The 53,100-nt window shown below is 66.6% G+C and carries 33 protein-coding genes; 21 read left to right on the top strand and 12 right to left on the bottom strand.

What is annotated here, in order from left to right; all coding sequences use genetic code 11:
- Positions 1–235: 235 nt before the first annotated feature.
- On the bottom strand, positions 236–1,804 hold the full coding sequence (locus AAF604_16565) for a choice-of-anchor I family protein (protein MEM7051285.1): 1,569 nt from the start codon (positions 1,802–1,804) through the stop codon (positions 236–238).
- Between the two features lie 137 nt (positions 1,805–1,941).
- Here AAF604_16565 and AAF604_16570 point away from each other — a divergent pair, with 137 nt between their 5' ends.
- From AAF604_16570 to AAF604_16625, 12 genes are all read left to right on the top strand, one after another.
- Positions 1,942–3,816, top strand: coding sequence for an ATP-binding cassette domain-containing protein (locus tag AAF604_16570; GenBank protein ID MEM7051286.1), 1,875 nt, complete (start codon positions 1,942–1,944; stop codon positions 3,814–3,816).
- 176 nt (positions 3,817–3,992) lie between these two features.
- Positions 3,993–6,701: a PAS domain S-box protein gene (locus AAF604_16575; protein MEM7051287.1), complete on the top strand. Its 2,709-nt coding sequence runs from the start codon at positions 3,993–3,995 to the stop codon at positions 6,699–6,701.
- A gap of 1 nt (position 6,702) precedes the next feature.
- Positions 6,703–7,965 (top strand): protein kinase, encoded by a 1,263-nt coding sequence (locus AAF604_16580; GenBank protein MEM7051288.1) that lies wholly within the window; start codon positions 6,703–6,705, stop codon positions 7,963–7,965.
- Between the two features lie 85 nt (positions 7,966–8,050).
- A complete protein-coding gene (locus AAF604_16585) occupies positions 8,051–8,584 on the top strand; it encodes a DinB family protein (protein MEM7051289.1) in 534 nt (177 codons plus the stop codon).
- Positions 8,585–8,668: 84 nt separating this feature from the next.
- Positions 8,669–9,175 (top strand): VOC family protein, encoded by a 507-nt coding sequence (locus tag AAF604_16590; GenBank protein ID MEM7051290.1) that lies wholly within the window; start codon positions 8,669–8,671, stop codon positions 9,173–9,175.
- A 324-nt stretch (positions 9,176–9,499) separates the two neighbouring features.
- Positions 9,500–10,765, top strand: a complete 1,266-nt coding sequence (locus tag AAF604_16595; GenBank protein ID MEM7051291.1) for an HlyD family efflux transporter periplasmic adaptor subunit — start codon at positions 9,500–9,502, stop codon at positions 10,763–10,765.
- A 35-nt stretch (positions 10,766–10,800) separates the two neighbouring features.
- The gene (locus tag AAF604_16600; protein MEM7051292.1) at positions 10,801–11,526 is read left to right on the top strand and encodes an ABC transporter ATP-binding protein; all 726 of its coding nucleotides are present in this window, start codon (positions 10,801–10,803) and stop codon (positions 11,524–11,526) included.
- Positions 11,527–11,539: 13 nt separating this feature from the next.
- Positions 11,540–12,853 (top strand): ABC transporter permease, encoded by a 1,314-nt coding sequence (locus AAF604_16605; protein ID MEM7051293.1) that lies wholly within the window; start codon positions 11,540–11,542, stop codon positions 12,851–12,853.
- Positions 12,854–12,869: 16 nt separating this feature from the next.
- Positions 12,870–14,096, top strand: a complete 1,227-nt coding sequence (locus AAF604_16610; GenBank protein ID MEM7051294.1) for an FtsX-like permease family protein — start codon at positions 12,870–12,872, stop codon at positions 14,094–14,096.
- A 21-nt stretch (positions 14,097–14,117) separates the two neighbouring features.
- The gene (locus AAF604_16615; GenBank protein MEM7051295.1) at positions 14,118–15,530 is read left to right on the top strand and encodes a sigma-54 dependent transcriptional regulator; all 1,413 of its coding nucleotides are present in this window, start codon (positions 14,118–14,120) and stop codon (positions 15,528–15,530) included.
- A gap of 218 nt (positions 15,531–15,748) precedes the next feature.
- The gene (locus AAF604_16620) at positions 15,749–17,134 is read left to right on the top strand and encodes an ATP-binding protein (GenBank protein ID MEM7051296.1); all 1,386 of its coding nucleotides are present in this window, start codon (positions 15,749–15,751) and stop codon (positions 17,132–17,134) included.
- Positions 17,135–17,581: 447 nt separating this feature from the next.
- Positions 17,582–19,813 (top strand): TonB-dependent receptor, encoded by a 2,232-nt coding sequence (locus AAF604_16625; protein MEM7051297.1) that lies wholly within the window; start codon positions 17,582–17,584, stop codon positions 19,811–19,813.
- 139 nt (positions 19,814–19,952) lie between these two features.
- Here AAF604_16625 and AAF604_16630 read toward each other — a convergent pair whose 3' ends face one another.
- Positions 19,953–23,546, bottom strand: a complete 3,594-nt coding sequence (locus tag AAF604_16630) for an IPTL-CTERM sorting domain-containing protein (GenBank protein MEM7051298.1) — start codon at positions 23,544–23,546, stop codon at positions 19,953–19,955.
- A gap of 413 nt (positions 23,547–23,959) precedes the next feature.
- Here AAF604_16630 and AAF604_16635 point away from each other — a divergent pair, with 413 nt between their 5' ends.
- The gene (locus AAF604_16635) at positions 23,960–24,703 is read left to right on the top strand and encodes a hypothetical protein (GenBank protein MEM7051299.1); all 744 of its coding nucleotides are present in this window, start codon (positions 23,960–23,962) and stop codon (positions 24,701–24,703) included.
- A gap of 43 nt (positions 24,704–24,746) precedes the next feature.
- The gene (locus tag AAF604_16640) at positions 24,747–26,942 is read left to right on the top strand and encodes a hypothetical protein (protein ID MEM7051300.1); all 2,196 of its coding nucleotides are present in this window, start codon (positions 24,747–24,749) and stop codon (positions 26,940–26,942) included.
- Positions 26,943–26,990: 48 nt separating this feature from the next.
- Here AAF604_16640 and AAF604_16645 read toward each other — a convergent pair whose 3' ends face one another.
- Complete coding sequence (locus AAF604_16645; GenBank protein MEM7051301.1) at positions 26,991–27,506, bottom strand: rhodanese-like domain-containing protein; 516 nt, start codon at positions 27,504–27,506, stop codon at positions 26,991–26,993.
- Positions 27,507–27,629: 123 nt separating this feature from the next.
- On the opposite strand from AAF604_16645, the gene selD reads away from it, so the two are divergent.
- On the top strand, positions 27,630–29,876 hold the full coding sequence (gene selD / locus AAF604_16650; protein MEM7051302.1) for a selenide, water dikinase SelD: 2,247 nt from the start codon (positions 27,630–27,632) through the stop codon (positions 29,874–29,876).
- Positions 29,877–30,152: 276 nt separating this feature from the next.
- On the opposite strand, the gene rocF is transcribed toward selD, so the two are convergent.
- Positions 30,153–31,043: an arginase gene (rocF, locus tag AAF604_16655; GenBank protein MEM7051303.1), complete on the bottom strand. Its 891-nt coding sequence runs from the start codon at positions 31,041–31,043 to the stop codon at positions 30,153–30,155.
- A 177-nt stretch (positions 31,044–31,220) separates the two neighbouring features.
- On the opposite strand from rocF, the gene AAF604_16660 reads away from it, so the two are divergent.
- Positions 31,221–31,676 (top strand): thioesterase family protein, encoded by a 456-nt coding sequence (locus tag AAF604_16660; protein MEM7051304.1) that lies wholly within the window; start codon positions 31,221–31,223, stop codon positions 31,674–31,676.
- Between the two features lie 31 nt (positions 31,677–31,707).
- Here the strand turns inward: AAF604_16660 and AAF604_16665 are convergent, their stop codons facing one another.
- From AAF604_16665 to AAF604_16690, 6 genes are all read right to left on the bottom strand, one after another.
- Positions 31,708–32,427, bottom strand: coding sequence for a histidine phosphatase family protein (locus AAF604_16665; protein MEM7051305.1), 720 nt, complete (start codon positions 32,425–32,427; stop codon positions 31,708–31,710).
- On the bottom strand, positions 32,424–35,657 hold the full coding sequence (locus AAF604_16670; GenBank protein MEM7051306.1) for a protein kinase: 3,234 nt from the start codon (positions 35,655–35,657) through the stop codon (positions 32,424–32,426). The genes AAF604_16665 and AAF604_16670 overlap by 4 nt, the downstream gene beginning before the upstream one ends.
- A 107-nt stretch (positions 35,658–35,764) precedes the next feature.
- Positions 35,765–36,580 carry an SDR family oxidoreductase gene (locus tag AAF604_16675; GenBank protein MEM7051307.1) on the bottom strand — a complete coding sequence of 272 codons (816 nt, stop codon included), beginning with the start codon at positions 36,578–36,580 and terminating at the stop codon, positions 35,765–35,767.
- Positions 36,581–36,608: 28 nt separating this feature from the next.
- On the bottom strand, positions 36,609–37,538 hold the full coding sequence (locus AAF604_16680; GenBank protein MEM7051308.1) for an SDR family NAD(P)-dependent oxidoreductase: 930 nt from the start codon (positions 37,536–37,538) through the stop codon (positions 36,609–36,611).
- A 15-nt stretch (positions 37,539–37,553) separates the two neighbouring features.
- On the bottom strand, positions 37,554–38,015 hold the full coding sequence (locus AAF604_16685; GenBank protein ID MEM7051309.1) for a MaoC family dehydratase: 462 nt from the start codon (positions 38,013–38,015) through the stop codon (positions 37,554–37,556).
- Positions 38,016–38,027: 12 nt separating this feature from the next.
- Entirely contained in the window at positions 38,028–39,116 is a 1,089-nt protein-coding gene (locus AAF604_16690) for a phosphotransferase family protein (protein ID MEM7051310.1), read from the bottom strand.
- A 131-nt stretch (positions 39,117–39,247) separates the two neighbouring features.
- On the opposite strand from AAF604_16690, the gene AAF604_16695 reads away from it, so the two are divergent.
- The 5 genes from AAF604_16695 (at position 39,248) to AAF604_16715 (ending at position 46,469) form a co-directional block, all read left to right on the top strand.
- Positions 39,248–40,438 carry an acyl-CoA dehydrogenase family protein gene (locus AAF604_16695; GenBank protein MEM7051311.1) on the top strand — a complete coding sequence of 397 codons (1,191 nt, stop codon included), beginning with the start codon at positions 39,248–39,250 and terminating at the stop codon, positions 40,436–40,438.
- Positions 40,439–40,947: 509 nt separating this feature from the next.
- The gene (locus AAF604_16700) at positions 40,948–42,021 is read left to right on the top strand and encodes a TIR domain-containing protein (GenBank protein MEM7051312.1); all 1,074 of its coding nucleotides are present in this window, start codon (positions 40,948–40,950) and stop codon (positions 42,019–42,021) included.
- A gap of 1,710 nt (positions 42,022–43,731) precedes the next feature.
- Positions 43,732–44,934: an alanine racemase gene (alr, locus tag AAF604_16705; GenBank protein ID MEM7051313.1), complete on the top strand. Its 1,203-nt coding sequence runs from the start codon at positions 43,732–43,734 to the stop codon at positions 44,932–44,934.
- Positions 44,931–45,848: an alpha/beta hydrolase gene (locus tag AAF604_16710; GenBank protein MEM7051314.1), complete on the top strand. Its 918-nt coding sequence runs from the start codon at positions 44,931–44,933 to the stop codon at positions 45,846–45,848. Before alr ends, AAF604_16710 begins: the two co-directional genes overlap by 4 nt.
- Positions 45,849–45,971: 123 nt before the next feature.
- Positions 45,972–46,469 carry an ATP-binding protein gene (locus AAF604_16715; GenBank protein ID MEM7051315.1) on the top strand — a complete coding sequence of 166 codons (498 nt, stop codon included), beginning with the start codon at positions 45,972–45,974 and terminating at the stop codon, positions 46,467–46,469.
- A 303-nt stretch (positions 46,470–46,772) separates the two neighbouring features.
- Here the strand turns inward: AAF604_16715 and AAF604_16720 are convergent, their stop codons facing one another.
- Positions 46,773–49,676 carry a serine/threonine-protein kinase gene (locus AAF604_16720; protein MEM7051316.1) on the bottom strand — a complete coding sequence of 968 codons (2,904 nt, stop codon included), beginning with the start codon at positions 49,674–49,676 and terminating at the stop codon, positions 46,773–46,775.
- Between the two features lie 359 nt (positions 49,677–50,035).
- The gene (locus AAF604_16725; GenBank protein ID MEM7051317.1) at positions 50,036–52,984 is read right to left on the bottom strand and encodes a protein kinase; all 2,949 of its coding nucleotides are present in this window, start codon (positions 52,982–52,984) and stop codon (positions 50,036–50,038) included.
- Positions 52,985–53,100 lie beyond the last annotated feature (116 nt).

Here is a 53,100-nt window from a genome sequence, read left to right on the forward strand (position 1 = left end):
CCCACCGGGTTAATTTTCCCCCTGTCGGCTCCGTGTTTGCAAAAACCCGCGGCCCCACCGGGGTCCGGGGCCCGCGGGGCCCCGCGGCGGCAAGAGTCGCCGAGGTCGGGGGTGAGGCCGCACGACATGTGCGTGCGGCCGAGGCGGGCGCCTCTAGCCCCCCTGGCCGAGCGCCCCTGAAACAAACGGCTAGCAGCGCTGGAAAAGCCGCAAGGCGGACTTTTTCAGCAGTCTGCTAGCGGGCGGCTCGTCGGAGGCCCCAGATCACGACCGTGCCGCTGATCTCGTGGGGGACGACGAGGAGCGCCTCCGGCGGAGCTTCGGCGGGGCTGGTGGCCGAGTCGGGGCCAGCTTGGGCGAGGGAGGTCCACGGAATGAAGGTCACGCCCTCCGGTGAGACGTCTTCAGCGGGCGAGGGGTGGTAGCCGTCGAAGACCGGTGCTGTCGGCTCGCTGACGTCGAAGACGGCGATGCCGCCGGCGCGCTCGAGGCCGACGAAGGCGTAGTGGCGCTCGCCGACTCGTCCGACCGCGATCCCCTCCGGTTCCGGTCCCTTGTTGTCGCTACGGTGATCGTGGGTGGCGCCGTGGATGGCGGTGACCGCCCGCTCGAGCTGATCTCCGCTATCCCAGAGGAGACTTCCTCGAGCGTCCCAAACGCTCATCGAGCGGGCGCCGAAGCTGAAGAGGCGGCGATAGGCGCCGGCGCCGTTCTGCTCGGCGTGGGCGCTCACCTGGAGGCGCCCGAGGTGCTTGCTCTTCTGCAGCTTGCCTCGCCGCCGGAAAACTTGCCGGTCGAGCTTCAGGTCACCCACTCGGCGCTCTTCGATTTTCCGGGCGTCACCTTCGTTGGCGCTCACCAGGAAGGTCTCGCCGGCGACCTCGAAGGCGGCGATGGCGTCCGGCTGGTAGAGGCCGGCAACGGGCCAAGGGCGAATCTCGACGCCGCCGTCGCGGTCGCTGGCGTCGAGGCCGGCGCCGGCCCGCGAGTGGTCCTTGCTACCGAGGTCGACCAAGGTCTCGACGCGCGGAGTCGCGAGATCGAGGATGGCGAAGGCGTTGTTCTCCTGCAGGGCGACCCAGGCCTTGCTGCCGGCGGCGTCGAAGGCGATGTACTCGGGCTCCAGGTCTTGGGAGACGGTGGCCTTGGGGCGGATCCGCAGTCCTGGCGGCACCTCCACCGCCCGCGGACCGCCGGCGTCGAAGTCCGTGAAGGTGAGGGTTGCGACGTGCTCTTGCCGCGGGGCGCCGACGGCGATGGTGATCAACGAAATGCTGCCCGGGGGATCCCGTCGGTAACCGTCGTCGGGCTCGCCTTCGTTGGCCACCAGCAGGCGCTTGCCGTCTGGGCTGAAGGCGACCATGTCCGGCAGGGCGCCGACGGTGACACTGCCGAGGTCCTGGCCGTCGCGGTCGAAGAAGGCCACCTTGCCATCGTCCTGGGGCGTCGGGGCGGCCACCGCCACTGCCACCAAGCCATCGTGGACGGCGACGCTGTTGGGTGCCCCCAGAGAACCGACATCGAGACGAAAGGCGAGACTTGGCCGGCGCGGATCGCTGAGGTCGAGGACGTCGATCTTGCGGGTCGCTCCGTTGACCACGAAGAGTCGCCGGGAGGCACCATCCCAGGCCGCGATCTCGGCGGCTTCCTTGCCGTCGCCGCCGTCATAGCGGCCGAGGAGCTCGAGCTCGAGAACGCCCTCGCCGGAGGCCGGAGGCTCTCCGCCGGCGAAGGGCGGAAGCAGCAGGAACAGGAGGACGGCGAGGCCGCCGGCGACGCTCTGCATCGGTAATCGGTTCGGCATGGCCCTATCCTGGCATGAGGCGCCGCCAGTGGTGGTGAATCGGAGGTGAAAGGTCGTCTTCCATCCCTCGCCGGTCACAGTAGGATCGTCGCCATGACGATGCTGCCGCCATCTTCACTTCGCGCCGGGAGGGGGCGATGACCCGTCTCGGGTTGCAGGACGTGTCGCTGGCCTTCGGAGCGGCGCCCTTGCTGGACAAGGTGCGCTTCTTCGTCGGGGCCGGCGAACGGGTCGGTCTGGTGGGGCGCAATGGCTGTGGCAAGTCGACGTTGCTGCGCCTACTCGGCGGCGACCTCGAGCCCGATGACGGTGAGGTGGTGCGGTCGGCGGAGTTACGGGTGGCGCGCCTCGCCCAGGAGGTGCCGCAGGAGCTCGCCGGCGAAATCGTCGAGGTGGTGGCTTCCGGCGCCGAGCACTGGCGTCGGTTGCTCGCCGAGCACGATCGACTGAGCCGCCAGCCGGGAGCGGACCTGGCGCGCCTCGAAGCGGTGCAGTCACAGCTCGACGGCAGCGGTGGCTGGGAGCTCGAGCGCCGGGTCGAGCGGGTGATGAGCCGTCTGCAACTGCCCCCCTCGGGCCGCTTCGAGACCCTCTCCGGTGGGCTCAAGCGCCGCGTCCTGCTGGCCCGGGCGCTGGTCGCCGATCCGGACGTTCTGCTGCTCGACGAGCCCACCAACCATTTCGACCTGCCGGCCATCGAGTGGCTCGAGGAGACTCTGCTGGCGGCCCCCGGAGCCCTGGTGTTCGTCACCCACGACCGGTCCTTCCTGCAGCGCCTGGCGACCCGTATCGTGGAGCTCGACCGCGGCGCGCTGTGGGATTACCCCGGCTCCTACCAGGCCTTTCTCGAAGCGCGCCGGCAGCGTCTCGAGGTCGAGGCCCGTCACGCCGCGCGCTTCGACAAGAAGCTGGCCCAGGAGGAGGTCTGGATTCGCCAGGGGCTGAAGGCTCGCCGGACCCGCAACGAGGGCCGGGTGCGGGCCCTCGAACGCTTGCGCGAAGAGCGCCGCGCGCGGCGCAGCGCCCTCGGCCGCGGTCGGCTGCGGGTCGACGAGGCGGAGCGCAGCGGCAAGGTGGTGTTCGAGGCCGACGACCTGGCCTTCCGCTGGCCGCAGAGTGAGCGGGATGCCTTTCATTCGCTGTCGACGGTGATCCTGCGCGGCGACAAGGTCGGAATCCTGGGTCCCAATGGCTCCGGCAAGAGCACTCTGTTGAAAGTCCTGCTCGGTGAGCTCGAAGCTACCGCCGGTCGCCTGCGCCACGGCACTCGCCTGGAGGTCGCCTACTTCGATCAGCATCGCGAGCAGCTCGATCCCGAGGCGAGTGTGGCGGACAACGTGGCCGAGGGCAACGACAAGGTGGTGGTCGGCGGGAGGACCCGCCACATCATCAGCTACCTGGCCGATTTCCTGTTCGCCCCGGAGCAGGTCCGGGGACCGGTCAAAGCCCTTTCCGGAGGCGAGCGCAACCGCCTGCTGCTGGCCCGCCTGTTCACCCGTCCGGCCAACCTCCTGGTGCTCGACGAGCCGACCAACGACCTCGATGTCGAGACCCTGGAGCTGCTCGAAGGACTGCTCCTGTCCTTCGCCGGAACGGTGTTGGTGGTGAGCCACGATCGCGCCTTTCTGGACAACGTCGTGACCAGCACCCTGGTGATGGAAAGCGATGGCGGAGTGCGCGAGTACGCCGGCGGCTACAGCGACTGGTTGGTCCAGCGCCCCGACCCGAAGACGGAGGCGCCCCCGGCCGCGACTCCTCCTCCGCCGCGCAAGCCCACCGGCGGCCGCCGCAAGCTCAGCAACCGCGAGCGCGAGGATCTGGCCCAGGCGCCGGAGCGCATCGAGGCCCTCGAGGCGGATCGCGACGCCATCCACGGGGAGCTCAACGATCCCGCCACCTACGGCGCCGACTCCGGCGGGCGTGTCGCCGAGCTGCAGGATCGACTGCGCGCCATCGAAACCGATCTCGAGCGCTGGTACGAGCGCTGGTCCGAGCTCGAAGAGCTTTCCTGAGAGCGACCTGCGAGCGCGCCCCCGGACACCGTCGGCTCGCTGCTCGAGGCGGTGGAATGGCCTGAGATGTAAGAGCTTAGTTACTTCCTCTCGAGGATGAAGGGGGAGGCAAACAGCCGCCCGGTCGGATACGCTTGCGGGCCGAGGCGCAAGCCTCCCTCCGAGAAAAGAGAACGATGGCAGAGTGGACCCAGTTCGCGATTCTTTGCGGCCAGCTCTTTGTGACCGTTGCGGCCACGCTGGCCTTCTTCCGCCTGCGCCGGCATTTCGGCCTCGTGCCGCTGGCCGTGTTCGTCGGCTCCAATCAGTACCTGCAGACCCTGCTGTCTTCGACCCACTATCTGCAATTCGGCGAGGACTTCCTGGTCTCCCCCGGTTCGGTGGTGCTGTTCCCGGCGGGATTGGTGGCCTTGCTCTTGATCTACCACCACGACGGGGTGGAGAAGGCCCGCGGCCTGATCATCGGCGTCTTGTTGGCGAATCTCTCGCTGACCGTCTTCTCCTGGTTCACCCAGGCGCAGATTCGTCTCGGCGGAGTCGCCAATCTGCTCGGAGTGCCACCGGAGCTGTTCGAGGTCGACGCCCGCGTATTCCTGGCCGGGTCGTCGGCGCTCGCCGCCGACGCCGTGCTGATCGTCGTTCTCTACGAGGTCGTGACCACCCGCTGGAAGTCCTTCCCGGTGGCTTTGCGCATGCCGGCGGCGCTCAGCCTGGTGCTGCTCTTCGATGCTGTCGTGTTCTCTTCCCTGGCCTTCCTGGGCAAGCCCGAGTTCGGTCAGATCCTGCTCACCCAGGTGCTTTCGAAGCTGATCTCCGCCGGCGTCTACGGCCTGCTGCTGGTGACCTACCTGCGCTGGTCGTCGAGCGCGCCGGGAGATTTGGGGCAGGGGGTCGGCACCGGCGCCTTCGCCATCCTCACCTATCGCGAGCGCTTCGAGCTCCTGCGCAGCCATCAGCAGGCCCAGGAGCAGGCCTTCGAGCGCGAGCGTGCGCAGTCACGGGCTGCCCTCGACGCCGCCGAAGCGCGCTATCGCTGGCTCTTCCGCACCATGACCGATGGTCTGCTGGTGCTCGACGACCGCGACCGCATCGTCGATCTCAATCCCGCCTTCGTCGCGCTCTGCGGCCGCTCGGCGGAAGATCTCATCGGCCGCTCACCGACCCGTTTCGGGCTCTTCGCCCAGCAGGATCCCTGGCGCACCGAGGGTGTCCCGGTGGAGACCGGGCTGCGGCGCCCCGGCGGTGAGTCCGTCGAGGTCGAGCTGCGCAGCAACCCGCTGCCCGCCGAAGGCGGCGGCGGGACGGTGATCTCGGTGCACGACATCACCGCCCGCAAGGCCGCCGAGGCGGAGCTCCTCGCCTCCCGCGACACCCTGCGCCAGACGGTGGAGCAGAGGACCCGCGAGCTGGTGGAGAAGAACCGCGCCCTGCAGCAGCGAGAGGCGCGCTTCCGGCTGCTCTTCGAGGAAAGCCTGGGGCTGATCTGCACCTACGACCTCGATGGCCGATTGACTTCCGTCAACCCGGCCGCCGCCGACCTCCTGGGCTACGACCGCACCGAGCTCCTCGGCGAGAGCGTGCTCAAGTTCATTCCGGAGCAGTTCCGCAACGAAGGCGCCGACGACCTGGCGTCGCTGCGCGCCCAGAGCGGCCATAGCGGGGTGGTGACCTTCGTTGCCCGGGACGGCTCCTGGCGGGCCTTGATCTTTCGCTCGCGGCTGATCAACGACGGCGTCAATCCGCCCTTCGTCCTCGGCCACGGTCAGGACGTCACCGCCCTCAAGAAGACCGAGGCCAAGCTGCGCGACAGCGAGCATCGCTACCGCGATCTCTTCGAGAGCAGTCACGACCTGATCCAGGCGGTCGATGCGGAGGGCCGCTTTCTGCTCGTCAACGGCGCCTGGCGTCGCCTCCTGGGCTATGACGAGGGAGATCTCGAAGGTCTGCGGGCCCTCGATGTCGTCCATCCCGACCGGCGAGATGCCTTCCAGGCGGTGCTCGATTCGCTGATGGCCGGCGAGGCCGCCGGCCTGGTGGAGACCGAGCTGCTCACCCGAGAAGGAGTTCCGATGCTGGTGGAGGGCACCTTGAGCTGCGCCTTCGAGCGCGGTCGGCCGTCGTCCGTGCGGGCGATCTTCCGCGACATCACCGAGCGTCGGGCCGTCGAGCGTCTGAAGGACGACTTCTTGTCCACCGTCAGCCACGAGCTGCGCACTCCGGTGACTTCGATCTTCGGCTCCCTCAAGCTGCTCGCGGCGGGCAAGGCCGGTGCTGTGCCGCCGGCCATGGGGCGCTACCTCGACGTCGCGTCGCGCAATGCCCAGCGGCTGGTTTGGTTGATCGACGACATTCTCGACTTTCAGAAGATCCGCTCCGACCTCTTGGAGGTGCGACCGGTTTATGTGAAAGTCACGGATCTGGTCGAGCAGGCGTTAGAAGACAATCGGGGTTTTGCGACCGAGCACGGCATCCGCCTGACCCTCGGGGAGTCGGCGCCGGAAGCGGCGGTCCGGGTCGACCGCGATTGGTTTCTCCAGCTCTTGGCCAACTTGATCTCGAACGCCGTCAAACATTCGCCCCAAGGGGAACAGGTGATCGTGGCGACCAGCGCTTCGGCGCGCCAGGTGGAGGTTTCCGTTCGGGATCACGGTCCCGGGATCCCGGCCGAGGCGCGGGAGACCATCTTCCGTCCCTTCTCGCAGCTACAGCAGGAGAAAGAAGCCCGCAAGTCCGGGACCGGTCTCGGTTTGAGCATCGCCCGCGCCGTCGCGGAGCGATTCGACGGCACCCTGACCTTCGCCAGCGATCTCGGGGCCGGAACCACTTTTCGGGTGACCCTGCCGGTGGCTTCGGCGAGCTTCGCCGGGGATGGCGGCGAGGGCTGAGATGGCGACCGTTCTCGCCATCGACGACGATCCCGACATCCTGGTGGTCATCGCCGGCGCTCTGGAGAGTGCCGGCCATGTGGTGGTCACCGAGACGGTGGCGCAGGACGTCGTGACGATGAGTCTCGATCACGGCGTCGACGTGGTCGTTCTCGACGTCAACATGCCCGACTTCTCCGGCTTCGATGCCCTGGCGGCGCTGCGCGACGATGCCCGCACCGGAGGCCTGCCGGTGCTCTTCCTCTCGGCCCTCGGCGACAGTCACCACCGCATTCGCGGCCTGCGGCGCGGCGCCGACGACTATCTCGGCAAGCCCTTCGAGCCGGAAGAGCTGGTGCTGCGAGTGGAGAAGCTGCAGACCAAGATGCTGCGCGCCGGCAGTATCGACTCGACCCCCGCCCAGAGCCTCCGGGAAGCCCTGCTCCATGGCGACCTGACCACCGGTCAGGTCTTCTTGGGCCGCTACCAGGTGCTGGAGAAGGTCGGCAAAGGGGCGACCGGCGTCGTCTTGCGCGGCTGGGATGCCCGTCTGCGCCGGCCGGTGGCCCTCAAGGTCTTCCTGCGCACCGGACCCCTCGAAGGCGTTGCCGAGCTCGATCTGCTGGCGGCGCTCACCGAGGAGGCGGCCATCCTGGCCCGCTTCAGCCATCCCAACATCGTTTCCGTCTACGACGCCGGCGTCGATCGCGGGGTCGGCTTCATCGTCATGGAGTTCGTCACCGGGGTCTCGCTCCTCACCCGCTTGCGCGACCAGGTGCTGCTGCCGCGGCGCGAGGTGGTGCGCCTGGGAATCGAAGTCTGTCGGGCCTTGCAAACCGCCCATGACCAGCAGCTGGTGCATCGCGACATCACCCCGAGCAACATCCTTCTCGGCTCCGCCGGCGAAGCCAAGGTGACCGACTTCGGCGTCGCCGGCATCGTCACTTCGCTGTCGCGAGAGGATGTCGGCATCATCGGGACTCCCGGCTACGTGCCACCGGAAGCTCTGCGCGGTGAGGTCCATGGTGCCGCCGGGGATATTTTCAGCCTCGGTGCCGTGCTCTACTTCTGTCTCACTGGAAGATTGGCCTACTGTGCTCCCAACGGTTCCTTGCGCGACCTTCTTCGGGGCACCCTCGAGGGCGAGCTGGTGGCGATCGAAGAGCTCCGCCCGGGGACCTCGCCGGAGCTCTGTGAGCTGGTGCTGCGGATGCTGTCGCGGCAGCCTGAGCAGCGGCCGCTGCCCTGGGAGACGGAGAAACGGCTACGGGCCCTGGTTCCGTGAAGAATCGCGAGTTTCGTTTCTCCCGTTCGCCCCGCCGCGAGCAGCGATTCGAAGCCGATCGAACGACCGTCGAGGAAGCCAGACCATGAAGATCGAGCCCCCGTTGCAGGACGAGTTCCAGCCTTTCGCCTCGCTCTACGTCGACCGCGTGCCGACGGATGGCGCCGTCCTCGACCACTTGCGGGCCAACGGCGAAGCCCTCAGGTCGCTCTTGGAGCCCCTGTCGGACACGCAATGGCACTTTCGCTATGCCCCCGGAAAGTGGTCCGTGAAGGAGGTCCTGCTCCACGTCATCGACACGGAGCGCATCCTGACCTACCGAGCCCTGCGCGTCGGTCGTGGCGATCCCACCGAGCTTTCCGGCTTCGATCAGGACCTGCTGATGCAGCAGGTCATCGCCGACCACCGTTCGGCCGCCAGCCTGCTGGCGGAGCACGCCGTCGTTCGGAACGCCACCCTGAGTCTTTTCGAGAGCTTCGACGAGGCCGCCTGGCAGCGCCGCGGAGTGGTCGGCGGAGGACCCTTGAGCGTGCGAGCCGTGGCCTATTTCGTGGCCGGTCACGAGCTCCATCACCGGGAGATCTTGCAGCGCCGATACCTGGCGTCCGACGCCGGCTGAAGAAACCTTCTGCGTCGTTGTCGTACCAAGAGGATGGACCCGCAGAAGCGGTGGTTTCGAGGACATTCCGGATGGAGGCGGACGATGCTTGCAAAGTCGAAGGGGGTGGGATGGCTGCTGGGGCTGATCGTGTTGCTGGCAGCGCCGTTGGTGAGCGCCGACGACGAGGCGCCGAAGGGTTTCGAAGGGCAGGCCTTCTTCTTCGCCCTGTCGGTGGCCGATGTCGAAGCCAGCGTCGCCTGGTACCAGCGAGTGCTGGGCTTCGAGCCGGTCCGGGAGGTCGATGTCGCGGCGCGCGGCCTGCGCATTCGCTTGCTGCGCCGGCCCGGGGCATATCTCGAGCTGATCGAGCTCGCCGGTGCCCGCTCCGCGGCCGAGATCGATCCCGAGATCGCCAAGGCCTATGAGGTCCTCGGTCCCTTCAAGATCGGTTTCCAGGTCGAGAGCCTGGATCGTACGCTGCAGCTCTTCGAGGCTCAGAAAGTGCCGCTGCGGGGCTCGGTGATCGCCGAAGACGACCTCCGCCTGCGGTCGACTCAGATCGTCGATCCGGACGGCAACGTCCTGCAGATCTTCGAGTCCCTCGACTGAGTCTCTGGAGGGTCGCTGCGAGACGCTCACGGTCTCGCTGACGGGCGCTGAAAGAGTCGCGTGGCGACTTCTTCAGCGCCTGTTTTTCTTTCCGGCGGTCTAGAGGCGCCTTGCCGTCGCAGCCCGGCGTCATCCACTTCCATCCCCATTCGGGCTTCTAACCGGCCGCCCGGACAGGTGTCCGGGTGGCGCCGGACACCTGTCAACGGCTTTGCCGTCATTCTATTCGTTGATTCCCTTCAAGTACCTGATGGGTAGTGGTTTAGGTCTTTATCGAGGGTTGGCCCGAGACTTGCTGTAGAGAGCAGACGGGAGGATGAAGACGTGATTCGAGATAGCTCAGCCATGGATCGCTCGGTCGACCGGCCGCGCCGCCGTCGTTGGCCCCTGCTGTTGCTGCTGGCGGCCTCGATCGCCGGAGCGATCTATGCCTATCCGTCGGTCAAGCGGTGGGCCAGCTCGGAGACCTCCGTGTCGCTGGCAGAGATTCGTATCGGCACCGTCGAACGCGGCGACCTGGTGCACGACGTTTCCGTGCAGGGCAACGTGGTGGCGGCCTTTCGGCCGACCCTGGTGAGCCCGGTGCGGGGCATCGTGCGGGTGGTCGCCGAGGCCGGCAAGCTGGCCGAAGCCGGCGAAGTGCTGGCCCGCCTGTCGAATCCGGAGATCGAGAGTCGCCTGCAGCAGGAGCGCTCGACTCTCGAGTCGCTGCGCTCGGAGGTCGAGCGGCAGCGCATCCTGGCCAAGCAGGGCAGCCTGCAGGGGGAGCAGGACATCCGCCTGCTCGAGGTCGAGGTCGAGGCCGCCCGGCGCGCCCTCGAGCGCGCCGAGCGCTCGCGGGCCGAGGGCTTGCTCAACGTCGTCGAGCTGGAAAAGGCTCAGGACGAGGTCGAGGTCTCGACCCTCGAGCTCGAGCTCGCCCGCCAGCGCCTCGCCCTCGACCGCGAAATGCTCGACTTCGAGGTGCGCGAGAAGGAGGCCGAGGTGGTGCGCCAGGGATTGGTGGTGGCGGATCTCGAGCGTCAGGTCGACGAGCTGACGGTGCGGGCGCCGGTTTCGAGCCTGGTGTCACGAGTCGAGGTCACCGACCGCGAATCGGTGACCGTCGGCCAGGCTCTGGTGGCGCTGGTCGACCTGTCCGCCTTCGAGATCGAAGTATCCGTGCCGGAGAGCTACACCCAGCAGCTCGGTCCCGGCACGGAGGCGGTGATCTCGGTCGGCGGGCGTGATTTTCGCGGCGTGCTGGAGTCGCTGTCGGCGGAGGTTCGGGGGAGCCGGGTGCAGGGCGTGGTGGCCTTCTCCGGTGAGGCCCCGGAGGGTTTGAAGCAAAACCAGCGAGTCACCACTCGGCTGCTCCTCGACACCCGTAGCGACACCCTCAAGGTGCCGCGCGGGGCGTTTCTGGAGAGCGGCGGCGGTCGTCTGGCCTATGTCGTCGAAGACGGTCTGGCGGTGCTGCGCGACATCGAGGTCGGAGCGCGCAGCGTGGCCGAGGTCGAGATCCTCTCGGGGCTCGACGTCGGCGATCGCATCGTGTTGTCGGATACCAACCGCTTCGAGGGAGCGGAGAAGATACTTCTGCGTCGCTGAGGCGACGACAGAGCTTGCGGGAAGGAGAGATCGGGATGATCAGAATGAGCAACATCACGCGGGTCTACCGCACCCAGCATGTCGAGACCCATGCCCTGAGTGGCTTCAACCTCGAGGTCGAAGCCGGGGAGTTCGTCTCCGTCACCGGCCCCAGTGGCTCCGGCAAGACGACTTTTCTCAACGTCTCCGGGCTGCTCGACACCTTCGACTCCGGGACCTACATCCTCGATGGGCGCGACGTCAGCCGCCTGTCGGACCGCGAGATGTCGAAGATCCGCAACGAGAAGATCGGCTTCATCTTTCAGGGCTTCAACCTGATTCCGGACCTCAACGTGTTCGACAACATCGACGTCCCCTTGCGCTACCGGGGTACCTCGGCGAAGGCACGGCGAGCGGCGATCGAAGAGGCCCTCGAGGTGGTCGGCCTGAGCTCCCGCATTCGCCACTTCCCGGCGCAGCTCTCCGGCGGTCAGCAGCAGCGGGTGGCGGTGGCGCGGGCCCTGGTCGGCACGCCGCACCTGATTCTGGCCGACGAGCCGACCGGCAACCTCGACTCCGAGATGGCGAGCGAGATCATGGATCTGCTCGAGAAGATCAACGGCGCCGGCACGACGGTGATCGTGGTCACCCACGATCCCGACCTGGCGGCACGGGCGCCGCGGCAGATCCACCTGCTCGACGGCAAGCTGCTCGATGTCCACGAGCAAGAGCGCCCCTTGCCCTTGCTCGATTCCGCTCACCGCGACGGCGTGACCGCCTAGGGGAGGCGAGATCATGTTGGCCTACCAAATTCGGATGGCGTTCCTGAGCTTGCGCCGGAACCCCTATCTCTCGACTTTGTTGATCGCCGGCATCGCCGTCGGCATCGCGGTGGCGACGTCCTTCGTGACCATCCACCACCTGATGGGCAAGGACCCCCTGCCGAGCAAGAGCTCGCGGGTGGTCTACGTCCAGGTCGATGCCTGGGACCCGGACGGTCCCTACGACGACGACAACCCCACGGAGCCGCCCGACCAGCTCACCTACCGCGATGCCCGGGCCCTCCTCGAAAGCGACATCCCGACCCACCAGTCGGCGATGTTCAAAGCCCAGCTCACGGTTCATCCGGAGGAGGCCGGAGCCCGACCCTTCCGCGCCATGACCCGCATGTGCACCGGGGGCTTCTTCCCCATGTTCGAGGTCCCCTTCCTCTACGGCGGCGGCTGGAATCAGCAGGCCGACGATGGTCCCGAGCAGGTCGCCGTGCTGAGCTTCGAGACCAACGTCAAGCTGTTCGGTGGCGACGACAGCGTCGGTCGCCGGGTGCGCATCGAGGATCGTGACTTCACGGTGGTCGGGGTGATGGCGCCCTGGAGCCCGTCGCCGAAGTTCTACGACACCCTCAACGGCGCCTTCGATCCGGCGGAGGAGATCTATCTGCCCTTCCGCCTGGTCGAGCCGATGGAGATCGACACCGCCGGCAACACCAACGGCTGGAAGTTCTGGTCCGGCACCGAGTTCGAGGAGTTTCTCGAAACGGAGTACACCTGGGTGCAGATGTGGGCCCAGGTCGATACCCCCGAGCAGCGCGACCGCTACATGGCCTTCCTCAACGCCTACGCTCAGCAGCAGAAGGACCTCGGGCGCCACGGCCGGCCGATCAACAACCGCCTCAAGTCGGTCACCGAATGGCTCGATTTCCAGGAGGTGGTGGCCGAGGAGGTCACCAGCCTGGCATTGATCGCCGTGCTCTTCCTGGTGGTCTGTGCCTTCAACCTGATCGGCATCCTGCTCGGCAAGTTCCTGGCCCGGGCGCCGGAGGTCGGGGTGCGTCGCGCCCTCGGAGCGAGCAAGGCCTCGGTCTTCCTGCAGCATCTCATCGAGTGTCAGGTGATCGGGGTCCTGGGGGGAGTCTTCGGCCTTCTGTTGGCCACTCTCTCGCTACGCGTGATCGGTCGCATGGTGCAGGTCGAAGAAGTCTTGCGGCTCGATTTCGAGATGGCCGTACTGGGGATTCTGATGTCCCTCGGAGCGGCCTTCGTCGCCGGCACCTATCCCGCCTGGCGGATCTGCCGGATCGCCCCGGCGGCCTACCTCAAACTGCAGTGACAAGGAGCGAATAGCCATGGAGCTCGGACCGATCTTTCGATCTTTGATGCACAACAAGGTGCGTTTCTGGCTGATCGCCCTCGAGGTGGCCTTCACCCTGGCGATCGTCGTCAACTGCGTCAACATGGTGCTCGACCTGCACGGGCAGTACGTCGAGGACACCGGTCAGGACGAGAAGAACATGCTGATGGTGATCGTCGAGCCCTTCGACAAGCAATTCGAGGACGACGACTTCATCGACACCGTGCGGGCTCAGGACATCGCCCGCCTGCGGGCTACGCCGGGGGTCGTCGAAGCCATCGCCACCAGCGCGATTCCGCTGAGTGGCGGCGGTAGCGGAACAGGCCGCCGGCCGGTGGACGCCGTCGACCAGGAAGACGGCGTCGGCCTCGGCTATTTCTCGGTCACCGAAGGGGCGGTCGCGGCCTTCGGCACTCGCCTGGTCGCCGGTCGCACCTTCGAGGCCAGCGATTTCCAGTTCGAGCCCAACGAGGACGGCCTCGTGCTGGAGCGCAATGTCATCGTCACCAAGTCTCTGGCGGACAAGCTCTTCCCGGACGGGAATGCCCTCGGCAAGGTGATTCAGAACGACTCCGGCGAGGCTCGGGAAACGATCATCGGCGTGGTCGACCGGCTGCAGAACTTCTGGCCCTGGTCGAGCGTCGGCTGGGACACCATGCTGCGCGCCGGCGAGCCCGGCGACAGCCGCAGCATGCGCTATTTGCTGCGCACCGAGGCGGGGGCCATCGACGCGGTGGCCGCCGGCCTCGAGGAGCGCATGCTGGAGGCCGAGCCGGGGCGCCTGGTCACGGTGCGGGCGGTGAGCGAGTTCAAGCGTCGCCTGTACAACGACGAGCTGGCGCTGATCAACATTCTGTTGGTGGTCACCGTGCTGATGATTCTGGTGACTTCCCTGGGCATCATCGGCCTGACCTCCTTCTCGGTGACCGAGCGAACGCGGCAGATCGGGACCCGCCGGGCCCTCGGCGCCACCAAGGGCGACATCGTGCGCTATTTCTTGACCGAGAACTGGTTGATCACTGGCGTCGGCCTCTTCGTCGGGTTGATTCTCAGTCTGGGCCTCAACTACACCTTGGTGCAGGTCGCAGGCATGCCCAAGATCGATTGGAAGCTGTTGGCCGGCGGCATGCTGCTGCTGTGGGGATCGGGTATCTTGGCGGCTCTGGCACCGGCCCTGCGCGCCACCTCGGTGGCGCCGGAAGTTGCCACCCGCACAGTCTGAGGGGATGGGGAGGGGACGTTGATGAACCAAGAGCCCTTGAAGGTACTGATCGTCGACGACCAGGAGGCGGTGCTCAGCGCCCTGACGGTGCTCTTCGAGATCCATGACGTTCCCTATGTCACTGCCACCACCCCGGAGAGTGCCCTCGAGCAGGTGCGGAGTCACTCTCTCGGGGTGGTGGTCCAGGACATGAACTTCCGCCGCGACGAGACCTCCGGCGCGGCGGGGATCGAGCTCTTTCGCCAGATCCGCGAGGCGCAGCCAGGGGTACCCATCCTGCTGATGACCGCCTGGGCTTCCCTCGAAACCGCCGTCGAGCTGGTGCGCGAAGGCGCCGCCGATTACCTGCAGAAGCCGTGGAACGACGAGAAGCTCCTGGCGACCGTCGAAAACCTGCTCCGCATGCGTCGCCTCGAGCTCGAAAACGAAGCGCTGCGTTCGGAGCTGCGGCAATCCCGGCAGGATCTGGCCGAGGACCACGATCTGCGCGGCCTGGTCTACGCCAGCGAGGCGATGCATCGGGTGGTCAGCCTGGCGGTGAGCGTCGCCGATTCGGAGGCGCCGGTGATGATCACCGGCGCCAGCGGCTCCGGCAAAGAGAAGATCGCCGAGATCGTGCAGGCCAACTCGCGGCGCAGTGACCGACCCTTTGTGAAGGTCAATGTCGGTGCCTTGCCGGAGGAGCTGCTCGAAGCCGAGCTCTTCGGTGCCGAGGCCGGCGCCTTCACCGGCTCGCGCAGTCGGCGCATCGGCCACTTCGAGACCGCCGATGGCGGCACGCTATTCCTCGACGAGGTCGATTCCCTCTCCCTGCAGGGGCAGGTCAAGCTCTTGCGCGTCTTGCAGAGCGGGGAGTTTCAGCGCCTCGGCAGTAGCGAGACGCGACGCGTCGATGTGCGCGTGCTGAGCGCCACCAACAGCGATCTCTCCGCTGCCTTGGCCGCGGGGCGTTTTCGGGAAGATCTCTTCTTTCGCCTCAACGTGGTCGAGATCAAGATTCCCGGACTCGACCAGCGGCAGCGAGACATTCTTCCCCTGGCGCGCCACTTTCTCGAGGTCTTCGCGCGCCGCGAAGGGGCCGCGCCCAAGGTGCTCGGCGAGGAGGCCGAGCGCGCCCTCCTCGGGCATTCCTGGAGCGGCAACGTGCGAGAGCTCCAGAACCGCGTTCAGCGGGCCACGGTGGTGGCCCAGGAGCGCGAGATCCGAGTCTCCGACCTCGGTCTCGAAGCGGCCGACTCGCCTGCCGAGTCGGATGCGCTGCCGGCCGATCTGGCGCCCTCGGAGCTCGAAGACCGGGCTCGTCTGGTGCAGGTGCTGGCCGAGGAGGGCGGGGTGGTCACCCGCGTCGCCGAACGCCTCGGCCTCAGCCGTCAGGCTCTCTACCGGCGGATGGCCCGCCTCGGCATCGAGCTCGAAAGGCGTCCAAAGGTCTAACCCGCCCTTCTCACGAGCTTTCCGCTGCGCGTCCGTATGTCCCCGAATCTGCTGCGTTTTCCGTCGCCTGCTCTCCTTGCAGTATGTCGAGTACGGCGTCGTCGTTGCAGCGACGGATGCCTTGCATCTTCAAGAACCTACGGCCTCTCGCCAGGAAACCTCGTGAGAAGGGCGGGCTAAATCACTCTGGGTTCGGCGGCGCCCGCTAGAATCGCGCCGTGGAGCAATCGACGGCATCTGCCCCCGCCACCGTGCTGACGGGACGTCCGGCGCGCGATCTTCCGAAGCCGCGACGGTTCTCCCTCGCCGGCAAGGTGACGCTGGTCTTTCTGGTGCTGCTGACGGTGATGGCGGCGTTGGCCGCCGCCGCCACCCTCCTCGGCCTGTCGCCGTGGTTCACCTTTCTCCTGATTCTGGCCGTCGGCCTGCCCTCCGGGGCCTGGGCCATCGGCGCCGTCCTCGAGCCGCTCAATCGCGTGGTGACCGGCGTCTCCGACGGCATCCGGAGCTTCCGCGACCGCGACTTCAGCGTGCGCCTGGCCTATCAGCGCAAGGACGAGCTCGGCGAGATGGTGGAGCTCTACAACGAGGTGCGCGAGATTCTGCGCGAGGATCGGTTGGCGGTGCGCCAGCGCGAGCTGTTGCTGCAGACCGCCCTCGATCGCTCGCCGGCGGCGATTCTGCTGGTCAATCCCCTCGAGCGGGTGATCTATTCGAACCGCGAGGCGCGGCGTCTGCTGATGGCGGGCAGGAAGCTCGAAGGGCAGGATTTCGAGCTCATCCGGGAGGGCTTTCCGGCGGAGATGCGCGACATGCTGGAGGGCGAGTCGGACGGCATCTTCACCGTTCCCGGCAGCGAGCCGCCGGAGACCTACCTGCTCTCCCAGCGGGTCTTTCGCCTCAACCGCCGACGCCATCGGCTGATCCTGCTGCGGCGCATGACCGGCGACCTCGGTCGGCGCGAGGCGGAAGCTTGGAAGAAGGTCATCCGGGTGATCTCCCACGAGCTCAACAACTCCCTGACGCCGGTGTCGTCCCTGATTCACTCGGCCAGCGTCATCGCTCGCCAGCCGAAGCATGCGGCGCGCTCGGAAGAGGTCTTTCGGTTGATCCGCGAGCGCCTCGACCACCTGCAGGGCTTCATCGAGGGCTACGCTCGATTCGCTCGCCTGCCGCGGCCGCGCCGCGAGGAGGTCGACTGGAGCGAGCTGGTCGACAGTCTCGGCGAATTTCCGACCCTGAACATCGTCGGCAAGCTGCCGGCACGACCCGGCTACTTCGATCCCGCTCAGATCCGTCAGGTGCTGATCAACCTGATCAAGAACGCCGTCGAAGCGAGCGATGAGGGTGAAAGGGTCGAGCTGCGAGTGCGGGTGATCGACGGCGGCGGCACCTACCTTCAGGTGCGCGATCACGGCAGCGGCATGGATGCCGAGACGATGGAGAAGGCGCTGCTGCCGTTCTACTCCACCAAGCAGACCGGCAGCGGCCTCGGCCTTCCTCTGTGTCGCGAAATCCTCGAAGCCCACGGCGGCAAGATCAGCCTGCAGGCTGCCGAAAACCGTGGTGTGGTGGTCACCTGCTGGCTGCCGGGCAAGGCCTGAACGGGCGCCCGCTCTCCTCCCCTGGAGACCCTCTGGGGTCAGGGTCTCGACCCCGCCGGCCTCGAGTTTTTGCGGGATTTGGTGTCGGTCGGCGAACCGAGGCGATTTTTCTTGTCGCAAGAAGGAGGCGCGTGATCGCACGCTTTGCGATTGAGCGGAAGTAGGCCCTTCGGCAGTGCATGCAGTCTTTCAAATATTTACAGGCAAAGGATGTAGAAGGGCTCCGGCGGGGCTCTCGATGCCGATCCGTGGTGTCTCTGGCGAGCAATTGAGACGGGGTTGAGATGGCATTGAGACGAGGGTCTCACGGTCGTCTCAACAGTGGCTCGAAGCGTGCTGAAAGGCCTTGACTCGCGGTGCTACTGTGATTTTCGTCCACAACGGATGCCCGTGGATTCCCCCTCAACGACCGGCCGGTGACGCCGCTGGCCGAAAGGACCTAGGAACATGTTGACTTGGCTCACGAAGGAGCGCGGTGCGTTCCTGAATTTGCTCGTGCTGTCGGCTGCGTGCTCGCTCGTGGTGTTCTCCGGAGGTGCGCTGGTCGCGCAGCAGGCAGGGGACGAGTCGGCGAGCGACTCACAGGTCGAGGACTCGGCTTCGCAAGAGGAGCAGGAGGGCTCGGAGCAGAATCCGGTTGAAGACGAGATCATCGTGCTGGCGTCCCGCACCGAGTTGCCGGCCAGTGCGACCCCTGCATCGGTGGTTCTGATCGACACCGAGACGGTCGAATCGAACACCGTGATCAGCGACGAGCTGGCGAGCGTGCTCTCCCGCACCGTCCCAGGCTTCGCCCCCAGCATCCAGAAGCTCACCGGCCGCGGCGAAACGCTACGCGGTCGCAACCCGCTCTATCTGGTGGATGGGGTGCCGCAACACAACGCCACCCGCGATGGCAGCCGCGACGGTCACACCATCGACCTCGCCTTTGTCGAGCGCATCGAGGTGATCAACGGCTCGAACGCCATCCAGGGTGTCGGGGCCACCGGCGGGGTGGTCAACGTCGTCACCCGCAGCTCGGACCTGGTGTCCGACTGGAACACTTCGATCGATCTCCGCCTGACCGGTTCGGCGGACCTCGAGTCCGATTCGCTGGGTTACAAGGCCTCGGCCCTGACCGGCTGGGGCGGCGAGCGGGCGGGCTTCCTGGTCGGGGCGTCGCTCTTCGAGCGTGGCCTGTTCTTCGACGCCAACGGTGATCCGGTGGGCCTCTACCCGACCCAGGGCGACATCATGGACTCGCAGACCGTCGGCCTCTTCGGCAACGGTCGTTGGGTGCTCTCGGACGAGATCGCCCTCAACCTGATGATCAACGACTTCGATCTCGAGCGAAACGGCGACTTCCGCGCCGTGCGCGGTGATCGGACCCTGGGTATTCCGACCGGCACCGTCGAGGGCGATCCCTCCTCGGAGGTCGGCAATCCGGCCCGCAACGAGACCACCGCTTACTCGTTGACGTTGATCCACAGCGACCTGGCCGGCGGGAGCCTCACCGCCCAGGTCTATGATCAGGACTACAAGGCGCTGTTCGAGGGCGGTACTTTCGGTGGCTTCTTCCGGTTGACGGTCGATGGCGAGCCGTTCCTCGATCAATCGGCGGTGGTTTCCAACAAGACCGGCCTCAAGCTCTCCTACAACCGCCTCTTGGCGAACGATGACCTGCGGGTGACCGCCGGCCTCGACGTGTTTCGCGACGAGTCGGCGCAGGTGCTCGACCGCAGTGGTCGCGAGTGGGTTCCCGAGACCCTGTTCGAGACCGTTTCACCCTTCCTGCAGCTCAACTATGACCTCGGGGACCGAGTCTCTCTGTCGGGCGGTGCGCGCTACGAGGATGCCCGCCTCGAGGTCGATGACTACACCACCATTGCGGCGGCGAACTCGACCTTCGTCGGCGGCGGTGAGCCGAGCTTCGAGGAGACCCTGGTCAATGTCGGCTTGATCGTGCGCCCGGCGGAGGGATGGAACCTCTACGGCGCCTACAACGAGAGCTTCACCATGCCCGATGCCGGCCGCGTGCTGCGCGCCGTCAACGTCCCCGGCCTGAATGTCGATTCGCTGTTCAACCTCGAGCCGGTGATCGCGGACAATGTGGAGCTCGGCGTCGAGTACTCGGGGCGTCGCTTCACCGGTCGCGCGGCGCTGTTCGATTCCACCGCCGAAAACGGCTCACGGCTGTCGAGCAACGATCAGGGAATTTTCGAGGTGGTGCGGCAGCGCACGGAGATCGACGGCTTCGAGATCTTCGCCGAGTACATCATCAACCAGAGCTTCTCGATCGGTGCGAACTACGGCGCCACGAACGGTGAGTTCGACTCCAATGGCGACGATCGCGTCGACACCGACCTCGACGGTCTGAACATCGGTCCGGATCGCTTGAATCTCTTCCTGCACGGCCGCTTGAACGATCGCTTCGGCGGTACCCTGCAGGTGTCGAACTTCGCCGATCGTGACTTCCGCGGTCCGGCGGCTCGGGTCGGGCGCGACTTCGATGGCTACACCCTCGTCGACCTCAGCCTGTGGCTCGACATCCCGGTCGGTCAGCTTCGCCTCGGCCTCGAGAACGTGCTCAACGAGGACTACTTCAACTACTTTGCGCAGACCGAGCCCTTCGCCCGGACTGACACCTACTTCAAGGGCAACGGCCGCACCGTGGGCCTGAGCTGGCGGGTCGACCTCTAGACGGAGGCTGAGCAAGCCGCAGAGGCGGCTCGCTCAGCGCCCTCCTCGGGCCTGCTGGCCTCTTTGTTCAGACCTCAGCAACGGGCCGTGCAGCCGCCCCGGAGCGATCGCTCCGGGGCGCGCCCGATCGAGGGTCGCTTCAGGGCTGCAGGCGGCGCCAAGCCGCGGCCACCAAGAGCGTCATCATGGCGATCAGCCCCCATTGGCCGAGGGTCGGAATCTCCAGGATCGTGGGGACTTCGACCAGGATCGGGGTCGGGTCGTTTTCCCCGTCCTCGTTGGCGTTGTCGTCGCCGTCCGGGTCCGGCTCGGGACCATCGTGGGACAGGTCGGTGGTGCTGCCATTGAGGCTCTCTCCAGTCGCCACCGCCTGGTTGTCGAAGGCCATGATGCCTGCCGGATCGATGGTGACCTCGAAGGCGATCTCACCCATCGCGCCGATATCGAGGGTGCTCGATGCGGACACCAGCAGGGTGGTGTCTCCGAGGCCGTCGTAGCCGGCGTTGGCCATCAACGTTCCGGTGCCTCCGGTCAGCGTCGCCGTCGGCGATGTGACCGCGATGACCGACGCCGGAGCCGGGAAGGTCGCGTTCAGATCGTCGGTCACCTGGACGTCGAAGAGATCGAGCGGACCGAGGTTTTCGACCAAGATCAGAATTGGCACGGTGTAGGTGCCGTCGCCGTTGTCGACCGTCAGGCCGGCGGACTTGGCGATTCCGATGCTCGGATCAGGAGGCGTGACCGAGATGTCCACGCTGTCGCTCGCGGTGACCATCGTTCCGGCGGGGCTGCTGCCTTCGCCTTCAACGGTATTGGTGAAGGGACCTCCGATTCCCGCCGAAGTGAAGGTCACCGAGAAGGAGATGGTCTCGACGGCCGCCAAGGGCAGGGTGCTCGCAGCGGCATCGAGCAGGCTCGTGTCGCCGTCGCCGTCGAAGCCGCCGTTGGCGGTCAGGGTCCCGGAAGCGACCGGCACCGTCACGGAGCTCACCGACGATGGTGGCGGGAAGGTCGCCGTCAGGTCATCGGTGACCTGTACCTCTGTGAGCACCACATTGCCGGTGTTGCTGACGGTCAGCAGATAGGGCACGGTGAAGGTGCCGTCCAGGTTGTCGACCACCGGGCCATCGACGGTCTTGGTGACGGAGATCGCCGGGTTCTCGACGATCGACACGTCGGCCGTGTCGGTGTCGGTGACCGGCGTACCGGCCGGGCTGCTGGCGTCGGCCGTTGCCGAGTTGGTGAACGGTCCGAGCTCGCCGTTGGGCTCGAGCACCACCGTGAGGTCGAGGGTGACGGTCGCCGCCGGTGCCAAAGAGCTGGCGCTGGCGTCGAGGAGCGTGGTGTCCGTGGGGCCGGTGAAGTCGAGGGTGACAGTGCCACAGCTACCGGCGCTGCAGGCCGCCATCGCCGACACCAGGTTGACCGGTGCCGGGAAGGTCGTGACCAGATCGTCGGTCACCTGCACCATCGAGAGGTCGACGTTGCCGGGGTTGGTCACCACCAGGCTGAAGGTGGCTTCGAACTGCCCGCCCCCGATGTCGGTGATCGCGCCGGCGGTCTTGACGATGGTGATGGCGGGTGTCTCGGATACCGAGATCTCGACCGCGTCATCGTCAGTCACCGGATTGCCGATCGGGTCCTGCGCCGAACCGTTGGCGGTGTTGTTGAACGGACCGGCCAAGCCGTTGGGATCGAAGCGCACCGTGAACCCGATGGTCTCGCTGTCGCCGATCGGCAGGGTACTCCCTGCGGCGACCAGCAGACTCGAGTCGCCATCGCCATCGAAGGCGCCGTTGGCGGAGAGGCTGCCGCTGGCGGTCGGTCCGGTGATGACGGCGAAGGTCGCCGGCGGGGGGAAGGTGGCCGTCAGATCGTCGGCCACCTGGACCATCACCAGATCGGTGGCGCCGGTGTTCTCGAGGGTCACGGTGTAGGGAACCTCGAACTGGCCAGGATTGCCCGCCGAATCGACGACCGCGCCGGCTGTCTTGGTGACGGTCAGTCCGGGCGCTCCGACAGTGGTGACCTCCGCCGTCAGGCGGCAGAGCGGACCGAACCGGGTGGTCGCCCGGGAGAGGGCCGCGCTGGCACACGCCGAGGTGCTGCCGCCGGCATCGGCGCAGGTCTCGTCGAGGAAAGTCGCGGTGGTTCCCGTGCCCGGCGCCGGCGCGTCCGGTGGCGGGCCGCCGGTCAAGTCGAGGGTGCCGGTAGCGGTTGGCAGAACATCGATGTCATAGGTCAAGGAGGCGCTGGTTCCGGCGGCCACCACGCCCGGTGCGAAGGTCAGGGTCCAGGGGCCGGCACCGGCCTCTGCGGTGGCCGACGAGGTGCCGCCTGCGATCGCCGCCGAGCCGGCGACATAGGTGGTCTGTCCGCCGTTGGTCGGCACCGTTGCCACGGCCACATTCGTGCCGCCGGTGGCGGCGTCGAGCTGGATTGGATACTCGGTGGGGTTGGTGACGGTGACCGTCACCCGAACCCGACTGGTGACGCCGACGGCGAGGGGCGGCTCGCCGGCCAGTAGCGCCCACGAGTGCCCGACCCAGGGCTTGACGGGGGCGATGACGACGTCGTCCGCTCCGCCCCGCTCGCCGAAGAAGCGGCTGCCGTCGGCCGGCAGGTAGAGGCGAACGGCGCCGGCTTCGGGCTGCATATCCGGTCCGCCGCTGGCGGGAGTGGTCGCCCCGTCGGCCGGATTGTCGGAGGTGGGATCTCCCACCCACCAGGTGACGTGGTTGAACAAGCCGATGATCCAGCGCGCGCTCCACAGTCCATAGTCCGAGGCATCGCTGGCGGAGGCGAAATCGGTCACCGCGTTCTCGGCCCAAACCCCATTGCCACTGAAGGTGGGTGTGAAGGTCGGTGAGGCGCCGGCGCGGGTCGTCCAGGTCAAGGACTCGTCGCCGTCCACGTCGACGTCGAAGTCATTGCAGCTCAGCGAACAGTAGCCCTGCACGTAAGGATAGAAGTCGTGGGTTCTGCTGTACCCCGGATCGCTCGCGAAGCTCGCCGCGTAGACCTGGCCGATGCCGACGTAGGAGTCGGCGTAGACATTGATCTCGTTGGCTCCGGCGCCGGCCGAGCCATCGTGGGCGCGGATGCCGAAGGCGTTGGCGTCGTCTTCGTCGGTGGGGCCGGAGTTGGGGCTACTGACGGCCATCCGCCAATGACCCGGCGCTGGATTGGAGACGGAGAAAACGCCCAGGTCGGACCAGGCGTTGTTGCAGAAGGTCTGCAAGCCGACGGTGACGGGGTCGCAGTCCTGGCCCGGCAGGCTGATCGATGCGACGCTCGTGCCGTCGGGAGCGAAGAGCTCGAAGGTGGTCGCCGCATCCCAGCCGCTCGTCGTGTTGTCCTGATCGTGCTCTTCGGTGCCGGCCACGTCGCCGGCCCCCAGATCGGCATCGAAAACCTCCACCACCAGCATGCCCGCCGACAATGACGGCGGGACTTCAATGTAGAAGTCGTGGCTGACCGCGCCGAGGCTTTGGAGACCTTGGTTCGAGAGCAGATAGTCGCCGAAATTGAAACCGCGATCGGGCCCGAGGGTGGCCAACAGCTGGTTTTCGTTGTCCGGTAGCGTATCGGCGTCGCCGCTGTCTTCGACCAGGGGACTGGTACCCGGGTCCGGGGTGCCGCCGGCCGAGCCGGTTTGCGGGATGAAGGAAAACGCCAAGGCCAAGAACAAGGCGAGCGTCGACACTCGGAAGGTGGAAATCGGGCTCCACATCGGATGCGCTCCTCTGGCTGGGAATGGGGGCAGGTTCGGTGGGTGGTGCCTGCGATCAGGCAAGGCTATTGAAATATCAATAAAAAACTTCAATAAAGAAAACTGTAGCACACATCCAGGGTGGCAAGCGGCTCATGCTGGTGGCCGATGGGGCCACCGCGGCCCTGGCATCGCAACCTCCTGTTCAGGGTTTCAGGTCATCCTGGCGAGGAGCGCGCTTCTCGGTGCGCCGAGCTGACTCGGGTGAGCTGGATAATCTGCCCTGCGGAGAGGAGAGTCTTCTGCTTTCTTGGAGTGGGGCGGCGGTGACGTGCTTGCGCCCGACGTCAGGGGGCTCGAGCTGAATGGGCATACGAATGATACTGCGAAATCTCAGGTACATCCTCCCGATGGGCGCTCTCTTTGGGGCTGCGATGGCACTCCTTGCCTGCGGGGCCCGGCAGGAGAGCGGTGACCTTCCCGACGAAATGCTGTGGGCCTGGCGGCGGCCGGAGGTGCTGACGTTCGTCGACCCGCAGCGCACCGGGGTGGCGGCGTGGATGGCGACGATTCACCTCGCCGGGGACTCCCTGCAAATCGAGCCCAGGGAGTGGCGACTCGCCGTGCCGTCGGGCACCTATCTGGCGGCGGTGGTGCGGCTGGAGAGCTCGGCCGAACGGCCTCCGGATTTGAGCCCGGAGCTTCGCTCGAAGCTGTCCGATCGCCTGCTCGAGCTGTGGCGTGAGACGGGCTGGCCTGAGCTGCAGCTCGATTTCGACGCCCGGGTTTCGGAGCGCGAGTTCTACCGCCTTCTGTTGGCGGACCTGCGGTCCGGTATGGCCGGTGGGCGCCTTTCGATCACGGCGCTCCTTTCGTGGTGCTGGGAGCCTGGCTGGCTCGACGATCTGGCGGTGGATGAGGTGGTGCCGATGATCTATCGCCTCGGGCCCGAAGCGGAGCTGTTTCGGCGGCGTTTGGCGGCGGGAGAGCCCTTCGTCGCCCAGGCCTGCCTCGAAGCCATCGGAGTTTCGAGCGATGAGCCCATCCCGAGCTTCGCGGTGGAGGGGCGAAAGTACTTCTTCCACCATCTGCCCTGGACGGCTGATCGTCAGCGGGAAGAGCAGGAGCGGCTGGCGAACGCTTCGAGGACGATGGGCGCGGCCTCCGGCTCGCCTTGATTCGGCCATCGATCGGCCGAGGAACCGTGAGAGGCTGGAGTCTATGAGGCTGGAACGGCTGTCGATCGTGCTCCTCGTGGTCTTTCTCGCAGGTCTGCCGGCGGCGAGGATCTGTGCCTCCGGAAGCTCCTATCTTCGCAACTGGTTCGTCGATCCGACGCGGCCGTCGTCGCCGGCTGAGCGATTCCTCGCCGGGGAGCTCGGCATCGTCGAGGCGGATCGCCTGAAGACGGTGCACCAGGTGGTGGTCTTCCGTCATTTGACCGGTCTCGGGATGACCCCCGGAGCGGTGCAGGCCTTCGGGGAGCTCGAACCGGCGCGGCAACCCTGGTTCACGGCGCGAGATGGCTACGATCGCTGGCGAGAGGTGCTGAACCACTACCAGCGCAGAAGCGGGCCGGCCCATTTCCGGTCCGATCACCGCGAAGTCGACGGAGTGAAGACTTTCCGCTACTTCCTCAACTGTCTCGATCCCGCCTTCGCGACGGCAGCCGAAACCTGGGAGGCGCGACGCGCCACCTATGGTGAGGACAGTCCGTGGCTCGAAGACTGGTTCGAGGCCCAGGTCGTGGTCTTCGAGAATTGCGGCAAGGGCCCGCTTCGCCTGCCCGCCGCCTTGCCTCCGGAGGCGCCGGAGCTGGCTCGACAGGATCGCCGCTATCAGACCGCCGCGGCGCATTTCTACGCCACCGACAACGGCCAGGCCGAGAGCCTCTTCCGCGCTCTGGCGGAGGACGAGGGATCGCCCTGGCAGAGCCTCGGCCGGTATCTGGCGCTGCGCAGCAGAGTTCGCCTGGGCTCGGTGGGGGGAGGAGGGCCGGAGGCCCTGAGGGCCGCTGCCGAGGAGCTCACGGCAGTCCTTGCCGACCCATCCGAGTCGGCGCAACACGAGCGCTGTCGTCGCCTGCTCGATTGGGTTCTCCTGCGTTTGGAGCCTGATCTTCAGCGCCTGCGGTTGGCTCGTGAGCTGCTGGTTCCCGATCCGCCGGAAAGTCTCTCCCAAACCCTCGTCGACTTCGCAGAGCTCCATGGCGGTCGTCGCACCTTCGCGTCCCGGAAGCTTCCCTGTGAGACCGTCGGAGAGGCCGCTGCCGCCTGGCTCGTGGAGTGGGTCGCCTGTCTGGGAGATCCCCGCCGAGAGGCGACATTGGGCCACCTCGAGGGCCGCTGGCACAGCGCCGAAGAGCCGTTCCGAGATGCCTGGCTGCTGGCTCTGGCTTCGCGTGCCCGGGGCGAAGATGGCGTCGTGCCAGACCTCTTGGCGGCTCTGGCGGCGATCCCTTCCGACCATCCGCTGGCGCCGAGTGCCGTCTTCCATCGGGCGCGCCTCTTGATCGAGGCAGGGGAGGGGGAGACGGCTCGAACCCTCCTCGACGTCGAGCTGGCGCGGCCCGCCCGGACCGTTCATCGCAGCGACGAGAACCGCCTCCGTGGTCTCCGCCTGCGTACCGCCCATCGCCTCTCGGAGCTGGTGGCCGACGGCTTTCAGCGGCCGGTGACCACGTCCTATGACGACGGCGTCGGGGGTCCTCCGGCGGTTCCGGTGAAGCCGGAGAATCTCACTCAGCCGGTGCTGATCGCACCCGTGACCGACATCCTCAACGCTCAGGCCGGGCCGCAGTTTTTGGCGCAGGTGGTCGAGGATCTGCCGGATCTGCCCCCCGGGCAACGGGATGCGCTGCTATTCCGCGCCTGGACCCTTTCTCTGCTCTTCGGTAGGCACGCCGAAGGCGAGGATCTTGCTGCGCGGCTGGAGGCGGCCGTGCCTGCCTTGAAGGCGCCGTTGGCGGCCTACCGCGCCGCCGAGTCGGATACCGGCCGGGAGCTGGCGGCGGCGCTGCTCTTTCTCGATGAATGGGTGCCGGCGATCGTGGTGCCGACGGGACGCTACGCTCTTCAGGATTGGTACCCGTGGTGTTCCGGGGCACTGAAGGGGGGGACTCTGAGAAATCCCTCGCCGAAGCTGCTGCCGCGGGACGACCGCGAGGCCTTGCTCGCCGATGGTCTGCGCCTTGGGTCGGTGCCGCTGCCGCGGCGCTGGGTGGCCGATACGATCTTCTCCTGGGCGGATCGCCAGCGCCAGGACTCGCGAGTGCCGGAGGCGCTGCATCTGCTGGTGAGGAGGACTCGCTTCAGCGCCTGTCGCGATGGCGACATCTCCAAGGGGGCCTTCGATCGCCTCCACCGGCGCTACGGCGACAGCGAGTGGGCCGGGCGCACTCCCTACTGGTACAAGTAGCCGGCCCTTCTCGGGGCCACGGCGAGCCGCCGCGAATCTCGCCGGGGCCTACCAGACGGCCTCGAAAGCCTCCGGCGCCAGGTTCCACTTCTTGCCGTAGACGTGTAGGCGCTTGGTCGGACCTTCGGCGTCGACCAGGTCGCCCCCGGCGTGGGCCCAGGACAGCAGGCTGCCGGCGAGGTTCTTGACCTCGATCCCCTGGCGGCGAAGCTTGTCGGCATGGAGGCCGCTGCGGTAGCCGACGGTGCAGTAGGTGACCACCAGGGCGCCCTCCGGCAGCGTTCCGAGCTCCTCGGGAGTGATCGCGCCGGGGATTGTCGAAATGCGACGCTCCTTGGTCTTGCGGACATCGACGATCACCACCGGACGATTCTCACGCAGCGCCAGGAGCTCCTCGGCGGAGATGTCTTCGACCTCGGGGAAGTCACTGCGGTAGCCGTCGTACATCTGGCGGATCTCGGCGAGCTTCTCGGCGTCGGTCATGGCGCTTCCAGGGTCGTCGGCGCCGGCACAGGCGGCCAGCGTCAGAATTGCAGACAGGGCGAGGATCAGGCTCTTGGTCATGGGCTCGAAGGTCGGGTTTCGGGGCTCAGCAGTTTGGAAGATGTCTTCACCCCTTCGCGCGAGTAGAATGCGCGGGCTTGGCCGCGATATTCAACTCCATGCCCGACTCCTCGCCACCGTAACATGACGCCGATTTCGCATCCGCAGAGAGAGTTGGTGTTGGTGGGAGGGGGGCATTCCCACGTCCAGGTGCTGCGGCGCTTGGCGATGGAACCCCTCCCCGAAACCCACGTGACGGTGGTGCTGGATGTCCCGATCGCCGTTTACTCCGGCATGGTGCCGGGATTCGTGGCGGGCCAGTACCGTGCCGAGGAGCTCGAGATCGACGTCGTCCCCCTGGCCCGCCGGGCCCAGGCGCGGGTCATCCTGTCGCCGGCCACCGGGGTCGATCCGGGCGAGAAGCGCATCCACCTGGCGGATCGGCCGTCCATTCCCTACGACATCGCTTCCTTCGACATCGGCTCGACGGTGGCTGGCCTCGAGTTGCCGGGGATTCGCGAGCACGCTTTGCCGACCCGCCCCATCGCTCGCCTGGTGCGGCGCGTCGAGGCGCTGGTGGAGCGCATTCAGCAGCGCCCGGTCGGGGAACCCTATCGGGTGGTGGTGGTCGGTGGCGGAGCGGGCGGCGTCGAGCTGGTGTTCGCCCTCTGGCAGCGCTTGGGGGCGAAGGACGATCCCAGCCTCGAGCTGGCGCTGGTTCAGGGAGCCGATCGCGTCCTGCCCGGCGCCCCGGCCGGGTTGGTACGGCGGGTTTTGCGCCACGCCGCGGAGCGCGGCATCGCGGTGCACACCGGCCGTCGGGTGAAGGCTGCCGACGCCGAGCGGGTGACCTTCGAGGACGATTCCGAGATGCCCTGCGATGCCCTCGTCTGGGTCGCCGGTGCGGTGTCGCAGGATCTCTTCGACAGCTCCGGCTTGGCCTGTGACGACCGCGGCTTCGCCTTGATTCGCCCGACGTTGCAGGTCAAAGGCTATGACGACCTCTTCGCGGTCGGCGATTGCGCCACCCTCGAGGACTTCCCGCAGACGCCCAAGGCCGGCGTCTATGCGGTGCGTCAAGGGCCGTACCTGAGCGACAACCTGCGGGCCCATGTGGTGGGCGAGCCGTTGCAGCCTTACCGGCCGCAGAGCGACTTTCTTTCGCTGCTCAATCTCGGCGACGGCGTCGCCCTGGGAGCCAAGTGGGGGCTGTCCTTCGAGGGGCGCTGGGTGATGAACCTCAAGGACCGCATCGATCGCCGCTTCATGGAGCGCTTTCAGGTGCTCGACTCGGCCGGGGTGGTCTCCGAGGCCTTCGAGGGCGACGGCGACATGGGCGACGACAGTCCCATGCTGTGCGGCGGCTGTGCCGCCAAGGTGGGGCAGTCGACGCTCTCCCGGGCGCTCTCACGCCTGCCGCCGGTGCCGGCCGACGACAGCGTGCGCCTGGGCCTCGAAAAGCCCGACGATGCCGCCGCCTTCGTCACCCGCAGCGGTGATTTGCTGCTGTCGACGGTGGATGTCTTCCGGCCCTTTTCGGACGATCCCTTCCTGGTCGGCAAGATCTCCGCGATCAATGCCCTGTCGGATCTCTTCGCTAAGGGCATCGCCCCGCGTCATGCCCAGGCGCTGGTGGCGATCCCGAATCACCTCGAGAGCGACGACGAGGAGGAGATGCTCTTCCAGGTGCTCTCTGGCGCCCGCGAGGTGCTCGACGGCGCCGGAGTCACCCTCCTCGGCGGGCACACCACCACCGCGCCGGAGCTGTTGGTCGGCTTCGCCGTCGACGGTGAAGCCGATCCCGACCGGCCGGTGCTGTCCCTCGACCGCCTGGCCGCCGGCCAGGAGCTGATCCTGACCAAGCCCCTGGGCACCGGCGTGCTGCTGCATGCGGACATGCACGGACGCCTGCGTGGCCCCTGGCTCGAGCACGTGCTCGAGGCCATGCTGCAGCTCAACGACGAGGCGGCACGCATCGCGGTTGCTTGCGGCGCGACGGCGATGACCGACGTCACCGGCTTCGGCCTAGTGGGCCATCTCGCCGAGATGGCCCGCACCAGCGGGGTGGCGGCGGAGATCGAGGTCGCCGACCTGCCGGCCTATCTCGGGGCTCTCGAGCTGATGGCGCAGGGGCTGCGCAGCACCTTCCATCCGGAGAACGCCAAGGCCAAGAAGGGCATCTACTCGCCGGTCGAGGCGATGCGTCATCCGGCCTTCGACCTGCTGTTCGACCCCCAAACCTCCGGAGGGCTGCTCTTTGGGGTGGAACCGTCAGAGGTCGAGGCGACCCTCGATCGGCTGCGCCGCGCCGGCTACGACGGTGCCGCGCGCATCGGCCGGGCCCTACCCCTCGAAGACCGCCCACCGGTGGCGGTGACGCGCCGCGGCTGATCGCGCGATGTGCCGGTGGAATCCGGTGGAAAAAACTTGGGCTAAAATAAAAAGGGCTTCGGGACCTCCGGAGGACGAAGGTGGGGGCCCGAAGCCGAAGAACTACCACTCGCTTGGTCGGCCACCCAGGAAAGATTGCCGACGCGCGATAATGATAACTCATTATTGATTGGAATCACAGCCCTTCTTTGGCCTCGATTTCCTGATTGCCCTGCGGCGCTTCGCTTCGCCGCGGTTTCAGGAGCTTCGAGGCCGGGTTTCTTCCCTCTCCGCGCTTCAGAAGATCGACTTGCCGAGCAGTGAGGTCAGCAGGTCGACGGCCAGGGTGGCGGTCTGGTTGCGGTCGTCGAGGATCGGATTGACCTCGACGATGTCGATCGAGCCGATGGTCGCCTCGGAGGCGAGGATCTCCATCAGCAGATGGGCTTCGCGATAGCTCAGGCCGCCGGTCACCGGGGTGCCGACGCCGGGGGCTTCGCGAGGGTCGAGGCTGTCCATGTCCAGGCTGACGTGGATCTTGGGCAGATGGGCGAGGCGGCGCAGGGCCTCCTCGGCGACGGCGCCGATGCCGAGCTGATCGATCTCGCGCATGGTGTAAACGCCGGCGCCGCTGTCGCGCAGCATGGTGCGCTCCTGCGAGTCGAGATCGCGAATCCCGATCAACACCACGTCGGCCGGGTCGACCTTCGGTCCGGGCCGCCCGAGGTTGACCAGCTCCGGGTGCCCGAGGCCGGTGAGGGCGGCCAGGGGCATGCCGTGGATGTTGCCGCTGGGCGAGGACTCGGGGGTGTTGAAGTCGCCGTGGGCGTCGATCCAGACGACGCCTACCGGGCCGTGGTGGGTGGCGGCGCCGACGGTGCCGGCGGCGATCGAGTGGTCACCGCCGAGGAACAGCGGCAAATTGCCGGCGGCGATGGTCTCCTGGCCGGCCTGATAGATCGCTTCGCAGGCCGCCACCACTGAAGGCAGGAACTCGAGGCCCCCCTCCTCGGGCAGCGTGTCGCGAACCGGGATTTCGATGTTGCCGCCGTCGCGGACGGTGTAGCCGAGCTCCCGAACCTTGTCGCCGAGGCCAGCGTAGCGCAGCGCGCTCGGACCCATGTCGACGCCGCGTCGCGCCTGGCCGAGGTCCATGGGGACACCGATGGTGCAGATCTCCCGTGACATGACTCAAACCTCCTCTTGATCGAATGTTGACGGCCCCGGTTCTCGCCGCCTGCGGCTCAGGCCATGCTCGGCGGCGGGGCGCGATCTTATCTCGCCCGCGCGGAGAGTTCGAGAGGTCGATCGCTGGCGCCGGGAAGGTTCGAGTAGAGTCGCGCCAGGATGATCCGAGAGGAGGCGATGATGCGAGAGCAGTTCCGGGTTTTCGAGCCGGTGCGGGTGCGTTGGGCGGACATGGACTCCTTCGGTCATGTCAACAACGCCTGCTACTTCACCTTCTGCGAGTCGGCACGAATTCGCTACTTCGAGGAGATCGGCATGGGCGAGTTCGCGCCCGCCTTCGCCGGCGATGAGGCGGTCGATGGGGAAGACGAGCGGCCGGGCCCGGCGCTGGCCCAGGCATCGCTCGATTTTCGCGCTCAGGTGCACTACCCGGCCCGTCTCGAGGCCAGCGCGCGAGCCACCCGGATCGGTCGCAGCAGCTTCGCCCTCGACTACGCCATCTTCGAGGAAGGGCGGGACGAGCCGGTGGCCGAGGGCACCTCGGTGGTGGTGTGGATCGACTACGCGGTCGGCAAGTCGCGACCGTTGCCGGAAGAGCTGCGGCGCCGGATTTGCGACCTCGACGGTCTTTAGGGGCCGGCGATCCGGGGGAAGCGATCCGGCCTCACACGAAGGTGCGGAGCGGTTCCTCGAGGGTGTGGGGCAGTAGATTGAGATTGCGCAGCACCAACCCGTAGGGCGCGAAGTGCAGCTCCGTGGAGCTGATGTTCGGCACCATCCAGCTCAGCTCGAGAACCTTCTCATCGTGCAGCTCGAGGACATGGCCGGCGGCGGCGGCGACGGCGCCGGCCGAGGTGAAAGCGACGACCTTCTCGTCCGGTTGGTGGTTGGCGCCGAGGTCGGTCAGCACGGTCGCCACCCGGCGACGAAACTCCGTCCACGATTCGAGATGGGGCGGTGCCTCCGCCAGCTCGCCGCGCACCCAGCGCCGGGTGAGCTTGCGAAAGATGCGGAAGTAGAGCTCGATCCGGCGTTCCGGATGGCGCTCGAGCTCGTCATGCCAGGCCGCGATCTCGGCGTCGTGCTGGGCCACCTGCGGCGCCGCTTCCCGGACCACCTCCATCGCCTGATGCTCTGAGAGGGCCGGCAGCTCCTGAACCTCGGGCCAGGGCCGGCCGCGGCGCGCGAAGACTTCGGCGACCGCCCGCTCCGTTTGGCGCTGGCGCCGCAGCGGACCGGCATAGACCGCACTGGGCTCGAAGCCCTGCTCGATCCAGGCTTCGCCGAGGGCCTGGCCCTGGCGAGCGCCGAGGTCCGAGAGGTGATCGTAGTCGTCCGAGTTGGCGGAAGCCTGACCGTGGCGGATGAGGAGTAGGCGGCTCATGGCGAGGGCACAAGATACCCGAGATGGGGGAACTGGTCGAGGCTCTGGCGCGAAATCTCCTCACCCGCTTCGAGAGCGTCGAGGGAGCGGGCGAGGGCGATGGCGACCGGGGCCTCGGGATAGTGCCGCTCGAAGGCCGCCAGATGGCGTCGCGCCAGGTCCAGGGACTCCCGCTGCCCGGCGGCGGCGCGGCGCCAGGCCAGCTCGGCGGCGGCCAACGGCAGACGCGGATCCTGGAGAGCCAGCTCGGAGGCGCGATCGAGAGATTTCTGGGCTCGTTGCCAGAGCTCTGCCGGATCTTGCCCCGCCTTCTGCCGGCGCCGGCTCTCCACCAAGGCCATGCGGACGCTCTCGAGGAGGGCCGTGTCGGGAGAGCCACTGAGCTCGCGGGCCCGCTCCAGGTCACGCTCGGCGGCGGTCCTCCAACCCCGGGAGAGCCCCTTCTGCTGGAGGTCGCGAATGGCCGCCAGGCGAGCCAGCTTGGCGCGCAGCTCGTAGCCCTGGCTGAGCTCCGCGGCGATGACGAGGAGTGCGGCGGTCGCGCTGCGGGCCCGGTCATAATGCGCCGCCGTCGCCTGACCGCTACTCAGGGCTTCGCGAAAGCTCAAGAGCTCGAGCTCGGCGTCGGCACTCGCTTCGAAGGCCGCTGTTCCGCCGATCTCGCGGGCGGTATCGAGAACCTGGCGGACACTCGCCAGCCGGGAGGCGATGGCCTCGCCGCGTAAGAATGAGTACTCAGCCGCCGCCAGCTGTACGCCGGCGAAGTGGATGTAGGCATGGGAGAAGTGGGCGCCGAGATTCTCCATCGATGCCAGGGCTTGTCGAGCGTCGGCAACGGAGCCCTGGGGATCGATGCCGCGGGTCACCTGCCAGCGAGCCCGCCTCTGGAAGGCATTGATCATGTTGCCGTAGACGGCGGCGTAACCCGGATCGAGGCGCACGGCGTCGCGGTAGGAGGCGATCGAGGCCACCAGGGTGGGCAGCGGATCTTCTCCCCGCTGGCTGAGGATCTCGCCGAGCTTCGAGAGGCTGTTGCCGAGGGAGTTGGCGATGCTCGAGTCGTTCGGGGCGAGTGCTTTGGCCTCGCGGTAGGAGTTCACCATCGGCTCTGCGAGGTGATCCACCGGCAGTCCGTAGAACAGACCACGATCGACCTCGACAGAGTAGACGTGGCCCAAGATCTTCCAGGCTTGGGCGTTCTCCGGTGCTCTCTCGAGGGCCTCGCGCGCCACGGCCTCGGCGCGGCGGAGCACCGGCCCCGGATCGACGATGTCGCCCTCCCATTCCCCCTGCCGGAGGAGCAGGTCGGCGGTGGCGACGCGTGCCGCGACGTGCTCCGGGTCGAGCTGGAGGACCGTTCGGCAGGCGGCCAGACCGCGACTCAAGGTCGGCTCGAGGGTGGCGTCCGCCGGGCCCGAGTAGAGATCCAGCACGATGCGTTCGAGATGGTTCTGGCACAGGCCGAGATGGCCCCGGGGCTCGCTGCGGGCGGCCTCGGCGGCGGTCTCCAGAGCGCTGCGGGCACGGTCGTAGGCGGCGACCGCCTGCGGGTAGCTGCCGCTGAGCTGGAAGGCCTTGGCGCGGGCGCCGTGCACCCGCCCGCGAAGCAGGTGCCATTCGTATTCCCGGGGGCTCTCGACCGCCTCGCGATCGGCGATCTCGAGGGTGCGGTCCCAGCGGTCTTCGTAGAAGGCGATCAGCGCCTCGGCGTAGTCGCTCGAAGCCAGGGGACCGCTGTAGAGGTCCCTCGAGGAACCCTGGGCGAGGTCTTGGCGGCCTTGCTCTAGGAAGGCGACCGAGGGATCCCGCAGCTCGCGATGGAGCTCCTCGAGCTGGCGCTGCTTCTCTTCCGGATTGCGAATCCGCGCCACCCGTTCGCGCTCCTGCCGGTAGACCTCGAAGCTGGCCAGGCCGATGGCGGAGGCCACTTGCGGTGGCCGATAGCCACTTTCCCAGGCGTTCGAAAGGTGGTGCCGGGCGCGCTCGAAGTCGCCGAGGGCGAGATGCACCCGGCCAAGGGCGTACTCTCCCGGTCCGCGGCCGACGGTGCGCAGGCTGGTCATGCGTTCGGCGAGGGCGTCGGTGCGGGCTCGGACCTTGGCGAGGGCCGGCTGTAGATCGTGTACCGGCGCCATGTGCTCGAGGCGCAGGAAGGCCTCAATCTCCGCCGCTTCGCGACTGAACTGCTGGGCGATCTCACCCTGCTGACGGGCCTGGCCTCGCTGGTAGAGCCAGCCGCCGAAGGCGGCGAGGGCGAGCAGCGCGGCCAAGGCCGCCGACAGCCGCCGTCGCCGGCGTTTGGCCTGGCGCTCCGGTTTGGCCAGCAGGTGCCGAATGCGCCGCAGGGCTTGCTTGGCGCTCGGGCGGCCTTCCGGCTGGGGATCTTGAAGCTGGCGCAGGAGAGCGGCGAGATCGGGCGCGAGGCCGGGCGTCGGCAAGGTGTCTCCCTGGCGCACTCGCTCGAGGAGGTCATCCCGCGACAGGCTCGGATAGGCCCGCTGGTCGGTGAGCAGCTCCTGCAGCACGAGGCCGAAGGAGTAGAGGTCGCTGGCCAGCGAAATGTCCTCGCGCCGGGCCTGCTCGGGGCTCATATAGGTGACCGTCCCGGCGGTCGAATCGGGCCGGGTACGGAAGGTCTCCGGCAGGCCGGCGCCGGCGCCGAGATCGACCGGGACGGCGCGCAGGGTGGCGTCCGGATCGTCGGACGCCGGTGCTGCCAGCAGGCGGCTTTCCGGGGCCTCCGGTCGCGCGCCGTCGCTGGCCGAGCGGGCGATACCGAAGTCGAGGACCTTCACCTGGCCGTCGGCCGTGATCATGATGTTGTCCGGCTTGAGATCGCGGTGCACGATCTGCTCGGCATGGGCCGCCGCCATCGCCTGGCACACCGCCTCCGCCAGGCGTAGCTTGGCCTCGAGGGACAGCGAGGAGGTGTCGTGCTGGCGCAGCGTTTCGCCCTCGATCAGCTCGAGCACCAGGACGTCCTGGTCGCCGTCCGAGAGCAGGTCGTAGACCTGGCAGATATTGGGGTGGTTGAGGCGCGACAGGATGCGAGCCTCGCGCAGAAAGCGGGCCCGGGCTTCGCTCGAGAAGGCGAAAGCGGTGTGCAGCATCTTGACCGCCACCGGGCGCTGCAGCTTCTCGTCGAAGCCGCGGTAGACGGCTCCCATGCCGCCTTCTCCCAGCAGCGCGTCGATGCGGATATTGCCGATCCGCCGACCCAGCGGGCTCATCGACCGTCGGCTGTCATGGCGGCCGCTCCCTCACGAGATGAAGTCAATCCTCCACAAGACCGGGCCATTTTATCCGCCGGAGCGGGGCGGCTGGGATCACGCCTTGGCTATGTACTGAGCCGCATCAAGTCGTCGGAGGGCACGATCTCGCGCCGCAGCCGCCGCATGGCGCGCAGCCAGCGATCGTAGTCGGCGGCCTTGTGGCGCATGTAGTCGGCCACCTGCGGGTGCGGCAGGATGAGGAAGCGCTCTTCCTCGAGGCCGGCGACGACGGCGTCGGCCACTGCCTCTGGCTCGATGACGCCGTCGTAGCTGGCGGCGCGGATCGGAATCTCGTGCAGGGACTGGGTCAGCAGGTTGGTGCGCACCCCCTGGGGGCAGAGCACCGACACACCGATGCCCTGCTCACCGTGGGTGATCGCCAGGTTCTCGGCGAAGCCGATGGCGGCATGCTTGGTGGTGCCGTAGGCGGCATCGCCGATCTGGTTGAGGAGCCCTGCCGCCGAAACCGTGTTGAGGAGCCAGCCAGCGCCGCGGCGAATCATCCCCGGCAGCACGGCGCGGGCGCCCCAGACGTGGGACATGACGTTGACCCGCCAGATCTTGTCCCACTGGTCGTTGGTCTGCGAGGTCGACATCCAACCGGGGGCGTCGGAGTAGCCGAAGCCGGCGTTCGAGCACAGCAGGTCGATCGGGCCCAGCTCCGCCTCGGTGGTGGCGACGGCTTGGCGCAGGCTGTCCTCTTCGGTGACGTCGGTGGACAGAGCGAGGCCGGAGATGCCCTCGGCGACCGCTTGCGCCGCGTCGCCATCGAGATCCGCCACCGCGACTTGCGCGCCTTCGCGATGGAAGCGCTCCGCCAGTGCCCGGCCGATGCCGTGGGCGCCGCCGGTGATCAGCACCACCTTGCCGTCTACCCGCAAATGTCACCTCCAGCCCGCTGACGGTCGGTCACGAGCCGCCGCCGAGGTCGAGGCCGCGGGCCTTGGCGGCGGTGGTGAGCTGATGCTGCGTCTGGTCGAAGCCCGCCTTGTGCACCAGCTGACCTTCCTGCGCGGTGATCTCGTCCCAGCGCGCTGCGACCGCCTCCGGCGACCAATCCTGCGGCTCGATGTGGACGCCGCGGGATTCGAACAGCGTGGTGGTGGAGTAGACCCCGGCGCCGGCACACAGCACGGTGCGATTGGGCGCTGCTTCACCGACCAGCACCAGCAGGCCGGCGGTGACCGCGGCGGGATCGAGCAGGGCGAGAATCTCCGGCCCCATCAGGTCCTCAGTCATGCGGGTGGCGGCGCAGGGCGCCAGGCAGTTGACCCGAATGTCGTACTTCTTGCCCTCCTGCACCAGCGTGTTCATCAAACCCACCAGGGCGAGCTTGGCGGCGCCGTAGTTGGCCTGGCCGAAGTTGCCGTAGAGGCCGGTCGAGGAGGTGGTCATGGCGATGCGGCCGTAGCCGCGCTCGCGCATGCCGGGCCACGCCGCCTTGGTGCAGTGGACGCTGCCCATCAGGTGGACATCGACCACCATCCGGAAGTCCTCCAGGGTCATCTTCTGGAAGCTCTTGTCGCGCAGGATGCCGGCGTTGTTGACCAGCACGTCGACCCGGCCCCAGCGCTCCTCGGCCTCCCGCACCATCGCCTCGACCTGCTCGACATCGGTGACGTCGGCACCGTTGGCGAGGGCATCCCCACCCTGCGAGCGGATCTCTTCGACCACTTCCTGGGCCGCCGTGCTCGAAGCGCCGGTGCCGTCCCGGGCTCCGCCGAGGTCGTTGACCACCACTTTGGCGCCGCGGGCGGCGAGGCCGAGGGCATGGGAGCGGCCGAGGCCGTTGCCGGCTCCGGTGACGATGGCGACGCGATCATCGAATCGATGGCTCATGGATCTCGAATCTCCTCAGGCGAGGATGAAAAGGGCCAGGGTTTCGGCGAGCAGGGCGGGCTTGTCCTCGCCCTTGATCTCGACCTGGACTTCGGTGGTGATCAGCAGGTGACCGGCGCGCTTCTCGACGACCGAAGCGATCTTCGAATGCAGCCGAACCTCGCTGCCGGCTTTCACCGGCTGCAGGAAGCGCACCTTGTTGAGGCCGTAGTTGATGCCCATCTGGGTGTTCTCCGGCCACACCGAGGTCTCCTCGGCGAGGTGGGGGAGCAGTGACAGGGTGAGGAAGCCGTGGGCGATGGTGGAGCCGAATGGGGTCTGCGCGGCGCGCTCCGGATCGACATGGATGAACTGGTGATCGTCGGTGGCGTCGGCGAACAGGTTGATGCGCTCCTGGTTCACCTTCACCCAGGCCGAGGTCTCCAGTGGTTGGCCCGCCATCTGCAGCAGCTCGTCCTTCGGTACCAGCTTGGGCATGGTCACTTTCTCCTAGTCGAACAGTCGGTCGATGCGGCCGCGATCGATCGCCTGCAGCGCCGTCTGGGCGCAGGCTTCGACGGCTCGGTCGAGATGGGCGAAACGGGGATCCTGGGTGTGTCCCTGGCGGTAACGGGCATAGATCTGCTGCACGATGACGGCGATCTTGAACAGGCCGTAGACGTAGTGGAAAACGGCGTTGCCGGGGTCTCGGCCGCTGGCCCGGGCGTAGGCCTCGGCGATCTCCCGGCGCTGCGGATTGCCGGGCAAAGTGGTCGGGCTCAAGGCCAGGGCGCGCAGTGCCGGCGGATCGTCCGGGTCGACCCAGTAGCCGAGGGTGGTGCCGAGGTCGAAGAGCGGATCTCCCAGGGTGGCCATCTCCCAGTCGAGAACGGCGATCACCTGGCTCGGGTCTTCCGGCGCCAGCACCAAATTGTCGTACTTGAAGTCGTTGTGGACCAGGGACGCCTCGCTGGCGGTTGGCAGCTCGTCGGCGAGCCAGCGAGCGGTTCGCTCCATGGCCGGCACGTCGTCGATGCGGGCCTTCTGCCAGCGCTTCGTCCAGCCCGCGACCTGGCGCTCGCCGTAGCCCTGCGGGCGACCCAGGTCGCCGAGACCGGCGGCGGCGAAGTCCACCCGATGCAGCTCGGCGAGGGTGTCGACGAAGGCTCCGGCGATCTTTCCCATGGTGGCGGAATCCGGGGCGTCGTCGGGCTCGAGGTGCGGGCGCAGAATGATCCCCTCGACCCGTTCCATGATGTAGAAGGGCGCGCCGAGCACCGTCTCGTCCTCACAGAACAACACCGGCCGAGGCACCTTGCCGTAGGTGGGGGCCAGGGCTTCGAGAATGCGGAACTCGCGGCCCATATCGTGGGCGGTCGCGATGCGCGCCCCGAAGGGTGGTCGGCGCAGCACCCACTGGTGCGCACCGGCGCGCAGTAGATAGGTGAGATTCGAGAACCCGCTGGGGAACTGCTCGACCTCGAGAGGGCCTGCGGAAAGCTCGGGGATACGGCTCTCGAGGTAGCTGGTGAGGCGGTCGAGCTCGAGCTCTTCACCGGGGCGAATCGGGGCAGAGCGATCACGGGTCGGCGCAGCCATGGGCGAGGAGTCTACCGCGAACGTTGGGCCCCGGAGCCGGGCGCTCTGAACCGGCCTTGGCGCCGCCATCGTCCACTCCAGTACCATGGCCGCTCCGGGGGAATTTGCCCCCTCCGTCGAGGAGAAAAGGGATGGATTTCGAGATCAAGGCCGAAACCCGCGAGCGCCTGGCGCGCATCGACGAGTTCGTGGAGCAGGAGCTGTTTCCCCTCGAAGAGAGGTTTCTCTCGCAGCCCTTCGCGGAGCTGCTGCCGGCGGTCGAAGAGAAGCGGCGCCAGGTGAAGGAACTGGGCCTGTGGGCGCCGGGGCATCCGCGCGAGCACGGTGGCCTCGGCCTCGGGCTGGTCGAGCTCGGCCTGATCTCCGAAGCACTCGGCCGTTCACCGCTCGGCCACTTCACCTTCGGCTGTCACGCTCCGGACGCCGGCAACATCGAGATCCTGCACCAGTACGGCTCCGAGGCCCAGAAAGAGCAGTATCTCGACGACCTGATCGCCGGCCGCAAGCGGAGCTGCTTCTCGATGACCGAGCCCGACATGCCGGGCTCGAATCCCGTCCTGCTCGAAACCTCCGCCGTTCGCGATGGTGACGAATGGGTGATCAACGGCCGCAAGTGGTACACCACCGCCGCCGACGGTGCCGACCTCGCGGTCGTCATGGCAGTCACTGATCCCGACCAGCCACGGCACCGGCGCGCCAGCATGATCCTGGTGCCCGCCGACACCCCGGGCTTCGTCCACCTGCGCCGCCTGCCGGTGATGGGGGAAGAGGGCGACGGCTACTTCAGCCACTCGGAGATCCTCTACGAAAACTGCCGCGTGCCGGTGGACAACCTCCTCGGCCCGCAAGGCCAGGCCTTCGTCATCGCCCAGGAGCGCCTCGGCCCCGGACGCATCCACCACTGCATGCGCTGGCTAGGCATCTGCCGTCGAGCCTTCGACCTCCTCTGCTCCCGCGCCACCCAGCGCACCATCGCCGACGGCCAGACCCTCGCCGACCGCGAGCTCATCCAAGCCTGGATCGCCGAGCTCTACGGCGAAATCCGCGCCGCCCGACTGATCACTCTCCACACCGCCTGGCAAATCGAGCGCGAAGGCTGGCGGGCGGCGAGGGAAGACATCTCAATGATCAAATTCCAAGTGGCTGGCACCCTGCAGAAAGTGCTCGATCGAGCCCTGCAAGTGCATGGCGGACTCGGCATGGTGGACGACACGCCGATTGCCTGGTTTTTCCGGCACGAGCGGGCGGCGCGAATCTATGACGGGCCGGATGAGGTTCATAAGTTGTCGCTGGCGAGAAGAATATTGCGGGGGTGGCGGTAGGAGGCGGGGGAACGATTTGGGTCTCGACCGGTTAGGAGAGCGGGCCGCGGGTGAGAGTCTCTTCAATCTCAGGGTACTCGGCTATTTGCCGCTCTACGTTTGCCCGGAGATGATGGGGCGTCGGGCGGCCCTCGCAGAAAAAATCCTTGTCAGTCGGCCAATACGCCGCCCGGAAGACAGGCGGTTGTCTGCCTACTCGACAATGGATTGTGTCGTCTAGGCGATCCTTGTCCTTTTGCAAACTCCTGGAGCACGCCGAGATGTCACGTCTGGCCAATCGCCTCAACGGCACGGGTGTCCAATTAGCAGGAAACGAGGCGACACAGAGGCAATCCGCCGCCTATTGGACAATCGCCACCGTCGTTGACCCGGGAGACCGCGGAATTGTAGACTTCAGGGATTAAGCGAATAACTAGGGAGGTCTCTGCGTGACTTGGGCTCCTGCTGTCGTCTAGGCAGATGGCGGGCTGAGGGATTCAGTCTAAGGTTAGCTGCCAAAGGTGTAGAGAATGAGTAAGCCGCGAGTTTTCATAGGTTCTTCGGTTGAAGGTGTAAGAATTGCGGAAGCAGTATTCGCATGCTTGAGACATTCCACAGTGCCTACGCTCTGGAGCCATGGCCTCTTTCGGCCTGGCAGATACCCACTGCAAGAACTAGAAAGGCAATTGAAGCGGCACTCATTCGCGGTGCTGGTAGCGTCGGCCGATGACAAACTCTTCAAGCGAGGGGAGGAAGGGGCGGCCATGAGGGACAATCTGCTCGTTGAGTTCGGGATGTTCACTGGAGGAATCGGTAGCAGGCAAGTCTTCTTCGTTTGTCCCAGTGAGCCAGCGCTCGTACTTCCGTCTGACCTGGCCGGAATCATCCATGCGAAATATGACGCTGAACGAGTGCAGGGAGACGCGTCGGAGATCGCAGCGGCCGTCCAAGTTCCGTGTCTACAGATTCGCGATGTGGTCGAGGAAGAGTGGAGCAGGATTGAGAGAGATCGGGAGTCGGCACGGACAGCAGTCCTGAAGTCCAAGCGGGGCAAGGCGCTTGCGCGCCTTCATGGCGCTGCTGTGCAACTGCGAGATGCGCTTATGGCAGTACAACGCGACGCATTTGCTGCTTTCTCGGATGAGGCCGCCTTTAGAGAAGTGAAGACTTCCGCGGCCCACCGAGTGAAAGAGATCTCGGCTTCCTTTTCGGACGACGCTGAGCTGATAGAAGTCCAACAAGAGTTGGACCTGTTGACGGAGAAGACAGCCGCTGCTCTTGCAGACTTGCCCTTTCCACGGGAGCTTGGACTTGGCAAGGATGCAGCGCGAGCGAAAGCGCTCGACGTAGGGGCTGGAGCTCTTTCAGTCTGGTTGTCTGGAGGTGATGCGGTTGGACATGTGAGCCGGGCTGCTTCGTCTGAAGCGGGCGGGCGCGTTGAGAGCTTGAAACAAAGATTTACGGAGTGGTGGGAGCAGCACTCTCCGCCTCTCCAGGCAGCAACTAGGGAGCTTCAAGACGCGCTCTTCAGGTCGGCGATGAGCTTGCCCTCTGAAGGTGTCGACCCCCTCTCCGAGGTTCCACCCACTTGTCGCATGCCCTAGCCGTTGTCGCTGATCTGCCAGCGGCGAATCTTCTTCAGGAAGCTTTACCCCGGTCTCTTCAGAGTCCATGAGCGATCCTGGACCTCTCTTGGTTCGTTCAACCTGCCTTCAAAGGTGACCTCGTTCGTTGCTTTTCGGCAGTCAGGGCACGATGAGCTGCCCCCCTCCAAAGAGGTTCCACCCACTTGTTGTAGGCCCTAGGCGTTTTCGCCCTCAGCGGCGCGCGATTCTCCTTTTGGAGGCTCTTCCTCAGCCTGTTCAAGCGCCTTGATCGATCCTCGAGTCCTGGTTGTCAGGGCAAACTGCCCTTAACGGTGAATTCTTTGGGCGCTTTCCGGCATTCGAGGCACGATGAGCTGCCCTGATTTGGGCTCAGGGATGTAGGAACTGGGGGTGGCGGTTTGGGGTTTTCCTTCTGGGAGGCCCTAGGGCCGCATTGGAACGAAGGGCATTGGGGGCGGAAAGCAGCCCTCGGGAAATTGGACGTTACGGTGCCCTTGCTTGAGATGTCGAGCAGCACTTCGGTAGGCGAGGAGGAAGGCTCTGTACGCTTCAGTGAGGGCGCGTCGAGCTTCTCGAGCGAAGCAGTGGAATTGCGGCGCCGGCGATCTCTTGGAGTGAGCAGGTTGTTTGTGAGGGTGCTGTCGAAGAATCTGTTGAACGCCGAGAGGCGAGCTCTGGGCTGCCTGGTTTCTTACCCGGCAATCGTTCTCTATCTGAGCTAGGAGCGCTTGGACTCGTTCTCGGAGCACTGGCTCGGAAAGATGGGCCCAGCAGGGAATGGGCTCCAGCGTGAGAACTTCCGCTTCTGCAAAGTTGGACTCCGGAGACTCGATGCCTCGGGCTCGGTACTTTCGGGTGCGGTCGATCCATAACCCTTCGAGGGACTCTCCTAGGGTGAGGGCGTTGGCCGAGTGGATGCCTGGCCAATCCTGGGGCCTCGCGACAAGGCCTTCCTTGACTCCATGGGCGAGGAGGTAGCGCAGACGGTCGACCTGCGCTTCGGGTTCTTGGCTTACGAGGGTGGCTCGATACCTTCGGCCCCAGAAGCGCTCACGCCACTGGTGGAGGCGACCTGCTTCCTTGGCGAGATTCCCGTTGATGAAGTTCATGAAAGAGGCCAGCTGCCAGGCGTTCTCGACGGAGAGAAGCAGGTGGTAGTGGTTCGACAGGATCACGATGGCGTGAATCGAGACGTCGTAGCGCCTCTGGGCCCGGGCAATGACACCGATCGCCAAGGCGTTGAGTTTCTCGCTGGGACGGAGGAGGAAGCGGCCCTGGATCGTGCGGGTGGTCACCAGGAACAGGCCTCCGCCGGGCGGGACATAGAGAATGGGTCTCGGCACGCCTAGGAGGACGTGAAGTGGGTCGCTCAACCTCCCGGCGGTGAGCGCCGAACGGTTCGTTCTGCGATTTAAACGACAGAAAAGAATGAACTTACCAAGTGGCTGGCACCAGTAGGTTGCAGAAATGAACTTACCAAGTGGCTGGCACCAGTAGGTTGGGCTTGAGACTTTTTGAGATTCGATTAGCATTATCATGCTGATCTCGGTGACACCCATGGAACTGGGTGGGAGCCTCGAGTTACATCGAGTCCACGCAAGCTCTCTGCGCCGAGGCCTAGCTCTGACGGCGTGATCCCACCTTGAGATTTCTCATCTTCGAACCAGCGACCCTCTTTCGATCGTTGCCCACCGGGAGGACGTGCCCATGAAATCCCGTCTCAGCCGACGAGAGGTGCTTACCTCGGCGCTCGCATTTGCTTGGTCCGCTCAGGCTGGCGCCATCGACTTCCAGAAGCTCCCTGTCGGGGATATCGCCGATCGGGTGGATCCTTGGATCGAGCTCATTCCTGAGGCCTACCAGCGGAATATCGCTGCGATTACGGCGCGAGCCGGGGGCCGGCCGGTGATCGCGGTGCTCAAGAACAACGCCTATGGCCTCGGGGTGACCGAGGTCGCTTCGATTCTCGAACAGGTCGAAGGGGTCTGGGGCTTCGCCTTGGTCCAGGCCGAGGATGCCCTGTCGCTGCGAGCGGCAGGAATCCGCAAGCCGATCCTTCTCATGGCCCGTCACGCAACGGGCGAGGGCGAACCGTTGGCCCGCGCCTCGGTGACGCTGTCGGCCTTCGACGATGATGATCCGGAGCGACTTGACCGCCTCGCTCGCTCCCTGGGTCGACCGGTGGGAGTTCACCTCTACGTCGACACCGGCCTCGGCAGGATGGGGCGCTTCCACACCCGGCTCGGCTCTTGGCTGGATTCTCTTGCCGAGGCGGCGCGGATCGAGGGAGCGTTCACCATGCTCACCTCGGACAAGAGCTTCGCCGGCGAGCAGCTGCGACGGTTTCGAGAGGTACGCACGGCTCTCAGTCGCAGGGGGCTCGCGGACGGTCTGTTCCACGCGGCCTCCTCGGCGCCGCTCCTCCATGAGCCGGCCGCTCGTCTCGATGCGGTTCGCCCGGGCATCCTCCTGCACGGCTCGCCGCCCGGTGCGGAGCCCGACGAATCTCGCCTGATCGATCTCGAGGTCGCCTTCCGCCTGTGTGCGCGGGTGGTGCGCCTCGAGCGTCTGCCGGCCGGTACGACGCTGGGATTCTCACGCTTCTACAAGATCGAGTCTCCGACCTGGATTGCGACCCTTCCCACGGGATGGGGGGACGGTTACCCGAGCGCCGCTGAGAACGGAGCCGTCGTCCTGGCGAAGGGGCGTTCCTTCAAGGTGGTCAACGTCAACAGTAACCACACCAATGTCCTGGTCGGTTCCGAGAAGAAGCTAGAGGTCGGCGATGCCGTCACCCTCGTCGGGCCCGATGATCCGGCGGTGACTCCGGAAGGCCTTGCCAAGAGCATCGGTGGACACAACTATCGCCAGATCGACTTGAAGGGTTACTTGCCGAAATTCATCCGATGAGACTTCTGCAACTCCTCGTCCTAGCTCTCGTCCTCACGCCCTCTCTCCTTGCGGCCGACCGGGTGCCGGTGGCCCCCGGCGTCGAGCTTCACTATGTCGAGGCCGGCGAGGGGGCACCGATGGTCTTCGTTCCCGGCTGGACCATGACCAGTGACCTGTTCCGCGCCCAGATCGAGGCCTTCTCCGATAACCATCGGGTCTTGAGCTTCGATCCCCGCAGCCATGGCAAGAGCACCAAGGTTGGTGAGGGCAACACCTACGCCCAGCACGGCCGTGACCTCGGAGCTCTACTCGACCAGCTCGGGCTCGACGAGGTCGTTCTGATCGGCTGGTCTTCGGGTTGCCACGACGTGCTCGCTTATGTGCGGGAGTACGGTGTCGCCAAACTGCGCGGCGTGGTTCTCGTCGATGAGCCGCCGAAAGCCGTTGGCGACCCCGAGGCGGAGTGGGTCTATGGAGACTTCGACGACTATCGCGGGACCCTGGAGTCTCTCCTTTATCGTCGGCGAGAGTCCGCCGAAGGACTGGCGCGCTGGATGACGGCTCGGGATCTCGAAGAGGAGGAGCTACGCTGGGTGGTGGATCAATCTCTCGCCACGCCAACCGAGGCGGCGCTCTCGCTGATGGTCGATACGATGCTGCTCGACTACACAGCCGAAGCGCGCTCCCTCGACGGCCGGGTGCCGGTGCTCTTCATGGTGCGGGAGGGCTGGGTCGACACCGCCCGGGCCTGGATCGAGAAGAGTATTCCGGCGGCGCAAGTGGAAGTCCTGAGCTCCCATGCGGAGCATTGGGAGCGGCCGCGAGAATTCAACCGCAAGCTCAGGAAGTTCCTCGACAGCATCGATCTCCCCTCCCAATGGGGTGGGGAAAGATCGTCCCGGAGCGGACCGCCACCGGCTCAGTCCGATTGACCTTGGCTGCCGTCTGGCGGCACACTGTGTCGGCAGGATTAGGTCGGGCCAGCGCTGTTGCCCGCCGGTTGACGCCCATCTGTTCGGCGGCGAGTTCATCTGCCGCATTCAACAAGGATTCTCATGGGAACAGTCCACTTGGTCTTCGGACCCCAAGGTGCCGGGAAGTCGACCTACGCGCGTCGGCTCTCCGACGAGACTCGAGCGGTCTACTTTTCGATCGACGACTGGATGCATCAGCTCTACGGTCCGGACCTCCCAAAGCCTCTCGACTTTTCCTGGATCATGGAGAGGGTTCGGAGGTCTGAGCAGCGCATCTGGGCGACGGCCTCCGAGGTTGCAGGGATCGGAAGCGACGTGGTGTTGGATCTCGGATTCATGAAGGTCGCGAATCGCAGTGAATTCGTAGATCTGGCTCGAGCCGCTGAGCTTCCGGTCCAGTTACATTTCATTGATGCGCCTCACGATATTCGCAGAAGCCGTGTTCTCGCTCGAAACTCCGCCAAGGGCGAGACTTTCTCTTTCGAGGTCACGCCTGCCATGTTCGACTTCATGGAAAGTCAGTTTCAACGGCCGACTCCTGCCGAGCTCTCGACTGCGACAGTGGTGAATTCGGAGTAGAGACTGCCGAGGGGCCGCTCTTCGAGAAGAAGCTTCAGTCGCCGGTCGATGCCTGCCAAGCAGTTGGCGTGTGTGAAGGGTAGGTAGCCAGCGAGAGGTCGGACTCTCGAGTCTGTATCGTCAAGAAAACAAGGCGTTTACCAAGTGGCTGGCGCCTGCTCTACTGAGAACCGGACTCTCGAGTCTGTATCGTCAAGAAAACAAGGCGTTTACCAAGTGGCTGGCACCTGCTCTATTGGGCACCTGCTCTATTGGCTTCATCGTCAAGAAAACAAGGCGTTTACCAAGTGGCTGGCACCTGCTCTACTCAACGCTCGCGAGAGCTTCGCGAGCCGATGGTGCCCCCTGGGGCGGGCGGTCCCAGGACTCCGGAAGGGTCGCGACCGCACGTTCTAGGTGGCCGCGGGCTTCGTCTTTACGCCCCTGGCCGAGGAGGGCGAGGCCGAGGGAGAGCTCGAGCTGACCGGCGGCGAGGCTGGTGGGGCCGACCGAGTCGAGGGCTTGGTCGAGGTTGCTGCGGGCGAGGCGCTCGGCGCGCTCGAAGCGCTGGTCGACGAGGGCGAGGGCGCTTTCCAGGTTAGCGACCTGAAGGCGATCGTGGATCTCGAGGGACTCGCGTTCGGATTGGCCGATGCCGTCGAAAATCTCCTCCGCGGTGGTCGTGTCGCCGCGCCTGAGGGCGAGGCTGGCGCGGGCCGCGAGACCCCGGAGTAAGAGCTTTCCGTCGCGACCTCGGGACCATTCGGCCCAGGTGTCGAGGAGTCGATCGGCGTCCTCGAGGCGATCGTTCTGGATCGCGTCTTCGGCCAGATAAAGGTGGCTGTAGGCTTGGGTCGAGGGGGCTTTGTCTTGCTGGCGGTCGGCCAGCGCCAGGGCTTGCTCCAAGAGCCGACGGCTGGCCGCGGCTCGGCCGGCGAGGCGCTCGGCCAAGGCCTGATGGTGAAGGCAGCTGATCACCGCGCGATGGGTCTCGGGGAAAATCCGCGCGGCCATGGCGTAGGCCGCTGCCGCCCGTTCGGCGGCGGCTTCCGGACGGCCGCTGTCGAGGGCGACGCGACTGAACCACATCCTCGTGAAAACGAGTTGGGGATGATCCGACTCGTAGGTGGCCTCCATCCGAGCGATGGCGTCCTCGAGGAACTGCTCGGCGCTGTCGAATCGCCCCTGGGCCGCTGCCAGGGCGCCGAGGTTGTAAAGGCTGGCGATCACTTCCGGGTGGTTTTCGCCGAGGGTCCGCCGGCGGTTCTCGATCACCTGGTCCATCAGCTCCTGGGCCATCTGCCAGTCCCCGAGATCGAAGAGCACGGTGCCGAGGGCTTCGGTGGCGCCCATGGTGCGGGGATGCTCCGGCCCGAGACGTTGCCGAGTGCGGTCGACGGCTTCTTCGATGACCTCCCGGGCGGCGGAGAACTCTTTGCGGTGGCGGTGGATGGTGCCGAGCTCGAGGAGAGCCGCTTCGAGGGTCGCGTCGTCACGGGGACGGAGGGCTCGCAACTCGGCGAGCGCTGCCTTCCCATGGCCTACCGCCAACTCGAGCTCGCCTTGGAGGCGTGCCGCCCGGGCGCGCAAAAGCCGACCTTGGGCTGCGTCCACGGAACGTCCTCCTTGTCCAGGTGGGCGTGCCCGTTCGGCGGCGGCGAGGGCCTCCTTGGCCGCCGCGACCTTGCCGACGCTGAGCTCCGCAGCCGCCACCTGGAGCAAGAACCCCTCCCGCTCGCTGCTCTCGCCTTCCGGAATCAGCTCGAGAGCGCGGTTCGCGAGCTGTCGTTGGCGATCGCGATGGCCCAGGTCGCCATAGATTCGCGCCAGCACGGCGAGTATTTCGAGGCGCATGGCCGGTTGCTCGGCGAGCTCGCGCTCGACCCGCTCGGCGCCGCGGTCGAGCATTTCGAGGGCGGTGACCGGCTGAGGTTCTCCCTCGAAGGGGTTGAAGCCCTCGAACAGGCTTTGCAGATAGCCGGTGACGGCTTCGGCGCGGATCTTTTCGCGCTGGGTCTTGCGTTGCTCCGTGAACAGAGCGCCGAGGAAGGTGAGGGCGAGGAGGGCCACCACCACGGCGGCGCCGACGGCCAAGCGATTTCGACGGAGGAACCGACCGCTACGGTATCGCCAGGTGCCGGAACGGGCCCGCACCGGTCGAGCGGCGCGAAAGCGCTCGAGGTCGTCGACCAGCGCAGCGACGGATTCGAATCGCGCCTCGGGCTCCTTGCGCAGGGCGCACAGCACAATGGCGTCGAGATCACCGCGCAGCCGTTTGCGCCGCTCTTCCGGAGCGACCTGGCTGGGGCGCGGTGGTTGGCGCTCGCAGACCATGGTGGAGACTTCTTGGTAGCTCTTGCCCTCGGCGGGGAAGGGCGAGAGGTCGGTGAGCAGCTCGTAAAGCAGGACGCCGAGGCCGAAGATATCGGCGGCGGTGGTGATCGGGCCGCCTTGGATCTGCTCCGGGCTGGCGTAGCCGGGCGTCAGGAAGCGCAGCTCGTGGGCGGTTTGGGTCGACGAGACATCCTCGAGCAGCTTGGCGGTGCCGAAGTCGAGGAGCTTGGGCTGACCGTCGCCGGTGACCAGGATGTTGCTCGGCTTGAGGTCGCGGTGGATGACCAACTGGCGGTGTGAGGACCGCACCGCGTCGCAGACCTCGAGGAAAAGCTCGAGGCGGGCCTCGAGGCCGAGGTTGCGGGAGGATACGAAGACATCGATCGGCACGCCCTCGATGTACTCCATCACCAGGTAGGGCCGGCCGTCCGCGGTGGCGCCGCCGTCCAGGAGCTTGGCGATGCCGGGATGATCGAGCTGGGCCAGGATTTGGCGCTCGCGGCGGAAGCGGGCGAGCAAGAAATCGGTGTCCATACCGCGCTTGATCACCTTGAGGGCGACCCGCTGGTCGTACTGGCCGTCGCTGCGTTCGGCGAGGTAAACGACGCCCATGCCACCGCGGCCGATGGGCTCGAGGAGGCGGTACTGGCCGACCTCGGCGTCGGCCGGCAGGGCAGGGTCGGTCGACAGCAGATCGATGGCGCGGTTGGCGGCGGAGCCATCGAGCCAGCCGGTGGGCGAGCCAGCCGAAGCCAGCAGTGATTCGACATCGGCGCGCAGGCTCGAGTCATCGCCGCAGGCTTCGTCGAGGAGCGCGGCGCGGCGTTGCGGCGGGCTCTCCCAAATCCGCTGAAAAATTCGATCGAGCTTCTGCCAGCGTTCTCTGTTGCTCATCCGTTCTCGCAGACCTTCGGCTCGGGCGGTGGAAAAAATGGTCGGGGCACCCCCCCGATGAGGGCGCCCCGACTGCCAGGATGACGGATCCGAAGATCCGACGTCAAAACATCGCACTCGATCTTCGTGCGGCGTGGGACCTCCGAGGTCCCTCCTCGGAAGAGGCCTCGAGACGGCTCAGAATCTCAGCGACAAATCCCGAGGATTTCGGTCATTGGACCGGGATTCCCTTGTCCTTAACGGCGGTCACGCGGCGTGGCGCGACCTTGGTTGCACACTTTAATAAAGGCGAAAATTTCCTCGCCAATGCCTCATGGTGGAGGCGAGATCGCCACCGGCGCCGATCGATGGCGCTGGATCTAGGGCTTGGCAGCGGTGAGCGGGCGAGAATGCCGGGCTTCGCGGGCCGCGACTTCGGCGAGAGCCTGGCGGGCGGAAGGTGTGCCTTGGGGTGGGCGGTCCCAGGTTTCGGGGAGGGCGGCGACAGCTTGCTGGAGGTGATCGCGAGCTTCCTCGAGGCGTTCCTGGCCGAGCAGAGCGAGGCCGAGGGAGAGCTCGATCTGGCCTGCCGCCAGAGACCTGGGACCAACCGTTTCGAGGGCCCGGTCGAGGTTGCGACGGGCGAGCTTCTCGGCCCGCTCGAAGCGATTCGAGGCGAGGGCGAGGGCGGTGGTGAGATTGTCCAGCAGGAGCAGATGGTAGATCTCGAGGGAATCGCGTTCAGCAGTGCTGATCCCACTCATCAGCTTCTCGGCAGCCTCGAGATCTCCTCGCTGGAGGGCGAGGCTGGTCTGGGCCGCAACGCCTTGGAGTCGGAGCTTGCTGATGCCGTCGTCGGCCCAGTGGGCCCAGCGCTCGAGGCTCTCTTGGGCGAGGTCGAGTCGTCGGTTCTGGAGCAGATCTTGGGCCAGGTAGAGGTGGCAGTAGGCATGGGTCGACGCGGCCTTGGTGATTTGCTCCTCGGCGAGCGCGAGAGCACGCTCGAGCAGGTCGCGACTCGCTGCCGCGCGGCCCGCGAGGCGCTCGGCGAGTCCCTCGAGATGGAGAGCGTTGACGATCACCGGGTGGGTTTCCGGAAAGAGCCGAGTCGCCATCGCTCCGGCCTCCGCGGCGCGCTGGCGAGCGATCTCCGGGTTCCCACGATGGAGCGCGGCACGGCCCAGCCAGAGCGTCGTGAAGACCATCTGTGGATGCTCACCTTCGTAGGTCGCGGTCATACGCTCGAGGGTTTCCGAGAGGAGCCGCTCGGCGGTATCGAAGCGGCCTTGGGCAGAGGCCATGGCCCCGAGGTTGTAGAGGCTGGCGATCACCTCCGGGTGGTTCTCGCCGAGAGTGCGGCGGCGGTTGGCGAGCACCTGGTCCATCAGCTCTTGGGCCCGCTGCGCCTCGCCGGTGTCGAAGAGCACGGTTCCGAGGGCTTCGGTGGCGACCATCGTGCGTGGATGCTCTGGGCCGAGTCGCCGGTGGATGCGGGCGACGGCTTCTTCGATGACCTCGCGAGCTGACCACTGCTCATCGCTCTGCAGCAACGTGGCGCCGAGCTCGAGCAGCGCCAATTCGAGGCTCGAGGGGTCCTGAGGGCGTAGCGAGCGCAGGGTCTCGAGGGCTTCCATACCGAGGCTCTTGGCTCCCAGGATGTCGCCTTCGAGGCGAGCGGCACGGGCCCTCAGCAAGAGGCCCTTGGCGAGCTGGAGAGGATTCTCTTTCGATTCAGATAGCCCGACCTGGTCGGCTTCTTCGAGGGCCGCCTTGGCCTCTGCGACATTGCCGACACTGAGCTCGGCCTCCGCCACCTGGTGCAGGAACCGCCCCCGCCCCGTGCTTTCGTCCGCCGGAATCAGCTCGAGGGCGCGGTGGGCGAGCTGCCGCTGCTGATCACGATGTCCGAGATCGCCGTAGATTTGCGCCAGGACGGCGAGCATTTCGAGATGCATGGCCGGTTGCTCGGCGAGCTCGAGCTCAATGCGCTGGACACCGCGATCGAGCATCTCGAGGGCAGTGACCGGCTGGGGTTCTCCCTGGAAGGGATTGAGGCCCTCGAACAGGCTCTGCAGGTAGCCGGTCACGGCCTCGGCCTTGGCCTTCTCGCGCTCGGTCTTGCGCTGCTCCGCGACCAGGGCTCCTAGGAAGGTGAGGATGAAGGAGGCCACGACGATGGTGGCCCCGACGGCCAGGCGATTGCGCCTGAGAAACCTCGCGGTGCGGTAGCGCCAGGTGCCGGAACGAGCCGCGACGGGCCGTGCTTGGCGGAAGCGCTCGAGGTCGTCGACCAGGGTGGCGACCGATTCGTAGCGAGCCTGTGGCTCCTTCCGGAGGGCGAACAGGGTGATGGCGTCGAGGTCGCCGCGCAGGCGCTTGCGTCGGCTCTCAGGAGCCACCTGGCTGGGCCGCGGCGGCTGCCGCTCGCAGACCATGGTGATGACTTCCTGGTAGCTCTTGCCCTCGGCCGGAAAAGGCGATCGATCGGTCAGCAGCCCGTAGAGCAGAACCCCGAGGCCGAAGACGTCGGTCGCGGTGGTGACCGGTCCGCCGCGGATCTGTTCCGGGCTGGCGTAGCCAGGAGTCAGGAAGCGAGTCTCCTGGTCGGTTTGGGTGGACGAGACGTCGGCGAGCAGCTTGGCCGTTCCGAAGTCGAGGAGCTTGGGCTGGCCGGCGCTGGTGACCAGGATGTTGCTCGGCTTGAGGTCGCGGTGAATGACCAACTGGCGGTGCGACGACCGCACCGCATCGCAGACCTCGAGAAAGAGCGCGAGGCGGGCCTCGAGGTCGAGGTCTCGGGAGGACACGAAGACGTCGATGGGAACGCCCTCGATGTACTCCATCACCAGGTAGGGGCGGCCGTCGGTGGTGGCGCCGCCATCGAGCAGCTTGGCGATGCCGGGATGATCGAGCTGGGCCAGGATCTGGCGCTCGCGGCGGAAGCGGGCGAGCAGGAGGTCGGTGTCCATGCCGCGCTTGATCACCTTGAGGGCGACCCGCTGGGCGTATTGGCCGTCGCTGCGTTCGGCGAGGTAGACGACTCCCATGCCACCTCGGCCGATGGGGGCGAGCAGGCGATACTGGCCGACTTCGGCGCCCACCGGCAAGGTGGGGTCGGTCGACAGCAGGTCGAGGGCGCGGCTGGCGGCGGTGCCGTCGAGCCAGCCGGTGGGCGAGCCGGCCGAATCGAGCAGCGATTCGACGTCGGCGCGCAGCCCTGAGTCGGCGCCGCAGGCCTCGTCGAGCACCTCTGCGCGTCGCTCCGGGGGACTCTCCCAGGCGCGCTGGAAGATTCGGTCGAGCTGCTGCCAGTACTCCGCTTTGCTCACGGAGCCAGTCCCTCCTCGGTATCGCACCGTTACGAAAAAAGAGTCGAGGCGCCCGGGGGGCCGGGCGCCACGACCGGGCGCCTGTCCCCCAACATTAGCACCCAAGACAGGGGGGG

The organism is Acidobacteriota bacterium (assembly GCA_039028635.1).
Taxonomy (GTDB): domain Bacteria; phylum Acidobacteriota; class Thermoanaerobaculia; order Multivoradales; family JBCCEF01; genus JBCCEF01.

Coding starts and splice junctions, on each gene's coding strand:
- AAF604_16565 (MEM7051285.1), bottom strand. CDS start 1,804: ATGCCGAACCGATTACCGATGCAGAGCGTCGCCGGCGGCCTCGCCGTC.
- AAF604_16570 (MEM7051286.1), top strand. CDS start 1,942: ATGACCCGTCTCGGGTTGCAGGACGTGTCGCTGGCCTTCGGAGCGGCG.
- AAF604_16575 (MEM7051287.1), top strand. CDS start 3,993: ATGGCAGAGTGGACCCAGTTCGCGATTCTTTGCGGCCAGCTCTTTGTG.
- AAF604_16580 (MEM7051288.1), top strand. CDS start 6,703: ATGGCGACCGTTCTCGCCATCGACGACGATCCCGACATCCTGGTGGTC.
- AAF604_16585 (MEM7051289.1), top strand. CDS start 8,051: ATGAAGATCGAGCCCCCGTTGCAGGACGAGTTCCAGCCTTTCGCCTCG.
- AAF604_16590 (MEM7051290.1), top strand. CDS start 8,669: ATGCTTGCAAAGTCGAAGGGGGTGGGATGGCTGCTGGGGCTGATCGTG.
- AAF604_16600 (MEM7051292.1), top strand. CDS start 10,801: ATGATCAGAATGAGCAACATCACGCGGGTCTACCGCACCCAGCATGTC.
- AAF604_16605 (MEM7051293.1), top strand. CDS start 11,540: ATGTTGGCCTACCAAATTCGGATGGCGTTCCTGAGCTTGCGCCGGAAC.
- AAF604_16610 (MEM7051294.1), top strand. CDS start 12,870: ATGGAGCTCGGACCGATCTTTCGATCTTTGATGCACAACAAGGTGCGT.
- AAF604_16615 (MEM7051295.1), top strand. CDS start 14,118: ATGAACCAAGAGCCCTTGAAGGTACTGATCGTCGACGACCAGGAGGCG.
- AAF604_16625 (MEM7051297.1), top strand. CDS start 17,582: ATGTTGACTTGGCTCACGAAGGAGCGCGGTGCGTTCCTGAATTTGCTC.
- AAF604_16630 (MEM7051298.1), bottom strand. CDS start 23,546: ATGTGGAGCCCGATTTCCACCTTCCGAGTGTCGACGCTCGCCTTGTTC.
- AAF604_16635 (MEM7051299.1), top strand. CDS start 23,960: ATGGCACTCCTTGCCTGCGGGGCCCGGCAGGAGAGCGGTGACCTTCCC.
- AAF604_16640 (MEM7051300.1), top strand. CDS start 24,747: ATGAGGCTGGAACGGCTGTCGATCGTGCTCCTCGTGGTCTTTCTCGCA.
- AAF604_16645 (MEM7051301.1), bottom strand. CDS start 27,506: ATGACCAAGAGCCTGATCCTCGCCCTGTCTGCAATTCTGACGCTGGCC.
- selD (MEM7051302.1), top strand. CDS start 27,630: ATGACGCCGATTTCGCATCCGCAGAGAGAGTTGGTGTTGGTGGGAGGG.
- rocF (MEM7051303.1), bottom strand. CDS start 31,043: ATGTCACGGGAGATCTGCACCATCGGTGTCCCCATGGACCTCGGCCAG.
- AAF604_16660 (MEM7051304.1), top strand. CDS start 31,221: ATGATGCGAGAGCAGTTCCGGGTTTTCGAGCCGGTGCGGGTGCGTTGG.
- AAF604_16665 (MEM7051305.1), bottom strand. CDS start 32,427: ATGAGCCGCCTACTCCTCATCCGCCACGGTCAGGCTTCCGCCAACTCG.
- AAF604_16670 (MEM7051306.1), bottom strand. CDS start 35,657: ATGAGCCCGCTGGGTCGGCGGATCGGCAATATCCGCATCGACGCGCTG.
- AAF604_16680 (MEM7051308.1), bottom strand. CDS start 37,538: ATGAGCCATCGATTCGATGATCGCGTCGCCATCGTCACCGGAGCCGGC.
- AAF604_16685 (MEM7051309.1), bottom strand. CDS start 38,015: ATGCCCAAGCTGGTACCGAAGGACGAGCTGCTGCAGATGGCGGGCCAA.
- AAF604_16690 (MEM7051310.1), bottom strand. CDS start 39,116: ATGGCTGCGCCGACCCGTGATCGCTCTGCCCCGATTCGCCCCGGTGAA.
- AAF604_16695 (MEM7051311.1), top strand. CDS start 39,248: ATGGATTTCGAGATCAAGGCCGAAACCCGCGAGCGCCTGGCGCGCATC.
- AAF604_16700 (MEM7051312.1), top strand. CDS start 40,948: ATGAGTAAGCCGCGAGTTTTCATAGGTTCTTCGGTTGAAGGTGTAAGA.
- alr (MEM7051313.1), top strand. CDS start 43,732: ATGAAATCCCGTCTCAGCCGACGAGAGGTGCTTACCTCGGCGCTCGCA.
- AAF604_16710 (MEM7051314.1), top strand. CDS start 44,931: ATGAGACTTCTGCAACTCCTCGTCCTAGCTCTCGTCCTCACGCCCTCT.
- AAF604_16715 (MEM7051315.1), top strand. CDS start 45,972: ATGGGAACAGTCCACTTGGTCTTCGGACCCCAAGGTGCCGGGAAGTCG.
- AAF604_16720 (MEM7051316.1), bottom strand. CDS start 49,676: ATGAGCAACAGAGAACGCTGGCAGAAGCTCGATCGAATTTTTCAGCGG.